The following is a 57,671-nucleotide window of genomic DNA, read 5'->3' on the forward strand; positions in this document are numbered from 1 at the left end:
CGTGCATCTGCAAAACCTTAACAAACGCCTCTTCCGTCGTCATCTTCATCTGAGTTCTTCCTTGTCTTTTCAGGGCGCTGAAGCCCCTGTGAGTTACAGTATTTCGTCTTTGAGGTAATAGCCGACATACGCCATACGCTGTCCCAGTCGGCGGAAAGGCGTCAGGATGCCATGGCTCGGCAATGGGGAGGTGAAGATCGGCAGTTCAAACGCCTTGTCCTTCTGGCCGGCAACCAACTGCGCCATGCGTCGTCCGGCCTGGGCCGAATACATGACGCCATTGCCGCCGTAGCCCATGGCATAGAACACGCTCTGATCTGGATCGGGCCGAAAAATGCGCGGCATCATGTCGTGGCTGACATCAACCCAACCCCACCAGGAGTAGTCGAGGTTGATATCCTCGAGCGCCGGGAACTTGCGGGCAAGTCCCTTTTTCAGCAAGTCCAGATGTTTGCCGTTCTCGGCATCACGCCCTGTCACGGCACTGCGGCTGCCGATCTGCATCCGATTGTCCGGCAACAGGCGGTAATAGTGGCGCAGCGTGCGCGTGTCGGTCAGGGGGGATCTGGTCTGAATACCGCATTCGTCCAACTCGGCCCGGGTCAGAGGCCGTGTCACCATCGAATTTGACAGGATCGGCATCAAGCGGTGCCTGGTGCGGTTGTTGAGCCCCGGGGGTGTATAACCGGCCGTTGCCAAGGCCACCGATTTCGCGCGCACAATACCGCCCGGCGTACGCAGATGATGCACTCTGTCCTTGGTTTGCCACCCCATGACCGGGCTGCCGGTATGGATTTTCACACCCAGCCTGCGCGCCATGTTGACATAGCCAAAAGCCAGCTTGCCGGCGTGGATACACGTTCCGTCCGGCTCCCACATCGCGCCTGCGGCTTCCATGTCGCGCACGTGGTTTTCATGCAGTTCGTCCCGGGAAATGATACGCGAGCCGTAGCCGAACACGTCGTTCAGCAGCTTGCACTCTTTCTTGAGCGACGGCATGACCTTTTCACGGTGCGCGATATAGTAATGGCCACCCGGCTGCGGTTCGCAGTCGATGTCATCCGACGCGATGAGATCGTTGAACAACTCGAAAGCTTCGGTGACTTCGGCGTGCATGCCCTTGGCCACATCCGTGCCCCAGCGCTGAATCCATTGCGACCGTTTCAGCCGCCCGGATGAGATCTGGGCCTGCCCGCCATTGCGTGTCGAGCATCCCCAGGCCACGGTATTCGCTTCAAGAACAACCGCCTGGATTCCGTGTTCCTTGGCAAGGTGAATGGCAGTGGACAGGCCGGTATAACCCGACCCGATCACCACCACATCGGCATCCATATCGCTGGACACTGGACCATCATCGGCCGGGGGCGTACCGGCCGTTCCGATCCAGTATGTGGGCGCGTGGTCGCGATTGTGACCAGGACCCGCATCGATGATGGGGTCATATTTCGGGTCATAGCTGGCCTTGGGCCAATGACGCGGGATGCTTTTGTCCACCATTCTTGTTTTTCTCCGAAGCTGCGCGCAGTGCGGCGGATCAGGCCTTGAACATGGGGCGCGTTTTGCGAAGCGCCTGTTTTACGACGATTTTCCCGTCACGCAGAGTGAACAGATCCACACCTTCCGCTTCGATCCGCATGCCGTCTGCATCGGTTCCCGAAAACGTCCATTCCGACACGGCGCGGTCACCGTGGACAAAGTGGCCGTGGTGATCCCAATGGGCGTCCTTCATGCCTGCCCAGACGCCTGAAAACGCGGCAGAGATGGCTTCGGACCCTTCAATCTTGTTGCCGTATTTCTCGTCGCCGGCCACGGTGTAGAACACGCAGTCGTCGGCGAAGTGGGTCATCACGCCGTCGATGTCGTGGCGGTTGAACGCGTCAAACGTGTCCACCAGGTCCTGCGCGGTCAGGGTTTTGCTCATTTTGTACTTCCTTGTCAGTGGGGTTGTTACGTTTCGTCCGGGTTCGGGACGATCAGTGTCGGGATCTTGGAGCGCCGCAGAACACGCTTTGCGACGGTGCCCAGAAACGTGTGCGAAAAGCCGTGATCATGCGCGCCCAGCACGATCAGATCGCAGCCCAGTTCGACCGAGCGGCGCAGGATCACTTCGGCCGGGTGGCCATCGGTGACTTCGACCGAAGTGACCTGTTCGCGAATTCTCTCATCGTCACCATCGAACTGAGCCCAGAACTTGGCTTGCCGCTCGGCCAGAACCTTGCGCACCATCTCGTGACGACGCGCAGCGGCGGTTTTGCGGGTCTCTTCATTCAGGATGAAGATCTCCATCGTGATCTTGGCATCGTCCGACAGCGGTTCATTCACATGCAGCACGTGAATTTCAGCCCCCGTGGCCTGCGCGATGCTGGCGGCATGGCGCATGGCGTGACCCGAATTTTCGGACAGATCAGTGGCAAAGAGGATGTTGGTGACCAGTTGTTTCATGTCGTCATCCTTTCAGGTCAGTAGCCAAACAGCCGCGGCAACCACAGCGACAGTTCAGGGAAGAAGGCGATGATGAAGATCGCCACCGTGTTGGCTGCGGCAAAAGGCAGAGCACGCAACGAGATCTGTTCAATCGTGATGTTCGAGATACCTGACGCGATGAACAGGTTTTCGCCCAGCGGCGGCGTCTGGAAACCGATACCCAGCGTGCAGACCATCACCACGCCAAAGTGGATCGGGTCGATACCCACCGAATAGGCCACCGGCAGCATCACAGGAACCAGGATCAGGATGGTGGCCAGCGTCTCCATGAACATGCCGACGAACAGCAGGAAGAAGATGATCAGCATCCAGATGACATAGAGGTTGTCCGTGAAGCTGAGCATCGAATCCGCGATGATCGCCGGGATCTGGTTTTCCACCAGCAGTCGGCCAAACACCGTCGCGGTGAACAGGATCAGCAGAACACGCCCAGTCAGCCAGGTGGTGGCCTCGAGCGACTGGAACAGCGACTGCCAGGTCAGTTCGCGGTAGATAACCACGCCCACGAACAGGGTGTAGAAAATCGCCACGATTGCCGCCTCGGTCGGGGTGAAGAACCCGGTATAGATACCGCCCAGGATCACCAGCGGCGCCATCAGCGACCAGAAACCGCGATACATTTCGCAGCCCACGTGACGGATCGACCAACCTTCGGAAACGCCCTTGTAGCCGCGCTTTTTCGACATGAAGAAGTTCAGGATCAGCAGGCTGGTAGCGATCAGGAAGGCCGGGACGAATCCGGCGATGAACAGTTTCGAGATTGAAACCGACTGGAACGTACCGAACTTTTCCACGGCTTCCGGCGGCGGCGCCATACCGAGCGCGGCAATGCCGAAGATCACCATCGGGATAGAGGGAGGAATGATAATCCCAAGGCCGCCAGAGGACGCAGTGATCGCCGAGGCATAGCCGCGCTCATAGCCGCGGTCGATCATCGCAGGGATCATCAGCATCCCAACGGCCGCGGTTGTTGCCGGGCCCGAGCCCGAAATGGCGCCGAAGAACAGACAGGCCATGACCGTTGCAGCGGAAATACCGCCGGTGAAGGGACCGGCCAGGCTTTCGGCAACATTGATCAGGCGTTTCGATATTCCGGCGGCTTCCATCAAAGCGCCGGCAAGAATAAACGCGGGCAGTGCCATCAGCGGGAACGAACCGACTGAGGTGAAGGCAATCTGCACGAACTTGATCGGGTTCTCGTCCAGATAAAGGAATGAGACCAGCGAAGCCACACCCAGCGCCACCGTGATCGGTGCGCCAATGAGCAGCAGAAACAGGAAAGACCCAAACAGGATTGTGACGATTTCGGATTCCATGGTTTATCCCCCTGCCCTTAGGATTTCTTTGCTGCTTCAGTCGCAGCTTTGATTTCGTCGAGGTCGATCTGATCGGGATCGTGAATGTCTTCGCCCTTGATAAGGCGGCGGTAGTTCACCTGAATGATGCGGACGGTCATCAGCGCAAAGGCGATGGGCAGCACCATGTAGATGTATTTCATCTCGATACCCAGGGTCTGGGACTTCCAGAATTTGTTCATCTTGTTGAAGACAAAATCTGTCGCCAGATACAGGAAGTAGACATTGAAGAAGAGCCAGAAGAGATCGGCAAAAGCTTCGATGTACTTGATCGCCCCCTCAGGCAGGAACTTGAACTGGAACGTCACCCGGTTATGCGCGCCTTTCAGAGCGGCGTAACTTGCGCCGAAATAGACGAACCAGACGAACATGTAGACCGAGAGCTCCTCGATCCAGCTGATTGAAAAGCCGAAGACTTCGCGCGCGATGATCTGCACGAACAAAAGGCAGACGAAGCCGGATAAGAGGATCCGGCAGATGACACTTTCTATGTTGTCCAGAAATTTCCAGAACATGTGGTTTCACTCCTCCCTGAAATGAGAAGAGCGCCGCAGCGCTCTTCCCGGTATCGCCGTGCGACGATTATTGCTGGACCGGCTCGCGGCCGATGGCTTCGAGAACTGCATTCAGTTTCTCGACACCACCAATGGACTCGTAGAATTGCGGCCATACAGCTTCGGTCGCCAGTTGGATGAACTCGGCTTCGTCGTTCTCGGGGTCAATGATTTCCATACCCTTGGCCGTCAGCTCTTCCTTGATGGCTGCCTCCGAGTCCCGCAGGAACTGGGCCGAGACCTGAGTGGCTTCCTGCCCTGCTTCCAGGATCATTTGCTGTTCCTCTTCGGACAGGTCCTGGAACACGGCTTCCGAGATGATCAGCGGTTCGATCGAGAAGATGTAACGCAGGTTGGTGACGTGGTCCTGAACCTCGTAGAACTTCATCGCATTGATCGTCAGGTAAGGGTTGTCCTGACCGTCAACCACTTTGGTCTGCAGGCCGGTGAAGGTTTCCGACCAGGCCATCGGGGTCGGGTTGATGCCCCATGCCTTGTAGGTTTCGATCATGATTTCGTTTTTGGGAACGCGAATGATCAGGTCCTGCAAATCCGCAACCGATTTGACCGGCTTCTTCGAGTTCGTCAGACGGCGGAAACCGGTATACGTCCAGCCGATGATGCGGACGCCGGCATCACGGATGGTGTTTTCGATCAGTTCCTGACCGATTGGACCCTGGGTCAGTTTTTCGGCATCTTCCAGGCTGAGAATAACATAGGGCAGAGTGAAAACCCCGACCGAGGGCGAGAATGGCGTGATGTTGTTGATTGCCAGCAGAGACATATCGAGCGTGCCGATGGCGGCCTCGTTCACGGTGTCCTGCTCGGAACCGAGCTGACCGTTCAGGAACAGCGTCGCGGTGTGCTCACCACCTGATTTTTCTTCAAGCGCTTTTACGAAAGCGAGCCCCAGCGCCTCTTGAGCGCTGCCCGCGCTGTCGCCGACAGCGATCTTGAAATTCTTCGCCTCGGCCGTGCCTGCAACCATCAGTGCGGCAACGGAAACGGCTGCGCTGAAAGTGCCAAGCTTTTTGATAAATGACATGGATTTCCTCCCATTTGTCGTGTTTCGAGGTGCGCGCTGACCTGGGGAGAAATAGGCCAATCCGATTCTACCTCGGCGACACGAAGCTAACTTGCCAAAATGGTTTCGTCGTTGTTAATATTTGCGCGAAAGGTTTCATTAATCTCAAACATACGATATGAGTCAGAACAAACTTGATACCCGGATCGGCGACACGGACATCCGTCTGCTGCGCGTGTTCAAAACCGTTGCGGAAAGTGGTGGTATCACGGCCGCCGAGATCGAGCTGAACATCGGAAAATCGACGATCTCGAAACACTTGTCTGATCTGGAACTGAGGCTTGGCCTGAAGCTGTGCAACCGGGGGCCGTCAGGGTTTTCACTGACGGAAGACGGCGAGAAGGTGCTGGCGGCGGCAGAAGACCTGCTTATTTCCGTGGCGCAGTTCAGAACCGAGGTCAACGAAGTCAAACAACAACTGGCCGGCAGTATTCGCGTGGCTTTGTTCGATCAATGTACAACCAACCCCGAAGCCCAACTTGCCCGCACCATTCACAAGTTCAATGAGGCCGCACCGGCGGTTCACATCGAGCTGTCGCTGGAACCCCCAAACGTGATTGAGACAATGGTCATCACCGGGCATCTGGATGTCGGCATCATCGCTTTGCACCGACCATCGGCAAGCCTGGATTACACACCGCTCTACGGGGAAAACATGTTCTTGTACTGTGGGCAGGAACACCCCCTGTTTGACCGGTCGGATCCAGAATTGAAGCTGAGTGTTCTTCGCAAGTTCAACTATGCCGGTCTGAATGTGAACTCTCCAAATCTTATCGTTGGTCAACAACTGGGGTTTCGACGTGCGGCCAAAGTGCAGAACGAACAAGCCCTTGTCATTCTGATACTGTCAGGTCGCTACCTTGGGTTTCTTCCCGATCATCTGGCGCAGGAATTTGTCGAACAGGGGCTTATGAAAAAGGTCCTGCCCAAAGAGATCAAATACAGAACCCGTTTCGCGGCCGTGGCCAGAAAACAACCTGCGCCAACACGCGTGGCCAAGCTGTTTCTGGAAACTCTGGTAAAGGTGCATTCTCAGGTACAGTAGGAACGCGGACAGGGCGTCTTGTTTCCCAGGCCCAAACCCGCCCGTACCTGAAATTAGCACAAGGCGCGAGACCGCGCGGATCAATCGCAGGCTGCGGTAACGATCATTTCGACCTTCAGAACATCGCGGGCCAGTTTCGCCTCGCCACAGGCACGGGCCGGGGCGTGGCCCTCTGGCACCCAGGCATCCCAGACCGCGTTCATTTCGGCAAAGTCGGCCATGTCCGACAACCAGATCACGCATTGCAGGATACGCGTCTTGTCGCTGCCGGCCTTGGCCAGAAGGTCCTCGATCTTGGCAAGGATGTCACGGGTTTGATCCGCAACAGTTGCGGCATCGGAAACCTGACCGCACAGATAGGCGGTTCCGTTATGTTTGACGATGCGGCTCATGCGTTTGCCGGTCTCGATCCGAGTAATGGTCACAACTGCTGTCTCCTGTTTCGATGGGTATGTTCCGGTTGGGCGATAGAGCGAAACGAAGCCAACCGCCAGCCCGGACCTTCAATCATCGAATAATTGCCAGCCTGCTGCGCGGGGGCTTTCAGCCTAATAGCACGCTTATGTCCAGTGCTCGGAGACGTGATAAGCGGTTGCCAGCGCCTTGCGGATAGGACGTTTTCACCGGTGCTTTTTCTTTCCTGTCTTGCACTCTTCGGCCAACGCGTTTGGTGAAACATCGCGGCCCTGGTTCACAAGGCGTTTTGCGGAGATTTCCCATTCTGCTTTCAATCGGTTAAGAGCTCCTCCGCTCGCCCCTATATCGAAGCGCCATATGCCACCCGACACTGCCGAAACGCTGCTTTTTTGCATGCCCGATGCAGGACAGCGAAGTTGGTCGACTGACGTAAATGGTTTCAAAAAAGGACGGGTGGTCATGCGATGTGCTGCTGCAACCCAATCAGCTGAAACATCTGACGCTGAAAAACAGGATCTGGACCTATTCCGAACAACGGGCAACGGCCACCGAGTTTCAGTTGATCTCGCGCCTGAAGGCATGGTCAGGAGAGGAGTTGATCTTTGAAGAAGAGAACGCGCATGTCATTCCGCGCAATGGAATGTAGTTGAAAACACCTTGGAACAGCTGCGCTGAGACACGTGGCGGGACTTGCCTTTGCAGTCCTGTCAACCCAACCGAATGGTCCAGGCCTGCGCGGACATGTCTGGACGGGTCTGTCGTTGCACTATGTGCCGGTCAGAACCCCAAAGCACTGCCGGATTTGATGGTATCCATGGAAACGAAGGTTCTGAACTTTCGAATATTTCCGTTTTCAAAGAACATCCTGCGGGTGAAATCTTCGTAAACCGCCATGCTTTCGACGACCACGACAACCATGAAATCCACCTCTCCGGTCACGTAAAAGCATTGTTGGACTTCCTGAGCATTCAGCAGGGATTTCTTGACGGCATCAATCTCGTCCGGGGTTTCGCTGACCAGTTCAAGTTCAACGAAGATGGTAAGCTGAAGACCTACGGCCGCCGGGTCAACGACGGCCACATTGGCTCGTATCACGCCCTCGGCCTCCATCCGGCGGATACGGCGCTGCACCGAGGGTGCGGACAGATTTACGGCCTCGCCAATCTTGTGCTGCTTGGTTCTGTTGTTTTGTTGCAGAATCCGCAGGATCGCGCGGTCAAAGTCATCCAATTGCGTCATGTGAAAGAAACTTGCATGGCTGGCCACCAACTAGAGCCCTTTTTTCAGGTCACTTGCAATAAACTTGTTTCAATCATGTGAAGCAACACGTCGAAGGGGAAGTTTTGCCGTGACAGCATTGACAGAACGCCTGCGTGCGTTGCGCCACGAGTTTCATCGCAACCCCGAGCTTGGATTTCAGGAAGTCTGGACCAAGGCCCGGATTGCCGGGCATCTGCGCAACCTGGGCATCGAGGTGTTTGAAGGGGTCGGTGTCGTAGGCGTCTTGAAGGCGGGCAATGGCAATCGCGCCATCGGGCTGCGCGCGGATTTCGACGCGCTGCCGATCACCGAGGTCAACACGTTTGCGTACAAGTCGCAGAACGCAGGTGTCATGCATGCCTGTGGCCATGATGGCCACACGGTGATGCTGCTTGGGGCCGCCGAATTGCTGGCCAAGGATCCGGCGTTTGACGGCACGGTTGTCTTTCTGTTCCAGCCCAACGAAGAGCATGGGCTTGGGGCAAGGGCGATGATCGATGAAGGGGTCTTGCGGACCTTCCCGATTGATGAGGTTTACGGCGCGCACAATCTTCCGGGAGAGCCTGTCGGGCGGGTTTCCACCCGCGCCGGTGTCATCTGTTGCAGTGAAAGCCTGTTTGAAATCACGCTTTCCGGTCAAGGCGGTCATGCCTCGATGCCGCATGTCGGGCGCGAAACGATCACGCCTGCGGCGGAACTGGTATTGGCCCTGCAAACCATCGTTTCACGCAAACTTGCACCTTCATCCGGCGCCGTGGTGTCGGTGACCGAGTTCATCACCGACGGGCAGCGCAATGTGCTTCCGGGGCGCACTGTTCTGAAAGGTGACGCGCGGGCCATGTCACCAGAAGACCGCAAGTTGATCGAGCGCAGCATGCGCCAGATCGCAGCCGGTGTGGCCGAAAGCCATGGCGTCGAGGTGAGTGTGGAATTCCGCACCGCATTCATCGAGGCGAACAATGATGCCGATGCCGCATCGCATGTCGTTGCAGCGGCTTCGGCCATGGGCCTTGAGGTGGACGGAGACCGCACAGCCATGTCTTTCTCGGAAGATTTTGCCGAATTTGCCGCCGTTGTGCCGGGGTGTTTCCTGCTTATCGGCAACGGGATCGAAGGATCAAATGGCCGTCCGCTGCACTCGGCTGATTACGATTTCAACGACGAACTGCTTCCGCTGGGTGCAGAACTCTGGGCAGAGCTGGTGCGGCAGCGCCTGCCGCTGACCCCCTGACAGGATACACGACCATGACAGAAATCATCGTCCATCAGGCAGGCAGGCCGAGCTTCGGCCCCGCTGCCGAAACCGTTTTGACACAACAGGATTTCGATCGCGCAGCAAGGGAAATCACCCAATGGGAGGGGTATGCGCCAACGCCTCTGCATTCTTTGCCCGCGTTGGCAGCCGAGATTGGCGTCGCGGAGGTTCACTACAAAGATGAAGGTCCCCGGTTTGGGCTTGGCAGTTTCAAGGCCTTGGGGGGGGCCTTTGCCGCCTTGCGCGTTCTGCAACGTGAAATATCGCGCCGGACCGGTCAGGACGTGTCATTGGAAGATATCCGTACTGGCCGCTGCGCCGACATGGTTGCCAGTATCACGCTTGTTTCGGCAACCGATGGCAACCACGGTCGGTCGCTTGCGTGGGGGTGCAAGCGGTTCGGCGCGCCTTGCCGGATTTACATTCACGCCGAAGTCAGTGAAGGCCGCGCGCAGGCCATGCGCGAACTCGGGGCCGACGTCGTGCGCATCGATGGAGACTATGACGCCTCGGTGGATCAGTGTCGGCGGGAAGCCGACGAGAACGGCTGGTTCGTGGTTTCGGACACATCCTGGCCAGGCTACACCGACCCGCCGCGCGACGTGATGTCGGGCTATGGCGCCATGGTCAAGGAAGTCGTGGATGCAATGGACACGGCACCGACGCATGTCTTTCTGCAAGGTGGAGTTGGAGGGCTTGCCGCGGCAGTTGCGGCAGCTTTGCGTCAGGCCTGGGGTGATGCCGCGCCGCGCGTCGTGGTCGTGGAACCGCATCTGGCGGCGTGTTTGTTCGAAAGCGCAAGGCAGGGGCAAGCCGCGTCCGTAGATATCGATGAAGAGACCATCATGGCGGGTTTGTCCTGCGGGGTGCCGTCTCCGATGGCGTGGGAGGTTTTGCACAGCGAAGCCTCGGACTTTCTGACAATCGACGATCAGCTGATACCGCCCACCGTCCGTCGTCTGGCGCGTCCGCATGGCAGTGATCCGGCGATCGAAGCCGGAGAGAGCGGCGTTGCCGGATTGGCTGCATTGATCGAAGCAGCCAACAACCCCGAGCTTTTCCAGAAGCTTGGATTGACGCCGCAGTCTCGGGTTTTGACGATCGGTTCCGAAGGCGTGACGGATCCCGATATCTATGCCCGGATCATGCAAGGCGACGTGTAGCTCAGCCCAAAGCCCAGTTGCAGTGGGCCCTGGGACGGTTGAATCCGACATGGTGGCCTGCGACGGAGAAGTTCCATCAAACGACATCCCGATGTCGTAGGAGTTGTATACAGGCCAGACCCGCATCAGTAGCGGTTGGCTATGATACGCGCGTTAAACGAAAACTGGGCACTGTTCCTGGGGATGTTCATGCTGATGGTTGCCAACGGTCTGTTGGCGACGCTGCTGACGATCCGGGGGGCCAGTCTGGGCTTTAGTGACTTCACGATTTCCGTCATGCAGGCAAGCTATCCTTTAGGCGCGCTTGCGGGGACGGCACTTGCCCCGAGGCTGGTCGAAAATGTCGGGCATATTCGGGCATTTTCGGCCCTCGCCTCGCTGGTTTCGATTGCGGCCATCGTGCATCTGTTGACCAGCGACGCGATCAGCTGGAGCGTGATGCGTCTGTTGGGCGGGTTTTGTTACCCGGGACTTTACGTCATCACCGAAAGCTGGCTGAACGCGAAATCCGAGAACAACATGCGCGCTCAGGTTCTGTCGCTGTATTTCATTATCCAGCTTGCCGGCCCGGCGCTTGGCACCGCCATGGTCGGCTTTCCCGACCCCACCGGGAACCTGCTGTTCGGGCTTGTTTCCATCCTGATTTCGCTTTCGATCGTGCCGCTTCTTCTGTCGGGCAACAAGGCGCCGGAATATGCCGCGCCGGAACGCATGTCAGTTCCGGTGCTGTACAAGGTTTCGCCCATCGCAGTCATCGGAATCGTTCTGGTCAGCATCGGTGTCGCGGCGTCCTATATCTCGTTGCCGCTTTATGCGTTGCAAAACGGCTTTACGACGGCGCAGGCGTCAGGGGCGCTGGTGGCGGCGCTGATCGCCGGTGCGGTTGTGCAATACCCTGTCGGCTGGCTGTCGGATCACACAGACAGACGCTATGTCGTCATCGGGCTGGGTGTCGTTACGACCCTGTCCAGTCTTTGGATGGCCATCGATACGTCGCCGTCTCATATCGTCTATGGTTTTGTCCTGATCGCAATCGGGCTGTATCCCGCGTATTCGATCCTGACGGCGCATGCCAATGATCAGCTCAAGCTGTCTCAGATCGTTCCCGCCAGTGGCACGATGGTGCTGCTGCTGAATGTCGGCCTGCTGGTGGGAACCATGCTGGGGCCGAACTCTATCTCATTGTTCGGCGGGCGCGGTCTTCCGTTTCTTCTGGCGGCTATCGGTATTGCGGTCGCCCTTTTCGCATTGATCCGGCGTGTTCAGGTGGCCGCTCCCACCGACACCGGCGATGTGCAGGTCGTGGGGATTATCGGCACCGGGCAACCCGGGGTCTTGCAGGCCGAAACCTGGGTTCAAGAGGAAGAATCCCGGACAGACCCGGACTCATCCCAAGGGTTCAAAGCATAGGCTGCTTCATTCGCGTCCGGCGCGACGGACGTCGTGCCGATGCGGCGGTCAAACCGAGATCGAAGCCGCCTTTGATGCACCGGACCATTCTGCGCCGCAGGACCCCGTCAGAAATCCGTCGCTCAACCGAATACCAGGATCAGCGCCACGCAGGGCGCCCTCCACTTCTCCTTGGGGAAGATCACCGTCAATACGTTTTCGATACAGTGTGCACAGCTGACGAAAACCGCCAGATTGCGGGGACAGACGCAACGCCGAGATGCCAGCCTGTTTCAGCAGGTCGATCTGATGGTCCGCACAGGCATGGCTGTCTGACAGGGTCTGCACACCGTTCATGGCCATAAAGGGCTTGCCGTCGCCGGTCAGAACGTCCAACCCGTCGGGATCGTCTTCGCAAGCAAACTGGCAATTGTCCTTGCTGCGCCCATGCAATCGCGCGTGGTAACAGCGCCCTGAAATGGCCAGCGGCAACCTGCCATGCCCCCATATTTCGATCGCGACGCCCAAGTCCGAGGCAGCTTGCGCCAGCGTTTTGACCGAAGCGATGGGCAATTCCGGCGGAAGACAAACCCGGCGCGCACCCCGAGATGCCAACCATCTCAAAGTGCCTTCGTTGTAGACATTTACCAACGGGCCAACGGCAAACGTGCAGGTGCCGGGCAAATGCGCCAGCGCGGTCAGATCGTTGATCTCGACCATGACGCCCATTTCTGCAAGCTCAGCCGTCAGTTTGCGCTCGCGTTTCAGGGTCACAAGGGCCAGGCTTGTCAGTGCAACCTCTTTGCCCGCTTCGACCAATCGGGAAATCGCCTCGGGGATACGACCCTGGTAAAACGGCAAGCGCTTGGAACAGACCAGTTCCCCAAGCACGACGCGGTCGACGGGGGATCGGGCCAGATCATCGTAAAACGCAGCCCAGGTTTCGGCGGGCCAGAAGAACTGGTTCGGGCCTACTGTCAGTTCCATCGGATCACCTCCACGTCTTTTTGTAAGCGCCGGTCGTCATGGCCTGCCCTTCGGACAATCGCGCCAGCATTCCTTCAGGCATCGGCTGGCCTGACTCCAACGCATCGACCGCAGCGCGAAAATTCCGAACGACCTGTGCGACATAGGATTTGGACCGTTGGCGCCCTTCGATCTTCAAGGCCGTCACACCTGCCTTTTGCAATTGCGGGATCAGCCGTTCTGCGTTCAGGCTGACGGGATCCTCGAACAGGTGCCCGGTTTTTTCACCTGCGGAAAAACACCCTTTGCACAAAGTCGGATAAGGTGCGGGCTCATCCCGTTCGACCCGGTGGATCAGGTAACCGCCAAGGCGCGCGTTCAACGCGCCCTGTTCTTCTTGATACTGCACATGGCTGGCAGGAGAGCAGACACCGTTCATGTTTGGCGACAACCCGGTGGCATAAGAGGACAGCGAGCATCGCCCCTCGGCCATGACGCAAAGACCACCGAACACAAACACTTCGGTTTCGACGCCGGTTTCAGAGTTGATCGCGGCAATTTCCGGCACGGACAAAACGCGAGGCAAGACCACCCGTTTCACACCGAAGGTTTCGGCATAGAAATTGATCACGTCAGCATTGGCCGCCGCGGCCTGCACGGACAGGTGCCTGCGCAATCCGGGATGGTGTCGCGCGGCGTAGTCCAGCAAGCCCAGATCGGCGAGAATGACAGCATCTGCACCGCAGGTTTCGGCATCCGCCACCGCTTGTTTCCAGATCCCTTCATTGCCCGCCTGCGGGAAGGTATTGATTGCAATCAACACCTTCGATCCGTGACCATGGGCAAAGGAAATTCCGGCCCGCATTTCAGCGCGGTCAAAGTTGAGCCCCGGAAAGTTCCGCGCATTGGTTTCGTCATTGAAGCCACAATAGACCGTGTGAGCCCCGGCCTTGACGGCTGCACGCAGGGCCGCGGGCGTTCCCGCCGGGCAAACGATTTCCATTACCATAGGATCGCGTCCTCGGGTCGGTTCAGACACAGGCCGGTCCGACGCTCTGCAAAGGCGATGATCTGCTTCAGCGGGCGCGCAAGCGGGCCGGAAAGGGCTGCGGCCTCGTGCGCGAGGTCCAGCTCTGCGTCGTCAATTGCGTTGCGCAGCGCCAGTGCCGCGGCTGTGTCGCCCTCGATCAGTAGATCGCGTGAAAAGAACAGGGCGTCACCGTCAAACGCACCATGCACCAGCCCCAACAGCGCGGCCAGTGGGCCGGAAATTCGCGCGGCCCCTGCCACGCGCCTTCGGCTCAGTCTTATTCTCGGTGCGCCGTCATTCGGTTCAAGCAGAAGGACAACGGGCAGATCCGTTGGATCAAGCACAAAGGCTGCCCGGCTGTATTCACCGAGCCGGTTGAGCAAGTCGGGGTGTTTCTTGGTTATTTTGCGGGAAAACGCTGTCAGTGACAGCGACAAAGGTGCAAGCGGAACAAACCGCAGGGCCACGGCCAAAGCGGCAGGGCAACGCGGTATCGGGTTTCGGGGATCGGACAAACAGACCTCCTGCTGTCTCAACAAAGTGAACCGGTGCAGCCTTCCTAAAGCCGCCCCGGCGCCCGGGACTTGACGGTTGTCAATTCGACCGGTCTCTTTCGCTGCTAGAGGGTGGGCACCACCGCCGGAGCAAACCCATTCGCACTCTGCCGCCATATCCCAGCCTTCGACATTTTCTGAAATGTTGTGAAGAAACAGGGCAGTTCAGGCGCATCGCCGAACCGGTTTCCGTGCGCCATCAAATGACCGCTGTCCACCGCGCCGTGCTAGAGGCCAATGGGCCCGTGTTGCAATTCGACACGCCGACGGGCGTGCCTTCGGGGCAGTGCGACATACCGGTTGTGGTCAACCTGTTCGGCACTTCGGAACGCGTCGCCGCCGGACTGGGCGTTTCTTCCGATGGGCTGGATGATCTGGGCGCGTTTCTGGCCGCGCTTCGGGCCCCGACGCCGCCGGGCGGGTTGCGGGATGCTCTGTCCCGGTGGCCGATGCTGAAGGCCGCATTGTCCACACGACCGAAGCAGGTCAAAACCGCCGCTGTTCAGCAGGTTTGCAACTGCGAAGCCGATGTTGATCTTTCAGCGCTGCCGATCCAGACACACTGGCCCCGGGACGCGGGGCCTCTGATCACCTGGCCTGTGGTCATCACCCGGCCCCGTAGCAGCGAACCCGACGCGGCACAGACCTACAACGCCGGCGTCTATCGCGTTCAGGTGCTGGACCGGAACCGTCTGATCATGCGCTGGTTGCCACATCGCGGCGGGGCCGCTCATCATCGCAGTTGGGCGCAGCACGGCGAAAAGACGCCGGTCGCAATCGTTCTGGGCGCAAACCCCGCGACCTTGTTGTCGGCGGCTCTGCCCCTGCCCGAAATGGTGTCTGAGCTGACATTTGCCGGGGCCCTGAACCAGAACCGGCCACGGTTGGTTCCGGCCAAATCCGTCCCTCTGCTTGTACCGGCAGATGCCGAGATCGTCCTGGAAGGCTGGGTGTCGCCAAGCGAGACAGCACCCGAAGGCCCGTTCGGGGATCACACCGGGTACTACAACCCCGCCGAACCGTTTCCGGTGATGCATGTCACGGCCGTGACCCATTGCGAGGCGCCGCTGTATCTGTCGACCTATACCGGTCGCCCGCCTGACGAACCTGCGATCATTGGCGAAGTGTTCAATCGCCTTGCCTTGCCGACCATTCGCGCTCAGATCCCCGAAATACACGACCTTTGGCTGCCGCCTGCCGCCTGTTCCTATCGCATTGCCATCGTCGCCATCGACAAGCGGTATCCGGGTCAGGCCCGACGTGTGATGATGGCGCTTTGGGGGATGCTGCCGCAATTCAGCTATACGAAGATGATCGTTGCGGTAGATGCCGATATCGACCCCCGAAACTGGGACGATATCGCCTGGGCGATTGCCACGCGAATGGACCCGGGCCGTGATGTGATGATCCTGGACAGGACACCCATGGATTATCTGGATTTCGCCTCACCCGAACCCGGTCTGGCCGGAAAGCTTGGCATCGACGCCACGACAAAAACAGGCAGTGAAACACGGCGGGAATGGGGGACGGTCATGCGCACCGAAAAGGTTGATCACGCATTTGCGGAAGACCTGATAGACAGATTGATGCCAAAGCTGAGAACATGACGAAAACCCGAGTAGTCTTAGGCGTGTCAGGCGCTTCCGGTGCGGTTTTGAGCCTTGCGGTGGCACGGCATCTGAAATCGGCGGATATCGAAATCGACCTAGTCGTCAGTCCAGCCGCCCGTCTGACGCTTGCGCAGGAATGCGGCCCGGATGCCCTGAAGGAATTGCGGCAGTCGGCAACCCGTCATCACGCGCCCGCAGATATCGGGGCCAGTATAGCGTCCGGTTCGGTGCCGGTATCCGGGATGATCGTCGCGCCCTGTTCCATGCGCTCACTGGGTGCGATCGCGCATGGCCTGGACGACAACCTGCTGACACGCGCGGCGGGCGTGCAGCTCAAGGAACGACGCCCACTGGTACTGCTGACACGAGAAGCGCCGCTGACACTGGCGCATTTGCGCAACATGACGGCCGCCGCAGAAATGGGAGCCCTCATCCTGCCCCCTGTGCCAGCCTTCTATTTGAACCCCCTCAACATAACCGAAATCGCGGATCAGATCGCAGCGCGCGCGGTTGATTGTCTGAAGGTTTGCGCACCGGCCGCGAAACAATGGCATCCCGAATCCGAGGCGAACCCTGTCGAACGGTTCGAAAGCAAATCGCACATCCCATAGCCACAGATCGCGGATGAGATCTGTGGCTATGGGATGACCTTGATCGGGCGGGCCGGTTGTTTCAGCCGCGCAGCCTGCCGCCCAAAGGATCGAACGGCGCATCTTCCAGCACCCGAGCCTTATGCGGTTTGCCAATCACCTGGATCACCACTTCATCCCCTGGCCGCGCTACCTCGGGGTTGCGGAAACCCAAAGCCAGAGATTTCCCGACTGAATACCCGTACGCCCCCGATGTGACACGGCCGACAGGCACACCATCGGGTGTAAAGATCGGCTCACTGCCGGTGGCGTCGGCATCCTCGGTCACGTCCAGTTCAAAGATGGCCAGGACCTCGCGCGGAGCTTTTTCCTTGATGGACAGATAGGCGTCTTTGTGCAGAAAATCCTTGTCCAGCTTGATCAAACCCGTCAGCCCGACCTCTTGCGGCCAGTATTCCTGAGAATATTCCCGCCCCCAGGATCCATAACCCTTTTCGATGCGCAGCGACCCAAGCGCCCGTCCACCCACAGGGCCGCCACCGCAGTCTTTGGCGGCTTCGAGCAATGCAGAGTAAAGCGCGACCTGATCGGTTTCGGCGCAGTGCAGTTCCCAACCCAGATCGCCGGTAAAGCTGACCCGGATGGCCACGCAATCAACACCTGCAACGGTGATCTTCCGGGACCGCATGAAGCGGAACGCTTCGTTGGAAACGTCTGCATTGGTCAGACGCGCCAGTGCCTCGCGTGATTTCGGGCCGGCGATGTTGAACCCGGCAATGCGGTCCGTTGCGACGTCAAGAGTTGTGCCCTGAGGCATTTCCACCATCTGAAAGAAGCGCTGATGATATCGTTCAGCCATGCCGGAGCCAATCATCATATATTCGTCTTCCGCCAGCTTGGTGATGGTGAAATCCCCCGCCACGCCTCCGCGGACCGAGATCAGCGGCGTCAGGCAGCTGCGCCCAATTTCGGTCGGCACGCGATTGGCCACCAGGCGGTCCAGCCAGTCATAGGCGCCAGGCCCTTTGATCACGTAATTGGCGAAGTTCGAGATGTCGATCACGCCCACGCTGTCGCGCAGCATCTGAACCTCGCGCCCGACCGGGTCGAACCAGTTCTGGCGGGTGAAACCAGTGGTCTCTTCGGTGCCGGGTTCATCGGCAAACCACAACGGGTGTTCCCAACCACAGTTGAGACCAAAGACACAGCCCATCTGTTTCTGCATCTCGTAGGCGGGGCGCACACGGGCCGGGCGGCCTGCACTGCGTTCTTCATTCGGGAAGTGGATTTTGAACCGATGCGTATATGCGTCTTCGACCCGGGCCTTGGTGAACTTTTTGTCGGCCCAGTCGCCAAAGCGGGCGAGATCCCAGGCGAACATGTCATATTGCGGCTCACCCTCTATCATCCATTGCGCCGCCAGCAGCCCCAGCCCACCGGATTGCGAAAAACCGGGGATCAGACCGCCGCAGAGGAAATAGTTCTTCAGTTCGGGCACCGGCCCCCACAGCATGTTGGCATCGGGCGACCAGATCATCGGGCCGTTGATTACCCGTTTCACCCCGGCTGTGGCGGCAACGGGCACGCGTTCGGTAGCGCGGATCACGTTTTCCATGATCCGGTCCAGATCGTCGGGGAACAGATCATGCGCAAAGTCGAGCGGCGTGCCGTCTTCGGCCCAGAACTTCATGTCTTTCTCATAGGCCCCGATCAGCAGGCCGTTGCCCTCTTGTCGGAAGTAATACTCGCCGTCCCGGTCGGCGATTGACGGCAGACGACAGCCCAGACTGGCCACTTCGTCGATGCTTTCGGTCACGAAATACTGATGTTCGGTCGGTTGCAGCGGCAGGGTCAAGCCTGCCAGCGCCGCCACCTCGCGCCCCCAGAGGCCCGCGGCGTTGACCACCCATTGGGCATGAATGTCACCCTTGGGCGTACGAACGATCCAACTGCCATCGGGTTGCTGTTCCGTGGCGATCACCGGGCAGAACCGTTCGATGGTGGCCCCCATCGCACGGGCCCCGGCGGCATAGGCATGCGGTACGCCGGACGGGTCCACATTGCCGCCATCAGGTTCGTACATGATGCAGCGGATGTCATCGAACTGCGCCAGCGGGTGCAGCTCTTTGGCCTCTTCCCGGCTGACCTCGTGAAAATTCAGCCCATAAAACCGGGCCTTCGCCTCTTGCAGGCGCAACTGTTGCTCGCGCTCTTCGGTCTGGGCCAGATAGAGCGATCCGGGCTGGAACACCCCGCAGCTTTGGCCGGTTTCCTTCTCCAGCTCTTTGTACAGGTTCATCGTATAGTGCTGGATGCGGGTGATGTTGTTGTTGTCATGCAGACCGTGGATGTTGGCCGCCGCGTGCCAGGTTGATCCGCTGGTCAACTCGTCGCGTTCCAGCAGGATGGAATCCGTCCAGCCGAGTTTGGCAAGGTGATACAGTATCGACGTACCGGCAAGGCCGCCGCCGATGACAACAGCTTGTGCATGGGTTTTCATGAGGGAATGTCCTTGGATATGGCGCGGCTCAGGCGGCGATTTCTTTCATGACGGCAAGGAATTTGGCGACTTCGCCGATCGAGTTGTAGTGACACATCGAGACCCGCACACAGGCATCATAGCCAAGCGGTGTCAGGATATTGCCGGAATAGTGGTCCGCCTTGCGCAGATGCGTGCGGATACCGTGTTCGTTCAGCCGTTTGACGACCTCGGACGAGGCCACGCCTTCGACACGCAGCGATACCAGACCTTCTCGTGCCGGGTTGTCGGCCCCGCCCAGAATGGTGACTTTTTCCATCTCGGCCAGGCCGCTCAGGTTGCCGGTGCCGTGGATCATCGCGTCGGTCAGCGCCTTTTCCTGCGCATGGATCGCATCACCCGCCGCCAGAAACTTGCCGCGCCGGTCTTCGGCATCGCTGACCTGACTGCCCAGCCATTCGAAATAGGATGCGACGTCGGACATCGTGGCATAAGCTCCGGTGTCGCGCGTTCCCATTTCCCAATTGTCCGCGGGGCCATCCAGCAAGGCGTTGTGCTCCAGCGCGGTCAAGCGATCAGAGATCCAGGCCACGCCGTAGCCATGACGCGAAAACACCTTGTAGGGCGAAATCACATAACCATCGACGTCATAGGCGGTCAGATCGATCCGGCCATGCGCTGCGTGCTGAATGCCATCGACGATGATGAAACACTCCGGAGCCACGGAGCGGATGGCCTGAGAGATGGCAGTGACGTCAACGCCCATTCCCGTCACCGGAGAGGTATGCAGGATCGTCGCCACTTTGGTATCCGGTGTCACGGCCACGGCATAGGCTTCGGCCGAGACGGTACCGGTGGCGTCATCATGGGGCACCAAAACATGGGTTTGCCCGGAAATGCGGGCCCAACGATCACAGGCCGATCGCGTCGCCGGGTGTTCCAATGTTGATCCCAGCACAACGCCCGGACCTGTTCCCAGACATGCGTTCATGATCAGCCGGAACAACAGCTCTGTACCGCTTTCACCCACAAAGAACTGCCCGCCGGGTGCGTTCATGAAATCCCGCATATCCGCCTTGGCCGCGTTGATCGTGGCGACCAGCGCATGGGATCCCGGATTGTCGCGCCCCTGGTTGTCCGGGATGGCGGCGTAACGAACCGAACTTTCCAACACTGAATTCAATGTCAGTGCGCCTCCGGCATTCTCGAAAAAGATCCGCTCACCCTGTTCGGGGCAATGATCAATCTGGGCAAAGCGGCTGCGGATTTGGTTCAGCAGGCTCTCTGATATTTGGCTCATGGTCAGTGGTTCTTGTTTCGTTGTGTGTGCAAAGCTGTGCTTTGCCGACCCTAGGACGGTTCTTGCCGTAAGACATGCAAAAAAAACTGTGGCAAAGCGGTAGAATATTCTGTGCAAGTCGCGCGGGTGCCAGCCCAAAGCTTGTCACGACGGATACCACCCGTCGCCAGACCCGGGACCCCGTGCCTGCGGTGGCGGATGGCATATCTTCTTGATTTCCGAACCGTTTGTGGCTGGTCGACTACTCGGGCAAGTGCTTTTCCGACCAGCTTTCGGCGACAGATCCAGCAGAGATCATCGCGTCGATATCCTCATCTGCATAACCGACGTTTCGCAGAATGCTGCGTGTATGCGCGCCGTATTTCGGCATCGGTCCGGGAATGACGATCCGGGCGCGTTCGGGTCGCACGGCATTTGGGGCAACCAGATCGCACCACCGGCCCATAGGATGCATGTCATGCCGAATGACGCTGAACGTTCCCCGCATCAGGTCGATATTCCCGGCACTTTCCGGCTGCAACACGGCGTCGCGCGTGCCATACAACGATCCCAGAGGCATGACGGTGCTGGAAGAACCGGAAAACGCCTTTTACCAGTATTCAACAGGTTGCCTTGCAAAATGATCCGCAAGCGCATCCGGCAATTCCTTCTCCGGTATATCGGCCACGCTGGCGAGGTCCGAGACACGGCGCAAGGCTTCGCGTTTTTCGGTGGGTGCGGCAAAGAACATCCACCCGTCCGCCGCGCGGTAACAATGGTAGAATGGTCCCCAGCCCATAGCTGCGCGCCCGGCTGGTTCGTCAAAGGGCGCGCGGCCTTCGAAATCATACATCAACTGCGCCTGAATGAGGTTGCCGGCCGCCGCCAACGCCGCCCGCGCAATCCCGCCTTTGCCGGTTTTCTGCAATCTCAGCAGGGCCGCACCAAGCGCAACACATGCGCAATAGCCGGTCAGAACGTCAATGGTACCGAAATGCGCATGTTCTTCGGGCGTGGCCATGCCACCGCCAAAACGCACCATGACCCCTGTCGCGGCCTGCGCCAGGTCGTCATACCCCAGATGGTCCGATTTGGGTCCGCGCGCAGGACCGCCAAAGGCATCGAGTTGCACCAGTATGAGGCGGGGGTTGATCGCCGCCAGCTCTTCCGCGCTCAACCCCAGGGCATCGCGCTGCTCATCCGTGCCGTTCATGGTGATGATATCCGAGGAGTCGATGAGCCGTCGCAACGCCCGCTTCCCGTCATCCGAGCTCAGGTTCAGCAAAACGCTTTGTTTTCCACGATGTGCGTGCAGACCGAAAAACACGGTGTTCCACGGATCGACTGATGGCTCTGTCGGCTGAACGGATGTCACCTGAGCGCCAAATCGCACCAGCGTGGACCCGATCGTCGGACCGGCGATCACGTTGGTCAGGTCCAGCACCTTCAACCCGTCCAGCCAGCCCTGGCCGCTTGCGGCTGGCGGTCCGCTGCGCGGCGGTTCGGCAAGGATCGTTGAAACGGGTGCGTCATCGGGATCGGGGCCCGGTTTTTTGACCAGCGCAGCGCCATCATCCGCAAGCCACGCAACATTTCCCATCTGCTTCATCTTCCCATGACGCGGGTCTTCGACCTCCAACACCAGACCCGAGGCCAAAGCGTGCGGATCGGCCAGCCATTCCTTGCTGAACCGTTGCGCCGTTCCGGGCGCCTTGGCAGACCCGAAAAGGGCTTCCCACTCATGAGAGGGCCTTGTCAGAAAGGCCTTTTTCATTGCGTCGGATACACGCGCGCGATCCCTTGCTCCGACGGGGTAGTTGCGCAGCGACCATTCATCCGGCCAGTCTGCGGTATCGAGATAGGCGTCGAAGTCCGGCAATTGATCGGCAAGGTCTTTGAGGCCAAGCGTCTCCAACACCCGCCGGGGATGTGTTTTCACACTGCCCGCCACCACATAGAACCCACGCCCGTCGGCGCAGGTATAAGTTCGATAGAAAGGGTCCAGGAACTCTTCCAGTTCCGCAAAGCTCAGGTCCGTTGGCAAGCCTTCGGCTGCGCGCCTGTCAAGTTCCACTTCGCGAGGGGACTTGTAGCGTTCGGGATATTCCTCAATCTGCTCACAGTTATACACCAACCCTTCCAGCAAAGCCGACGCCAGAGGCACCTCGATGTGATCGCCTCCGTTTCGGTCACGTGCAGCCAAAGCGAACTGCACGGCCATCGCGCCGAAAGAAGCGCCATAGGCGGATGCCAGCGTCAAAGGTGAAAAGGATGGGTTGATGCCCATCAGGCGCCGGTTCAGCCCCATATCCGTGAATTGCCCGGTGCGGGCCGCGATCACGGCTTCCCACACGGGAAAATGTGCCAGCGCGGGATCGGTCGAGGCAAACCCCGGAAGTGACAATGACACGATGCGCGGATTTATGTCGCGCAGAGCTTTCGGACCCAGGCCCAGCCTCTGCATCACGCCGGGCCGGAAGTTCTCGATCACCACGTCAGCCCGTGCCACCAGTTCGCGTGTGACCTTCAAACACGCGTCCGATTTGAGGTCGATCGTCACAGCGGTTTTGCCGCGTGACAGCATATCGGTGGCCGGTTCTTTCAATCGCGGGCCATAGGGCGGGTCGATGCGGATCACCTCTGCCCCCAAATCAGCAAGCATCATGCCAACCAGGGGCCAGCCAGGTATTGGCCAAAATCGAGGACACGAATATGATCGAGCGGCCTTGCAGTCATTCGTTGTGACCCTCCCGGGGTGTTTGGTGTGTTTGTTGCGAAGCCGCTTGCTGGCAAGAGGTCACAACGCCCTTCCCGGAACAGGCGGAGTTTTCAGGCTTGGGACATAACGCGATCAATGCAACACATGCCCTTGTTCAACACGCGACAAGGCGGCCACGACCAAGCTTCACAGCCTTCTCCGGCGACCGCTGGGCGTACCATGCAGCCGAGCTATGCCAAGAAGTTGTTCGATTTGACCAAGCCATGTCGCAAACGAGAAACATCGCTCAAAATTCCGCGTGTGACGCATACTTGGAAGCGCTCCGAGGCCCGGATGGAAGCGGATCAGTCGCCTTGCAAGATCACCGGACCGTTGCGCCCGGCAGTCAGAAAACAAGTTCTTGGAATCGCTTAAGAACGTGGAGCTTCCCAAGTGTCGGGCGCCACAAGACAAAAGGTCACGGCGCAATCGGCCAAGGGCCACGTTGGCACGTGGCAGGACCTGTCGCGACACATGGCCGGCAATTGCGATTCCGATAAAATATCTCTTTTTCCGGCAATATGACAATCATCTACATCAATTCGTCAAATTGGCACCTATGAATTGTCGAGGCCGCGCGTCACCCTTGGGACAGGATGGGAAACAGCGGAGATCTTTATGTCCTGGAATGTGTGCGTTGTCGGCGCTGGAAAGATCGGACAGATGATTGCAACCCTGTTGAAAGGGTCGCCGAATTACTCTGTGACGGTCGCTGATCATGATCTGAAAGCGCTTGGTGATATCTCGAAGATGGGCATTGGAACCAGACAGATCGATGCCAATGACGCGGACGGGCTGGCCCGGGAACTGACCGGTTTCGACGCAGTCATCTCGGCAGCGCCGTTCTTCTTGACCCCTTCCATCGCCAAAGCGTCCAAAGCGGCGGGCGCGCATTATTTCGACCTGACCGAAGATGTTGCGGCAACGAATGCAGTACGTGAACTGGCCGGGGACAGCGCAACTGCGTTTATGCCGCAATGCGGTCTGGCGCCAGGTTTTGTCGGCATCGCCGGAGCTTCGCTGGCGGCGGAGTTTGACCAGATTGACAGCCTGCACATGCGGGTGGGGGCATTGCCGCTTTATCCGACCAACGCACTGAAATACAACCTGACCTGGTCCACCGACGGGTTGATCAACGAATATTGCAATCCATGCGATGCCATCGTGAACGGCAAGCTGGTCAAGACCGCGCCGTTGGAGAACTACGAAATTCTGGGCCATGACGGCGTGGAATACGAATGCTTCAATACTTCGGGCGGTCTGGGCACCTTGCCGGAAACGCTGGAAGGCAAGGCGCGGGATGTGTCCTATCGCTCGATCCGCTATCCGGGTCATTGCGATATCCTGAAGCTGCTTTTGAACGATCTGGGGCTGGAACGCCGCCGCGACCTGCTGAAAGAGATATTCGAGGCCGCCCTGCCCCGCACCGATCAGGACGTGGTACTGGTATATTGCACCGCAAAAGGCGTCATTGATGGCGTGCTGCGCGAAAAGTCCCTGATCAACAAATCCTTTGCCCGCACCATCAATGGACAGGTCTGGAGCGCCATTCAGGTCACGACCGCCGCAGGCGTGCTGGGGGTGGTCGATCTGATGCGGATCGGAGCGCTGCCCTCGAAAGGCTTTGTCCGGCAGGAACAGGTCAAGCTGGACGATTTCCTCAACACTGAGTTTGGCCAGCTGTATCGCGCTGGCGACGTCACCGAACAGAACAAGGCGGCCTGAGATATGAAAGACATCGTAATGACAGCCCAAACCACGCTTGCAAACCTGGATCTGACCGAGGCCCAACTCAAAGGCGGCACGCTCAAGGTCACGTCGCCGATTGACGGAAGCCTGCTGGCCGAAGTGCACGAGACGCCGATCTCGGACATGGACGCCATCTTTTCCCGTGCAAAGGCCGCGTTCAGGGAATGGCGCGTGGTCCCCGCCCCGCGCCGGGGTGAACTGATCCGCCTGTTGGGTGAAGAGCTGCGCGCGGCCAAGGATGATCTGGGTGCTCTGGTCAGTTGGGAAGCAGGCAAGATCACCTCGGAAGGTCTGGGCGAAGTGCAGGAGATGATCGACATCTGTGACTTTGCCGTCGGCCTGTCGCGTCAGCTTTATGGTCTGACCATCGCGTCCGAACGTCCAGGCCACCGGATGATGGAAACCTGGCATCCTGCTGGCCCGGTTGGTGTGATTTCCGCGTTCAATTTCCCTGTCGCGGTTTGGTCGTGGAATGCTGCTCTGGCCCTCGTATGCGGTGATCCGGTGATCTGGAAACCGTCCGAAAAAACCCCGCTGACGGCGCTGGCCTGTCAAAAGGTTTTCGAACGCGCCCTGGCCCGATTTGGCGATGCGCCGGACGGTCTTCTGCAAACGCTTATCGGTGGCGCCGATCTGGGAGAAAGACTGGTGGCCAGTGAAGATGTTCCGGTGATCTCGGCCACGGGATCGACCCGCATGGGCCGTGCTGTCGCCCCCATCGTCGCACAGCGCTTTGGCAAGTGCATTCTGGAACTGGGTGGCAACAACGCAATGATCGTCGGCCCTTCGGCTGATTTGGAGATGGCGGTGCGCGCGATTGTCTTTTCGGCAGTTGGTACCGCCGGTCAACGCTGCACCACGCTGCGTCGCCTGATCGTGCACAACTCGATCCGCGAAGAACTGGTGAGCCGTCTGAAAAAAGCCTATTCGGGTCTGCCCATCGGCAATCCTCTGACAGACGGCACGTTGGTTGGGCCGCTTGTGGACGAAGCGGCGGGCGCGGCGATGACCGCGGCTTTGAAAGCGGCCGAAGCGGAAGGCGGTTCGGTGTTCGGCGGCAACCGCGTTACCGAAGGCGTTCCAGCAGGCGTATACATGGAACCTGCGATTGTCGAAATGCCGGGTCAGACCGCGACCGTGAAAACCGAAACCTTTGCGCCGATCCTCTACGTCATGGGCTATGACGATTTCGACGACGCGGTAGAGCTTCAGAATGACGTACCGCAAGGCCTTTCATCCTGCGTGTTTACCCTGAACATGCGCGAGGCCGAGCAGTTCCTGTCCGCAGCCGGATCCGATTGCGGAATTGCCAACGTCAATATCGGGCCCTCAGGGGCAGAGATCGGTGGCGCCTTTGGCGGAGAGAAGGAAACCGGCGGCGGGCGCGAAAGCGGTTCGGACGCGTGGAAAGCCTATATGCGCCGACAGACCAACACCGTGAATTACTCGGCCGAACTTCCACTGGCACAGGGCGTCAAATTCGACATCTGAGTGTCGCTGGATAGTTGTCGGGCAAAAACTTGAAAAGCCCGCAAAAACACCACCCGGGACGACCAGTCCCGGGTGTTTGTTTTTACCTATATGTAGAAGCAATGTTCAGGCTGCGGGTTTCGATGTAGACGCTGCGGCGGTCATTTCGATGCAGATGGGTTGTCGTGAATGTCGCCAGGGCGGCGGCAACGCGCGTATCGTTTCCATGATGGCCATCCGACGCGTTTCGGTAGGAGGCCATCCGTGACTTCGAGCCACCTCATAGATCGGGGAATGACCCTGTTCGGTGCGCTGGGGCTGTTCATCTCGAACGTGGCCGATGTGCTAGAACCGTATAGCAAACGGCGTCTGAAGGCGGGATTGGACGCCGATCTGGTGGTTCTTGACGAAAACCTTGCTGTACGGCATGTGATGGCCGGGGGGGAGCAGCATGTCCGCGAAGGCCAAATAGCCCGACGTGGCATGCATGAACAGTTCAAAGCGTCCGCGCGGTCCCCGGTGACTGCCCGCTTCAGCACCGGAAGGTAGTTAAGACATGTGCCCTGCACCCATTGATGCAGAGACCCCACGCGGGTTCATTATCCCGATCGGGGGCGGCGAAGATCGCGTCAAGGAAATGCAGATCCATCGCAAGTTCGTTGAGCTTTCTGGCGGCAGCGATGCCGACATCGTCGTGATCCCGACAGCCTCGATGCTGGAAGAAACCGGGCCCGATTATAACCGTATCTTTTCCGAACTGGGTGCGGGCAAAGTAGAGTTCCTGCCTATCTCGCGCAGGGCGGATTGCGACAACCCCGAGTATGTCGCGATGCTTGATCGAGCGACCGGAGTTTTCATGACAGGTGGAAACCAGTTGCGCCTGTCAGCGATTCTTGGGGGAACTCTGGTCGCCCAAAAAATCCGCCGGCGGAATGCAGCCGGTGTTCCGGTTGCCGGAACTTCGGCGGGTGCTTCGATCATGTCTGAACACATGGTTGCCGGTGGCAGCAGCAACTCGGCTCCGGCGGAAGGCAACATTACACTTGCACCAGGTATGGGCCTGACCAATGCCGTCATCATCGATCAACATTTCACCCAGCGTAACCGTCTGGGTCGCCTGCTAACGGCTTCATCTTTCAACCCATTTTTGATTGGTTTGGGAATTGACGAAGATACGGCCGCCTTCATTGGGCCCGACAATGTCTTTGAAGTCATCGGCAGCGGCTCGGTTACTGTCGTGGATGCCAGCCAGTTGACTCATTCATCAATGTGGGATGCCCGGCGGGGCGAAGCGCTTAGCCTTCTGGGACTTCGGCTTGACGTTCTGGGTGAAGGGTGCCGTTATGACCTGACGGCTCGCCAGGCTTTTCCGCCGGATGAGCATCTGGCGTTCTGCACCTTGCCGGATTTGTCCGGGGAAGAGGCCGCAAACGGGGGGAATAAAAGCTAACCAACGGGGAGCCTCATGAAAATAATCTCGACCAATGTCTTTGTCGGCCCGAATGTCTGGGCAAGTTTCCCGGTTATACGCCACGTCATCGATCTGGGTATTCTGGAAGAGTGGCCATCGGCAAAAATTGGTTCCGAGTTTATCGACGCGTTGATCGAAGCGCTTCCTGGCCTTGCGGAGCATGGCTGTTCCTACCGCGAACCCGGAGGTTTCATCCGCCGTCTGCGTGAAGACGAAGGCACGTGGCTTGGTCACGTTCTGGAACATTGTGCCATCGAGGTTCAGAACGTAGCGGGCACTGACGTGACCTTTGGCCGGACACGCAGCACAGGTGAGCCGGGCCAGTACAACATGGTGTATGAATACCGTCAGCGCGACGTTGGGCTGGACGCAGGGAAGCTGGCAATGCGGTTGCTGATGCATCTGTTGCCGCAATCCCTGAAAGATCTGGTGGATTACGATTTCGACCCGGCCTTTAACTGGGACGACGAACTGCGCAGCTTTGTTCTGCGCGCACAGCGCAAGGAATTCGGCCCGTCGACCGGGTCGCTGGTCAAGGCGGCGCAAGAACGCGACATTCCCTGGATCAGACTCAACTCTGGCTCGCTGGTGCAATTCGGGCACGGCAAATACCAGAAACGCATTCAGGCGACGATTACATCCGAGACCAAACATATCTCGGTCGAGATTTCCTGCGATAAGGAAGATACCCACAACCTGCTGAACGATCTTGGCCTGCCGGTTCCACAGCAGCGCATGGTCTATTCCGCACGCGAAGCTGTGCGCGCTGCGGCGCGCATTGGCCATCCGGTGGTCGTCAAACCATTGAACGCCAATCATGGGCGGGGCGTTTCGATCAATTTGAATTCGGATGAAGAGGTCGAGGCTGGCTTCGCCGAAGCAAAGGAACATTCCCGCAGCCGCGCCATTCTGGTAGAGAGCTTTGTCACCGGGTTCGATCACCGGATGCTTGTGGTGGACAACAAGCTTGTTGCGGTGGCAAAACGGGTTCCAGGCCATGTGGTCGGTGATGGTACGCACACGATTGCCGAGTTGGTCGATATCGTGAACGAAGACCCGCGTCGGGGCATCGGGCATGAAAAAGTGCTGACCATGCTCGAGATCGATACTCAGGCCAGGCGCCTTATGGATGCCGCAGGCGTAACCGAAGAGACCGTCTTGCCGGACGGTGAAATTTTCTATCTGCGTTCGACGGCAAACCTTTCGACCGGCGGCACTGCGATCGACCTGACAGATGTGGTCCATCCCGAAAACCGCGACATGGCGGAACGAGCCATAATGGCGGTTGGGCTGGATGTTGGCGGCGTCGATTTCCTGATCGATGACATCACCAAATCGTACAAAGACATCGGCGGTGCCATTGTCGAAGTGAACGCAGCACCCGGTTTCCGCATGCATGTGGCGCCATCCGAAGGACAACCGCGCGATGTAGCTGGCAAAGTGATCGACATGCTGTTTCCAGCCAATGAGGAAACCCGCATTCCGATCGCCGCGATCACCGGCACCAACGGCAAGACGACGACGTCCCGAATGCTGGGCCATATTATGAAGACCAGCGGCAAAACCGTTGGCATGACCTCGACCGACGGGGTCTATGTCGATGGTAAGCTGAGCGTCAAAGGTGACATGACCGGGCCAAAATCCGCGCAGATCGTCTTGCGCGATCCGATGGTTGATTTTGCCGTGATGGAAACCGCGCGCGGCGGGCTTGTGCGGTCTGGTCTGGGATACCAGCGCTCGAACGTGGCGGCATGCCTTAACGTTTCGGCCGACCATCTTGGCCTTGGCGGCATAAACACAGTCGAGGAACTGGCCGTGGTGAAACGCGTGGTGGTGGAAAGCGCGACGGATACAGCGGTTCTGAATGCTGATGACATCAATTGTCTGAAAATGGCTGACTACGCCGGGGCGGATCAGATTTTCTACGTCACGACCAACCCCGGCCACAGCCTGGTCAAGGAACATATCAAGGCGGGCGGAAAGGCCATTGTTCTGGAAAAAGGCATGAACGGAGACATGCTGACGATCTATGACAACGGGCTTCACATTCCGGTCCTGTGGTCGCATCTGATCCCCGCCGCACTGGAAGGCAAAGCGATCTTCAACGTTCAAAACGCCATGTTTGCTGCCGCCATGGCCTACAGCTTCGGGGTCGATCTGGACAACATCCGGCATGGGTTACGCACCTTCGATACCAGCTATTTCCAGGCGCCGGGGCGCATGAACGTCTATGACGAACATCCGTTCAAGGTCATCCTGGATTACGGCCACAACCCCGCCGCTCTCAACGCGATGGCCGCGTTGGCGGATCAATTGGAGATCAAAGGTCGCCGATTGTGTGTCGTTGCCATGCCCGGCGACCGGCGCGATGAAGATATCATCGACGGAGCTGCCGCGCTGGCCGGGCATTTTGACCATTTCATCTGCAAGGCCGATGACCGCCGCAGAGGCCGAGGACATGATGAAGTACCGCGGATGATGCGTCAGGCACTGATCGACAATGGCGTTGACGACGCATCCATTACGGTTATCCCGGATGAGGTCGAGGCCGTAAATGCCGGGCTGCAACAAGCGGTACCGGGGGATCTGTTGGTAATCTTCGGCGACGACACTACGCGCTGCTGGAAACAGATCATCTATTTCAGCTCTGACGGTGCAACCCCAGATGCCGAGGCTGTACCGAAGACCACGACCGTCGACACATCCTTCGAGGACATGTTCGAAAACGATCAGAATTTGATCAGGGACGAGCGCGGTGTGCGCCTGGCGCGTGAAAACAGCGAAGACGCGGACTGAGCGAGGGCACCGGAATGGACCGGATTGAAGAGCTTGAAACCGCGCTGACCATAATAAGTGCGACCGCTGATCATATTCAGGTCGACGATGCCCGGCGTCTGACGGGGCCTGGCCTGTTATGGAACAAACCCGGCGCGGTGATGGATGTATTTTTCACCGGAATTGATCCATCCAGGGTCTCGGCCCTGTGGGAAAAAAACGCCCGGCGAGTGCTGGACGCGCTGGGATGGACGGATCAGGATTTGACCCATCGCACATTCACTGGCGGTGTAAATCTGGCGATTTCCGCACCAATGGATCAGCTGTATTCGGCGATCTTCGCGGTGCAGACGGCGTGGCACTTCTGTGCCGCCGAGTTGTTGGATGCAACTCCCGGTGACTTTGATCAAATGGTGGCCGATGTCAAAGCTGTTATGGTCAAAGAAGCCAATCCCCGCCTGATCGACCTGATCGCTGCGGCCGAGGCGCATGGCGTGGATATTCTGTGCGACGACGATGAGGTTTCAATCGGGCACGGTACAGGTAGTCAGGTCTGGCCGGTTGATGCCCTGCCCGTCCCTGGTGATGTGGACTGGTCCAGCCTTCACAACATTCCAGTTGCGTTCATCACCGGCACCAATGGCAAGACCACGACGACCCGGTTGCTTGAGGCGATCGCGCGGGCATCTGGCAAAGTTGCAGGGCTGACCTCGACCGAGTTTGTGCGGGTCGGCAACGACATTCTTGACCGAGGCGATTACTCGGGCCCGGGTGGCGGCCGGATGCTGCTGCGCGACAAGCGCCTTGAGATCGCCTGCCTTGAAGTGGCCCGCGGGGGTATTCTGCGCCGTGGCCTGCCAACGCGTGCGGCCTCGGCAGCCGCAGTCACAAATGTTGCGAATGACCATTTGGGACAGTACGGCGTCAATACCGTGCCGGAACTGGCACAGGCGAAATTCGCCGTGCATCGCACACTTACCGATGGTGGCGTGCTGGTTCTGAACGCTGATGATGCGTATGTCCGTGCCGAGGCAAAAAACACGTCGACAAATATCTGGTGGTTTTCCTTGGATGCACAAGCGGATCTGATCCGTGACGCGCGCGATTCCAACAAATGCTGCGCCTATGTGCAGCAGGAAAATATCGTGTTTTTCGATGGCACTTCCGAAAAGACGGTGATTGCCGTGTCAAACGTGCCCGTGACCATGGGCGGGGCGGCGAAATACAACACCCTGAACGCCTTGGCCGCCATGTGCCTTGCTCTGGCGCTGGACCTACCCCTTCAGGCAGTGCGAGATGGATTGGCCGGTTTCAAACCCGATGCAAAGGACAATCCGGGGCGCTGCAACGAGTTCAACTATCATGACGCCCGTGTTTTTGTAGATTTCGCACATAACCCGCACTCGATCTCTGCCGTGTGCGAAGCGCTGTCAGGACTTCCGGCAAAACGTCGCTTTATCATGCTCAGCCATGCGGGCGACAGATCGGATCAGGACATTCGGGACGTCACCGCGACGGCTTTGAAATTCCAACCTGACGTAATCGTTGCAGCCGAACTGGAAGGCTATCTGAGAGGCCGGGCGTTGGGAGAAATCCCGGACCTGATCGAATGTACGGCCTTGAAGCACGGATACAACGCTGATCAGATCCAAAGGGCCCCATCCCCTTCTCAGGCCGCGGCCAGGATTCTTAAACAACTTGAGCCGGGCGATCTTGCCTTGTTGCTTGTCCTGTCAGAACGCGACGCCGTTCTTGAGATGCTGGGCGCTTAGGTACGACACCTATTGGCGTACCCCGGCGATCTATTGGAAAACAAACAAACCCCGCATTGGATTTGCGGCATCCAAGAAATCACGGCCACGAATGACTGTTGGCCTGATCATGGGTTTTCTATATTTGTGAGGACGTAATCCACCGTTCAATCTCGCCTGGGGAAACTGAGCGAAACCAATCACCCGAGTTGTCAGGTCACGGTGGATCTCAGCGGGCATTCGGCGATCACTAAGCTTTGGAACACAGTCCGGGCCTAACAACACAACCCTGATGTTGTTCGATTGCCGATTATCTGGTGCGCCACTTACTCGCCCAACAGCTGCGACAGTTTTTCTGCACCCCGGCGCAAAGTGTCGAGAAATGACTTCAGACTGCCGACATCATGCCGTTGCGTCGGGGCATGAACTGAAAGCGTGGCAACCAGCCTGCCATGCGCGTCCTGCACCGGCACGGCAATCGCCACCATGCCCGCCATGAATTCTTCGTCGTCGGTGGAAAATCCCCGCTCGGCGGTGATCTTGATTTCACTCAGCAGGGCCTTCGGCTCTGTTAAAGAACGGGCGGTCTGCTCCTTCAGCTTTCCGGCTGACAGAAACCCGTTCAGAGTTTTGGGACGCAAGGTGGAAAGGTACATCTTGCCACTGGCCGTGCAATGGAACGGCACCTGGGTTCCGATCGGCAATTGAATCCGCAACGGCCATTTTGTTTCCACTCGGTCAAGATAGATCATGCCTTCGCGATCCGGGATGGCCAGATTGCATGTTTCGCCCACTTCGTCGGCCACGCCGCGCAGGATGGCGAGACGCGCGGTCCGCAAATGCTCGGCGGACATGGTATTCACGGACAGCCGCCGCAGTCTTCTGCCCGGACCATAGGACCGTCCGTCAAGATCGCGTTGCAGGAACCCTTCTGCCTCTGCCGTTTGCAGCAAACGATGGATGGTGGGTTTGGCCAATCCCAATGCATCGATCAGATCCGAGGGTTTGACCGCAACGCCGCGCCGTGCCACCTCTTCAAGGATCAGCAACAGGCGCAGGTTGGTGGGAATCTGAGTTTCTCTGTCTTTAGTATCAGTCTCGGCCATCCTTCAACATTCTAGTTATTTGGCAGAAGGATCAAGGCCAGTTCGGGGACCAGCGACACCAATATCCAGACGGATAGCAGGGACACCAAGTAAGGCACCGTATAGCGCAGCAACCGGAAGTACGGCACGCCCGTCACGCCTGAAGCGACATACAGGTTAAGCCCGTATGGTGGTGTGATAAACCCGATGGACGCCCCGACCAGGAAGATGACCGAGAAATGGATTGGATCAATTCCAACCGAGGCTGCGATCGGCGCAAGGATCGGGGCCAGGATGATGGTGACCGGAAGGCTTTCCAGCACCATGCCTGAAAAGAAGACGATCACCATCGATGTGAACAGAACCGCATGGTACCCCCCCATGGAGGTCACGAAGTTTCCGATTGTTTCCTGTGCGCCAAGCAGGGACAGGATCTGCTGCATCACCACCGAAATTGCGATCAACGGGGCCAGGATACCCGTAATCTGGGCAGACCTGATGACGATTGAGGGGATCTCTGGGATCGTGAACCCTTCGACCACGAACATTTCAGCGAAGCTCTTTTCGGTTGGCGGTATATCGTTCCGGGCCCCCATGATGCGGTTGATCGGGTAGCTGACCAGCCCCGCGATGACACAAAAGCCCACGGTCACGCCGGCGGCCTCTGTCGGAGAGAACTTGCCGGTATAAATGCCCCAGAGCACAAGACCGATGGCGAAAAAGCCGAGCCAGGCACCAAAGGCGGTTTTCAGCACCCGGTTCAATTGCAGCGGGATCAGATAGCCCCACCCGTTCATGCGGCAGATGATCCAGCATGCCAGTTGCATCCCGATGACCATCAGCGCACCGGGCAGAATACCGGCCACGAACAATTCGGAAATCGGCAGGTTCATCAGAAAGCCATAGACGATGAAGATGATCGAAGGGGGGATGATGATACCGACAGTGCCGCCCGCAGCAGCGGTCGCGGCGCTGAACCGTTCGTCATAGCCGCCCTTTACCATCTCGGGGTGCAGCATCGACCCGATGGTCGCCGTCGTGGCCGAGTTCGACCCCGAAATCGCCGCAAACAGCCCGCAGGCACCCAGCGACGCCATTGCCAGCCCGCCGCGTATCCAGCCCAAACAGGCATAGGCAAAATCACTGAGCCTTCGCGCGATACCGGATTTGTTGATCAGATCTCCGGTCAGGATGAACAGCGGCATTGCCAACAGGGCGAAGCCCTTGTTGAAGACGTTCAGCAGTTCGGCCCCCATATTGTCCAGCGTCAGACCAAGGACAAAGGAACATCCAATGACCCAGTAACCGATGACCAGCAGCACCGGCACGCCCAGCATGAACAGAAAGGTGACCCCCAGCGAGATCAGTGTAACAAGTGTTCCGTCTGTCATCAGTCTGCCCCGATCACGGCCTGCTTGATCAGCGGCTCGCCTGTTTTCCAGTTGTGCAAATCATCGGCGAGGTTCTGAAACACGCGACCGACCATCAAGAAGAATGACAATGGTGCAGCCAGCAGGAACCACCACTGCATGATATTGTCCGTGCCCAGAACGATCTGAAAGTTCGAGGCCGAAAGCGCCACCAGTCGCGAGGTGGTCACGATAACGATCACCGCAAAGATGAACCACAGTACCGCGTCAAGAAACAGGCAGGCTAATTGCCCGCCGCGGGGCATAGCGGTGCGGAATTCACTGAAACTCAGATGCGTGCGCAGGCGTACGTTGTAGGACGCTCCAAACCAGGCCATCACCATGAAAAGAAGCGGAGGAATGGTCGTGGACCAGGGTTCCTGATCATTGAAGACAAACCGGTCGATCACGCCCCAGAAAATGATCAGCGCGATGGCAAGATAAGAATACACCATGACCGACCGTTCCAGATGACGTTCGATCAACGGCACCTTGCGATAGATCAGCATGACCAGCAAACCCCCGATCGCGGCAACGACCGCACCGACGATCCAAGCCGCGTCGGATTCCAGAGCAAGTTGAATCTCGAAAGAATCCTGGCTGAGAAAAGCGCTGAATATTGCGCCAATGTCTGCCCAAAGTGACATGAAGCCCGTCCTCCCAGTGGGTATTGATTGAACCGGCCCATTCGGGCCGGTTCTGGCAGTCTAATCAGGCCTCGCCCTTCCACCAGCGGCGCGGCTCGACATTTTCCGGCAGCGTGTCCGCGGGGATCTCGCGCGCGATGTCGTAGATCTCCTGGTATGTGTCGATGCCACCGGCCCATTTGTTCAGCCGCTCGCGCCACTGCGCCCACGGCTCGGGGTTGTAGTTCGGAGCACACATTTCTTCGGCCAGTTTGATCTGGTCCTCCGGCAGGAAGGCAGGGCGCACACCGTTTTCCGCAAAAATGGTTTGCGGCAATTGCGGATCCGAGAATCCGACAGTGTTCAGCAGTGCCGCCTCGTTCGCTCCCTGAATCAGAGCCTGGGTGAAGTAGGACGACTCCATCACGGCATCCTGCAATTCACCGCCCAGCCCATCGAATACTTTGGCAGACATCGAAGTGTGTTCGGTACCGCAGAAGAACTTCAGGTTCACCGATTGCGAGACCACAGGTGCCATGTTCGCATAAGCCACCGCCGAGGCCCAGGTTTCCGCACCATCGATCAGACCGGTCTTTAGCGCATCCAACGTTTCTTCCCATGCCACCGGAACAGGGTTCAGGTTCAGCAGTTGCATCGCGATCCGGCCCAGCTGCGTGCCCGTCACGCGGTTCTTGGTCCCGAACAGCTCTTCCAGCTTGGTGACGGTCGGCTTGTCGGCAAAGGTTGAGCCCATTTGCAGACCGCGCAGTTCACAATGGGTGAACAGGAATTTCAGACCGTGACGCTTTTCAAGCGGGTCGCGCAGGATGCGCTGGCTGGCGGGGCTGTAGAAGAAATGATACTGCGCCGCCCGGCTGGGGAACATATAGGCATAGTCCAGAACGTTCAGATAAGGCGCACCGCCGGCCGAATTCTGTGTCGAGGCCGCGTAGATATCGACGATTCCCTGCTGGGTTTTCTCAACACAGCTCAGCTGACCGCAAATCTGGTTGTCGCCGATGAACTCGATGCGAATCTCGCCATCTGTGCGTTCTTCCAGGTCGCGTGCAAACTCGATGGCGCCGGCGCGCTCGATTAGCAGGTTGCGGGTGTTGAAGCCCGACGCACCAAATTTCAACGTGTGCTTCGGTTCTTTCGAAAAGCGTTTTTCATACGTGGATTCCGCCGCTTGCGCCAGATTGGCCAAGCTCATTGCCCCGCCAAACCCTCCTGCTGCAAGCAGCGTCGAGCTCATGCCATAGCGCCCTGCCACCCGAAAAAAATCCCGCCGAGAAATACCACTCAGTTTCCGACCAATCTCCATTGCTTACCTCCCTGTTCGCAATTATTGAGACGTTTTGTATCAAAAAAGGCTAGTATATTTCTTGCATCTTGCATAGAGTTTTTTTCAACGACGTTGGAAGGAGGCGGTCATGGAAGTGGATTATGCGGTAGTTGGCGCGGGGTCTTCGGGCTGTGTCATCGCCAATCGGCTCAGCGCCGACCCCAACACGACCGTCGCGTTGTTGGAGGCTGGCGGCCGCGACACCAACCCCTGGATCCACATCCCGGTTGGCTATTTCAAAACCATGCACAACCCTTCGGTGGACTGGTGTTACAGGACCGAGCCCGATCCGGGCCTGAACGGGCGCTCGATCGACTGGCCACGCGGCAAGGTGCTGGGCGGCTCATCCTCACTGAACGGTCTGCTCTATGTGCGCGGCCAAAAAGAAGATTATGACCGCTGGCGCCAGATGGGGAATGTCGGCTGGGGCTGGGACGACGTGCTGCCTCTGTTCAAACGCAGCGAAGATCAAGAACGCGGCGAAGACCCGTATCACGGTGTCGGTGGGCCGCTGTCGGTGTCGAACATGCGCATTCAGCGACCGATCTGCGACGCATGGGTCGCGGCAGCGCAAGCCGCCGGATACCCGTTCAATCCGGATTACAACGGCGCAGATCAGGAAGGCGTAGGGTATTTTCAGCTGACCACCCGCAATGGGCGCAGGTGCAGCTCGGCCGTGGCGTATCTGAAACCCATTCGAAACCGACAAAACCTGAACATCATCACGAACGCATTGGTGACACGCATAACGCTGGATGGGAAACAGGCGACCGGACTTGTCTATCGGGATCGCGCAGGCAATGAGAAAACCCTGAAGGTACGACGCGAAATCATCCTGTCCGGCGGCGCAATCAACTCTCCTCAGATTCTGATGCTGTCGGGTATCGGCGACCCGGACCACCTGAAGAAAAACGGCATCGATCCGGTCCATGCCTTGCCCAATGTCGGCAAAAGACTACAGGATCACTTGCAGGCCCGTCTCGTTTTCAAATGCAATGAGCCCACATTGAATGACGAGGTGCGCAGCCTGATCAATCAGGCCCGTATCGCGCTCAAATATGCTTTGTTCCGCGCCGGTCCGATGACCATGGCGGCCAGCCTTGCGACCGGATTCATGAAAACGCGCCCGGACGTGGAAACACCCGACATTCAATTCCATGTACAGCCTTGGTCCGCCGACAGCCCCGGCGAAGGCGTGCACCCGTTTTCCGCCTTTACCATGTCCGTGTGCCAGCTGCGGCCGGAAAGCAGGGGTGAACTGCATCTGAACGGCCCGGACCCATCACAGCATGTAAAGATCATTCCGAACTATCTGTCGACGGAAACGGATTGCCGAACCATCGTCGACGGCGTGAACATCGCCCGCAGAATTGCACAGCACAATCCGCTGGCATCGAAAATTTCCGAAGAGTTCCGCCCGACGTCACAACTTTCGACCGACGATTACGAGGGCACGCTGGACTGGGTCAGATCGAATTCCGTTTCGATCTATCACCCAACAGGGACCTGCGCGATGGGTACGAATGAAACCGCAGTCGTTGACCCCGCGCTAAAGGTGCACGGCATCGGAAACCTGCGGGTCGCGGATTGTTCGATCATGCCGGAAATCGTCAGCGGCAACACAAACGCCCCCGCGATTATGATCGGAGAAAAGGCGAGCGACTTGCTTGCCGCAGGAACATAGCGCGGCAGGCCGCGTATCCGGATCCCAGGAAAACTGGGCAACCCGGCTTGCAGATCTCAGGGAAAGTCCGGTGATGCCATTCCTGCCCTGACCTAACGCAGAGGCGGTGTCAGCCACTGCGCCGACATCCCATAGTTGGAATTCTTCAACTCCTGTTTGGCAATAGCCTGAAGATGGACCTCATCCGGTCCATCCGCATAGCGCAACGCCCGGGCCCAAGTGTAACTGTCGGCCAATGGCGTGTCGGGTGTCATGCCCATTGCGCCAAAGACCTGCATTGCACGATCCGTAACCTTTGCATGTACCTGGGGCGCCACGACCTTGATCAGGGATATTTCGCGGAAGGCCTTTTTCGCCCCCACCTGATCTATTTTCCAGGCCGCCTTCAGGGTCAACAGCCGCGCCTGTTCAATTTCCAACCGGGATTTGGCGATCCATTCACGGATCACGCCTTGTTCCGAGAGTTGCTTGCCAAAGGTCTTCCGTTCCTGGGCACGTTCCACCATCAGGTTCAGTGCCATTTCCGCCGCCCCGATCGAGCGCATGCAATGGTGAATTCGCCCCGGCCCAAGCCGCGCCTGAGCCAGTGCAAAACCGCTGCCTTCCTCGCCCAGCAGATTGCCGACCGGGACGCGCATGTCCCTGAACACCAGTTCAGCATGGCCTTCGGGATCGTGCATGTTCAGGATCGTCGGATTGCGCACGATCTCCAAACCGGGCGTATTCCTTGGAACGATGATCATGCTTTGCTGTTTATGGCGATCGGCGTTCGGGTCGGTTTTGCCCATGACGATGAACAGTCTGGTATTGGGGTGGCACGCATTGGTGATGAACCACTTGCGGCCATTGACGACGTATTCGTCACCCTCGCGCCGGATGGATGTCGTTATGTTGGTCGCGTCCGAACTGGCCACGTCGGGTTCGGTCATGGCAAAGGCCGAGCGGATCTTGCCGTTCAACAGCGGCGCCAACCAGTCTTCGCGCTGTTCGGGCGTTGCGAACATGTGCAGCAATTCCATGTTCCCGGTATCCGGCGCGTTGCAGTTGAAGACTTCCGAAGACCAGCTCACCTGACCCATCAGCTCGGCCAGGGGCGCGTAATCAAGATTGCTGAGCCGCGTTCCGGGCTCATCATCCTGCAAGGAGGGCAGGAACATGTTCCAAAGCCCTTCGGCGCGGGCCAGCGACTTGAGGTCTTCCATGAACGAAACGGGGAAATTGCCGGCTTCTATTTCCTCTTTGTGGTCGCGAATGCGCGGATAGATATGCGCCTCCATGAAGGCTTTCAGCCGGTCGTGCATTTCCGTGGCGCGTGGCGATTGAGCAAAATCCATTGTGATCCTCTTCAGTGAGTTGCAGCAGCGATTTCGTCGAGCGCCATTTGCGCCAGAGGGGCCACCAGCCCCTTGAACGCCATTGCGTTCTCGTTCGATGCGTTTCCCGCCAGCGCACGGCTGTAAACACCCTGTGCAATCGCAGCCATCCGGAAAAAGGAAAACGCCAGATAGAAAGTCCAGTTTTCAATCTCCGGCAGGTCACGCAGCGAACAATACCGCTCGATCATCTCAGCTTCGGAAGGGATGTTCAAAGCAGCGCGATCCAGCCCTTGCAGCCCCCGGATCAGACCGGTGGGCGGCAATCTGAGACACACACAGAAATAGCCCAGATCAGCCATCGGGTGGCCCAGCGTCGACAGTTCCCAATCCAGAACCGCGGTGATCTGCGGGGCATCCGAAGCGAAGATAAAATTGTCTATGCGAAAGTCACCGTGGATCAGACTGACCGAACCGTCACCATCGGGCAGGTTGCGTGACAGCCAGCCCAAAAGCTGTTCCATCTCGGGAAGATTACTTGTTTCTGCGGCGCGATACTGTTTGGTCCAGCGGCTGTATTGGCGTTGGAAATAGTTTCCCGGTTTGCCGAAGTCCGACAGGCCGACGGCGCCTGTGTCAACCGAATGCAGCGCGGCCAGAACCCGGATCATTTCGTCGAACACCGGATGATGGTCGGCCACGTCCAACTCGGGCAGCGCCGGGTTCCAGAAGATACGGCCCTCCTGGAAGCTCATGACATAGAACATGGAACCGATGACTTCCGTGTCCTCACACAGCACGTAAGGTTTGGCGACCGGAACCGCAGTGCCATGAAGTGCCTTCAGAACACGATATTCCCGATCCACCGCATGGGCCGAAGGTAACAGGTCACCTGGCGGTTTGCGGCGCAGCACGTATTTCGAACCACCGGCCTTCAGCAGATAGGTTGGGTTCGACTGCCCGCCCGAAAACTTTTGATAGGACAATGGGCCGGCGAAGCCTTCGATATGGCGCCCCAAATATGTCGAAAGCCGCTGGGTATCGAGTTCGAGGCCGGATGAGGTCATGCATGAAACTCCGTATTCCGCCAGGATACGATTCAGCTTACCGCCCCCAATGACATTTGTGAAATTTACTTGCATGATCGCCGGCATAAATCTGGTGAATGACATGACGACCAAGCTCAACAAGATCGACCTGAACCTTTTTGTTATTTTTGACGCCATCTACACCGAACGAAATCTGACCCGCGTTGCCGAACGCCTGTCGATCACGCAACCGGCCGTCAGCAACGCCCTGACCCGGTTGCGCAAGACACTGAACGACCCGCTTTTCGTGAAGACCAGCACGGGGATGCAGCCCACGGCCCTGGCAGAGAGCATTTCGGACAGGATCTCAGCCGCTCTTCACCAGTTGCAAGCCGCATCGGCGCAGGGTGAACGGTTCGACCCGTTCACCAGCAAACGGCTGTTCCGGGTCAGTTTGGTCGATCTTCACAGCCTCATCATCCTGCCCGGGCTTTTGTCCAGGTTTCAGCGCACGGCACCCCAGGTCGAACTCAGCCTCGTGCGCATTCCCCGCCGGGATACGCGCAAGGCGTTGCAGCAGGGCACGATCGACATCGCGTCGGACATTCCGATGCCGGACAGTTCGGATCTGATCAGCCAGACCATCATGAAGGACCGCTATGTCTGTGCCATGCGACCCGACCACCCGCTGGGTTCGGGCCCATTGACGCTGGAGCGTTATCTTCAGCTGACACATCTGCATGTTTCCTCACGGCCTCAGGGGGCGAGTCCGGTCGACATCGTCCTGCGCAAACTGGGCGCACGGCGCAAACTCGGGCTTCAGATGCAAAGTTATCTGAACATCCGGGATATTCTGCACAATACAGATATGGTTGCCACGCTGACCGAATGCAGCGCGCGTGAAATGGGGCTGCGCATGTTGAGGCTGCCGGTTGAAGTGCCTCCGATCGAACTTCGCCTTTATCGGCATATCCGTTCCGACGGCGACGAAGCCGTACAATGGATGTTCGACCAAATTGCAGGTCGCACCGTCAGAGCGAACGATACGGAACAGCATCATAGGGTCGATCAGAATTGATACGGAACCCCGGGCACCATGTGTCGTCAGGATATCAGAGGCGCCAACCGTCAGGTCCGCGAAACCTCAAGGTCGGACGCGTCACGTGTTGATCTGACTTTCAGACTTCTTGGGTAACGCGTCATAGGTCGCCTGAAGATAGGCAAAGCCATATCTTCGGTCAGGCTCCAGATGCGTCCCCTCTGCCCACTCGTTCCACGCGTTTATGAAAACGATTTTTTCGTCGGCACTGTATTTTTCCTGCGCAAGAACCTGGCGGCACAAATGTTCCGTCCAGCGCTTGTAGGCATCGATCGTGAACCGCCCCATAATCCGGGGGGCATCCTGATTGCGCGCGGTATTGTCCCATGAGAGCGTGGAGGACCGAAACAGCTTGTACCGGGGTTCCGGCTTTTGAAGCTCTGCCTCGACCACGGCCTGGTAATCCAGAACGGCTCCTGTGAACTCTGGATTGTAGATCCCCATCTCATCCGTGATGTCGGTGCGCTTTACCTGATGCGGCGGGAACTCCATAGCAGCGTCAAAACCCAGTTTCTCGGGGTCGCCGATATCGAAAGTCTGGGCAGCTATGAGATACAGGTCCGGCTCGCCCCAGCTTTGTGCCTCTTTTCGCCAAGCCGCGGTTGTTTCCTCGATATTCGGTATGATGTTCGCTCGGTACACGATGAAAACCGGTTTCCCATCTATCCGAATATAACGCGGATCATCAAAATATTTGCGTATATGGCGGAGAAGGTTCAGGGAATCCTCGATCGAATGGTTCTGCGCGATAAGAACGTCGTGCGCCCGTCCGTCCCAGCGGCGCGTCCAGTTTTCATTTGCCCATGTCAGGCAAAACGGCATGTCGACTTCCGGATTGCCCAACATTTGTTCGAGCGGGTGCTCCATCAAGGTCTTTCCGCCGAACCAGTAGTAGTAATAGGAGAACCCTCCTATCCCGTAAGATTTCGCGATCCGCGCCTGTTCGACCATGATTTCTGGCAACCGCAAGTCGTAGTAACCCAGATGAATCGGACAATGAGGTTGGTAATGGCCCGGATAATTCGGAACCGCCTTTCCGACATTGGACCATTCGGTAAATCCTTTGCCCCACCATTCATCATTCTCTTTGAAGGGGTGAAATTGCGGCAGGTAATGCGCAATCGCCCGCACTGCGGGTTCAGCTTTGGCAGGCGGGTCGAAGGGTTTGAACTCTTCGGCCTGACCGATGGCTTCAAACCCCTGCCTGTTGGATTGCCCCGGTTTGTCCCAACCCCTTTTGGGGTCTCTTTTCTTGGCTGAATTTCTGAACCGCCTTGCCGTACGTGGCGACAAAGGTGGGCTGAGTTTCGACGCTGCGGTCAGCAAATAGTGTCTGACATCAGCACCTGTAGGCCTGATTGTAGGATTTGCATAACGGAAGGTTTCTGGCTCATCTGAACCGTTTAGAAGTGAAGATGAGACGGAAAGCTGGAACCGACAAACCTACAGCTGAACAGGTCGTCAAGGACATTCGCCGCGAGACACGCAAGCACCATTCTGCGGAGGAGAAGATCCGCATTGTGCTGGAGGGTTTGCGCGGCGAGGAGAGCATCGCCGCGCTCTGCCCTCACGAGGGGATTGCCGCGAGCATGTACTATTCCAGGTCGAAAGAGTTCCTGGAGGCCGGAAAGAAGCGGCTGGCAGGCGACACGGCCAGGCAAGCGACGAGCCCCGAAGTGAAGGAGCTGCGGGCCGAGGCGTCGGCCCTGAAGGAGGCCATTGCCGACCTCACCCTGGAAACCGCCTACTCAAAAAAAGTATGCTCGGTGATGGGGACGACGACATATGAGATACCTCGCAACGGAGAAGATCGAGATCATCCGACTTGTCGAGCAGTCCCACTTGCCAACGAAGAGAACGCTGTCGAGGCTGAGCATTCCGAAAACCACGTTCTACCGCTGGTGTGCCCGCTATGAGGCGTTTGGTGAAGCGGGGCTTGAAGATCGCCGTCCACACGCCGGCCGGGTCTGGAACCGCATCCCTGACGAGATCCGGAAGGCCGTCGTTGACCTCGCTATTGATGAGCCGAAACTATCGCCCCGCGAGCTGGCATTCCGCTTTACAGACACGAAATGGTACTTTGTGTTAGAGCCTTCGGTCTATCGTATCCTCAAGGAGCAGGATCTGATTACTGGGCCGGCGTTCAACGTGATCAAGGCTGCCGACGAGTTCCATGACAAGACCACGAGACCGAACCAACTTTGGCAGACCGACTTCACCTACCTAAAGGTGACTGGCTGGGGTTGGCTTTTTCTCTCGACGATCCTGGGCGACTTCAGCCGTTACATCGTGGCATGAAAGCTTTGCACAACGATGAAGGCCGACGATGTTACCGACACTCTGGAACTGGCGTTGGAGGCATCAGGCTGTTCGTCGGCGACCGTCCGACATAAATCGAGGCTGCTCAGCGACAACGGCTCATCATACATCTCTGGTGACCTGGCGGATTGGCTCCAAGATCAAGGAATGGACCACGTTCGAGGGGCACCAAATCATCCGCAGACCCAGGGCAAGATCGAGCGGTGGCACCAAACGCTCAAGAACCGCATCCTGATGGAGAACTATTACCTACCGGGCGCACTCGAGGAAGCGATCAGAGCCTTCGTCGACCACTACAATCACCGCCGCTATCACGAGAGTCTCGGCAATCTGACACCGGCCGATATCTACTTCGGTCGCAGCGACGGCATTCTGAAGGAAAGGAGAACCATCAAGGAAAGAACACTGAAACAGCGACGCTTGCTCAACCTCGGGAGCGCCGCGTAAGATCGCAATCAATGAGCCAGGCCGTCCTAAACGCCGTCGGCTCAATCGGAGTACTTCATTCGATGACGGACAATCTTGCCGCTCCGATCAAAAAAGGCTTTGCATCCCCTAACGCGGCTTTGCCATTTGGCTGCGCTTGATGATCGGTTTCTTGCCTTCGCTTCACCGGTGAAAAACCAATTCAATCGTTTCTCAGATTGGCGTCGCTGAATGCAAAAGATCACAGACCTTACTCAGCAGCCCGGATCCGTCGTACTTGAACCGGGGTTGACCCTAACTGTGTTTGCAAGGAAGTAACGATCATGCCCATTCCACAGATACGGCGGGCAGGATTGTCACAGATTACGATCATAAGCGTTTGATACAACAGCAGTGGTGTACTGCCGAAGATGCTGAATTCCATCCCAGAGGGCGTGCCGACAATTTCGGTCGACAATGGCTCGGATGATATAGAAGCGGTTCGGCAAATGGCCGAGGCACATGGCGCAACTCTGATCGAAAGCCCCGACAACATCGGGTTTGGCCGCGCATGCAACCTTGGTGCCGCCAAGGCAACAACGGACCTGCTTTTTTTTCTGAACCCGGATTCTCACTTGCTGCCCGGAGCATTGGATGCGTTGCAAGAGGGGGCCGACAATCATCCGGATGCGTCAGCCTTCAACCCTGCAATTCTGGACCGGAAGGGGGCTCCTCGTTTCAGGCGATACAGTGTGATCATTCCCCGAAATGAAACCCTGCCCAGGAAAACAGCCGATTCCGATTTTGAATTGCCGGTCCTCGTCGGCGCGGCCTTCCTGGTCCGCCGCGAAGCATTCGAGGCGGTCGGCGGGTTTGATCCCGAAATCTTTCTGTATCATGAGGACGATGACCTGAGCCTGCGGCTCAAAGCCGTTTGCGGGCCACTTTACTATGTTCACAACGCTCGGATGCGCCACGCCAGAGGCAAATCTTCGCCGGGAAGTCCCGCCATCGCTGGCCTGAAAGGCTGGTATATGGGGCAATCGCGGGTTTACGTCGCCCGCAAACATGAAGTCCCGATGGCCTTTGGTCGGGCCCTGGCATCGGCGCTGCTGCAATTGCTGTCTCCGGCTGTGTTGTTTTCAGCGAGAAAACGCGCCAAGCAATGGGCCTTCTTGCGCGGTGTCTGGCATGGCCGGAATGCCCGACCAGCCCCGTTCAGACCTTGATCGCAAAGCGCGAAGCCGTTTGCGGCTCAAGCAAAATCAAGCCAGAACACGTAACCATGAGACAGTTCGCGGCCTAGCTCAACAGCCCCTTCAGATAGGTGCCGTACGTGGATTTGGCGAACAGGCGCGCGCGTTCATCAAGCGCCTCGTCGTCAATCCAGCCATTTGCCCAGGCAATTTCGTCCAGGCTTCCGGTCTGCATACCCTGACGTTCCGTGATCGTGCGCACGAAGTTTCCCGCATCCAGCAAAGACCCGTGCGTGCCGGTATCCAGCCAGGCAAAACCGCGCCCCATGGTCTGCACATCCAGCAAACCTTCGTCCAGATACATCTCCAGCAGCGATGTGATTTCCAGCTCGCCACGCTCTGACGGTTTGACCTCATGCGCGCGGGCCGGAGCATCGCCATCCAGAAAATAAAGACCCGTCACCGCGTAGTTCGACGGAGGTACCTTGGGTTTTTCGACAATCGCGCGGGCTTTGTTCCCTTCGAAATCCACGACACCGTAGCGTTCGGGATCAGCGACCCGATACGCAAAAACAGTCCCGCCGCGCTCCAGTTGATCCGCCTCGAGCAGCAGGTCCGGAAGGCCATGTCCGAAGAAAATGTTGTCACCCAGAATCAACGCAGACGGCGCACCATCCAGAAAATCCTCGGCCAGTGTATAAGCCTGCGCCAGACCGTCAGGAGACGGTTGCACGATCCAGGTCAAGGACAACCCGTATTGACTGCCATCCCCCAAAAGGCGCTGAAACTGATCCTGATCCTGGGGGGTGGTGATGATCGCGATTTCGCGGATCTGCGACAGCATCAAAACACTCAGGGGGTAAAAGATCATCGGCTTGTCGTAGATCGGCAGCAATTGCTTCGATATCGCCATGGTGATCGGATAAAGCCGGGTTCCGGACCCACCGGCAAGAATAATGCCTTTGCGCTGCATAATCTGTCCTTTCAAGGTTCAGCTGGTCGCTGACTTCAACTCGCTCAATATCTCGGCCAGTCCAGCTTTCCAGTCGGGCCTCTGAATTCCGAACACGTTTTCAAGCCGCGAACAGTCCATTCGTGAGTTCAGTGGCCTGGGCGCCGGCGTTGGGTACGCCTCGGTTGGAATATCCTCGATTTCGACCGACAAGCCGGATTGAGAAACAATTTCACGGGCGAAATCCGCCCAGCTGGCATCGGGTGCCCCGGAATAGTGGAACATGCCACCTTTGGCTGCGGGGCCGGCCTTGGCCATTTTCAGCAAGGTTTCGGCGATGTCGGCAGCAGGTGTTGGCCCACCGATCTGATCTGCGACGATGGTCAGCTTGTCACGGGTTTCTGCCAGTCGGAGAATGGTCTTTGCAAAGTTCTTTCCGTGGGCCGAAAACACCCAGCTTGTGCGCAAAATGGCATAGTGACCGCCAGCCTCTGCGATCTGGTGTTCGCCGTCCAGCTTTGTTCGACCATAGGCCCCCAAGGGCCCGGTGGGGTCATCGGTGTTCCAGAGGGTCGTACCAGAGCCGTCAAAAACGTAATCCGTGGAAATATGCAGAAAAGGCAGGTCGCGGGCCGCGGCGGCGCGCGCCATTGCACCGGGTGAATCTCCGTTGATCCGTTGCGCCAGGTCGCTTTCCTCTTCGGCCTGGTCCACCGCCGTATAGGCGGCCGCATTGATGATCACGTCCGCATCCGTATGCCGGATGGCGTCTGCACATTGCGACGGGTCAGACAGGTCCGCCGCGGTGCGATCCAGAGCTTCAACCAGGACACCATGCGCCTGTCCGCGACGTCGCAACTCGGTCGCCACCTGCCCCCCGTGGCCGAACACCAGCGCCTTCATTTGGCAACACCCAGCCGCTCACCCACGCCACTGCGGGCCCGCAAGGCGTTCAACCATGCGCTGTTGTCCAGATACCACTGAACCGTCTGTTCCAGCCCGGTTTCAGGCGTGTAGGAAGGACGCCAGTTCAGTTCGGTGCGAATCCGGGTCGGATCGATGGCATAACGCTGATCGTGACCGGGGCGGTCAGCGACGAACGTGATCAAATCCGCATAGGGCGTTTCACCCGGCTTGAGGCGATCCAGGATCGAACACAGCATTCTGACAAGATCAAGATTGGTCATCTCATTCTCGCCACCGATATTGTAGCTGTGGCCCAGTTCACCCTTTTCGAGCACCAGCAACAGGGCTTCGGCATGGTCATCGACATGCAGCCAGTCGCGAATGTTGTCGCCTTTCCCGTAAATCGGGATCGGTTTGCCCGCCAGCGCGCTGAGGATGACAACGGGGATCAGCTTTTCCGGAAACTGGTAAGGGCCGTAGTTGTTGGAGCAATTGGTAAGAACCACTGGCAGGCCGTATGTTTCACGCCACGCCCGCACGAGATGATCCGATCCCGCTTTCGAGGCCGAATAGGGTGAGTTCGGCTGGTATGGGCTGTCTTCGGTGAAAAACCCGGTTTTTCCCAAGGACCCAAAGACCTCGTCGGTTGATATGTGATGAAACCGGAAATGCTCGGGCCGGCCGGCACCCAGCCAATAGGCGCGTGCTGCTTCCAGCAATACATAGGTCCCGGTCAGGTTCGTGTCGATGAACGCGGCCGGGCCATCGATCGAGCGGTCAACATGGCTTTCAGCGGCCAGATGCATGATCGCGTCTGGCTGGTGCCTGTCCAGTATCGCCGACATGGCGGCGGCATCCCGGATATCCGCATGTTCAAAAACGTATCCCGGCGCATCCGCGACAGAGGCAACATTGTCCAGACAGGCCGCGTAGGTCAGGGCATCGACATTGACGACCGAATGCCCATCGGCAATCGCGCGACGGATAACGGCAGAGCCGATAAAGCCCGCCCCGCCCGTAACCAGAATTTTCATTGTGTGTCCTCGAATACGAAAGGAGATTCAATTTCGCGCAGAAGTGGTGCGATCCGATCTTTCTCGGACAGCTGGGGTTCTGAATTGCTCTGTGGCCATTCAATGCCGATATCGGGATCGTCCCAACGAACCGCGCCTTCGGTTTCCGGCGCGTAGGTATCAGAACACTTGTAGACGATCTCGGTCTCCGGCTCCAACGTCACGAACCCATGCGCGAACCCCGCAGGAACCAACAGCATCCGCCCGTTTTCGAAACTCAGTTCTTCACCGACCCAGCGACCATAGGTGGGCGAGCCTTTGCGGATATCGACCGCGACATCAAACAGCCGCCCACGACCGCAGCGCACCAGCTTGGCCTGCGCCCTTGGCGGAGCCTGAAAATGCAATCCGCGTACCGTGTTCACCGTGCTCGAAAGGGAATGATTGTCCTGAACGAATTGCGTATGAATTCCTTGTGCCGCAAAACTGTCGCCATTGTAGGTTTCCTCAAAAAACCCGCGATGATCGCCAAAACGCTTCGGGGTGATCAGTTTCACTTCCGGAATGGAAAGCGCCAATATTTCCATTGTTACTAATTTTCATCTATGTGTTGATGTCTCGGCCTGCTATGTCACATTTGCTCCACCGACGCCAAGACCTATGTTGTCTGATCAGCAATTTGAGCGGCTTATCGGTTCCGAAGGTCGGGCGATTATCGCAGGCAAGTTGCGATTCTGGTAGAATTCATTGAAATTATTGGACCATCTCTGCATGAAAACACAGGGATGTAACAGATAGTGAAGCCGCAGGCGCGCCAACGCTTGGGTCGAAACCAAAAGCACCGCGACATGGGGCGGTATTCAAGCGCTGAGGCTGGGACGTGTCAATTTGGCCGCAAAAGCCGATCTACACCTTACTGCTTAAAAAGGTACAAGCCTGCTTTGGCCGAGATATCTTTCGGCGCTCAGGCCGCTTCGAGATTTCCCAACAGGATGGAGGTCATGTCCACGTTGATGACCCCATCCACCGCCACGACGTCGACACCTGTCTGATAGGTTACATTGTCTCTGGTAATCCCTGAAAGGTCCGCGTTCTCATCCAGAAATACCCATTCAGGGTCATGGGCCGTGGACTGCCCAACGGCGACTTGCAAAATTGCAAGCGCATCCAGGGCGTTCACAGTGCCATCCCTGTTGACGTCTGCGGCTATCAGGTTTTCCGCGGTCGCGGGACCCCATGTCGGGTCGAGACCAACCGAGATGCGCAACACTTGCAAGGCGTCCAGCGCGTCAATCTTTCCGCTCGCCGTGGAATAGTGTTTGGTGATGTCCAGCACTCCGGGAAAGGTGCCATCGGGCAATTCCAGATCAAACCGCCCCTGATCATCTGCGGTGGCGGATACCGTGCCCCCGCCGTCCGGCGTGAACCGGATTTCCGCATCCGTCAGCCCCGGATTCGCAGCCTCGCTGTCCACCGTAATCTGCCCGACCAATCCACCAGAGCTGCCCGGTGTCTGCCCGCCCAGGTCCCCGAAATCTACCGGGATGTGATCCGGTCCGGCGAAGCCTGCGCCGAAGATATCCGTGCTTGTCAAAGCGCCGCCCGAGGCGGATTGGACCTGCACGACCTCGCCACGATATTCGATCTGAGCGCCGTTTGCCGTGCTGGTAAAGGTCAGTTGCTGAGGCGACCGCAACAGCAGGTAGTCGAACATATCCAGACGATCCACGCCCGCCTGAAAGTCGGTTATTGTGGTCAGACCACTACCGGACTGCATCACGAAGATGTCGGCCCCTGCACCACCCGACATCGTCGTCGCACCCTTCCCCGCGATGAGAATGTCGTCTCCGGCGCCTCCCAAAAGGGTCGTGTCCAGAATACCGCCGCTGAGGATATCGTCCGACGCGCTCCCGTTCACGGTACCGAACCCCTTGCGCACCACACCCAGATCATCGACCGGGACCGTCAGGACGTTCACCCCGGCATCCTGTTGTGACGTCACGAGAATTTGCAGCTCGTCGCCCACATGTGCAACCGCCAGCGATTCGACATTCTGCAATCCACTGGCCAGCGTATCCTCGAAACTGTCCATATGAACAAGTTGACCTTCGGGTGTCAAAGTGAACAGAGACAGGCCATCATCGCCGCCGCCTGCAACCACAAAGACCCGACCGTTCACGTCTATGACCTCCAGATCCTGAACCGATTCAAACCGCGTATGAAGCGTATCAAGCACATGGTCCGTCGCCTTCAAACTTCCATCGCTGTTCAATTGAAGAACACTGAGGGAGTTGCTTACGGACCCCGCCACCACGACCCAGGATTTACCGTATGCCTCTACGGTCTCGACATCCGTTGGAGTAGAAACACCAAGGGTTCCGAGCGCCGAATCATTGTTGATCTCGGTTAAAGTGCCGGTGCCGGAATCGATGCGATATGTCGAGACAGAGTTTGTTGCCGCGTCACTTGAGATCAGAAAATGTTCCGAACCCGACCGCAACGTCTGCATGGCATCCGCTGTGCCGGCAATCAAACCCGCAAGACTGAGCGTCCCGTTCGCGTTCACATGGTAGGTTCCGATATTGCCTGTATCCTCATGCGCCATCGCAAGGACACCCGAAGACCCAAGTGAAAACTGTACGATGGCCGAGATATCTCCGCCTCCGTTGAGCACACCCGTTTCCTTCAGGTTACCGATCGTTCCGTCCGCGTTCACGTCATACCCGACTAGGCCCGTGGCAGTGTTGATGTCGAGCGCAATCTGCTCGGTTCCCGCCAGCGTTATCGACGTGGCACTGCGCCCCACCTGGAAGGTGATCGAACCGCTGTAATACTCGGTATCAACCAGCTGCGGCAGGGCACCGTCGACCAGCCGCCAGACCGCGACGCCGCCACCCGGGCCGGTCACCGTGTAGAGATACGTATTCCCGTTAAGCGTTTTTAAAGCCGTATCGCCGATACCTGAATCGAGCGCCGTGCTCCCCGTTGCCACTACACTTTCGAACTGAAGCATCACAGCCATCACCTCCCGCGCCACCCCTGGCAGTTACGGCAAGATGACCAGATGAGCAGACCGAAACCGAAGCAGAATTGTGGTGAAAACGAGAAGTTCGGTTTCAGTTTAACTCAATTTTTTCAGGTCCGATCGCTACGGCAACAAATGGGAAAGACAGATGAGCAAAACGCCAAACAGCACATCCTTTCCTGTTGCGATGATCGCGGACACCACATGCGAGGGCAAGATGACCAAAGCACCTGAGGCCAACAATCGTCCGGCGGCTGACTCGACGGACGGAGATCGCAAATCTCAAGTTCAACAATGGATCAATGGTAAACTTGGTCGTTGGGCGGGTCGAGGCGCGGCTGGCAGCCTCATGTCCACGTTGATGGCCTTGCCTGCCTTGTCACAAGCAACCATCGAAGAGCTTTACGCCTTCCAGTTCGCAGAGACAATTCCGGGTGTACGCTCCGCCAAGTTGCTGAAAAACGGCGATGTTCTTCTGAAAATGGCGGACGGTCGGACGATGATCGTGGCGGCGGAAAACGTGCAGGTTCTGGACAGCGGCGCAATCATGATCGCGGAAGCGGCGGTTGCTGAAATCGCCCAGTTCAGCGCAGCTGAAGCCGGTGCAGCAGCTGGCGGAATCAGCGGCGCCGGGGCTGCATTGGGCGGCCTCGGGCTGGCCGGCGCAGCTGCCGCTGCGGGCGGAGGCGGTGGCGGCGGCGGCGATTCCCCGGAACCTGTCGCGCCAGCGCCTAAACCCCAACCCCAACCGGAACCGAGCTATACCAGCCTGAACCTGGCCGAACTTCAGGCAACGGCATTGAACAGTGCCATTACCAATGCCGCCGCACCCGAAGGAACATCGACAGTCGAGGTCACGATAGGTTCGCTGGTCAAAACCGTAACACCCAACGATGACGGCAGTTGGAGCATTTCTCTCACTGCGGCCGAAGCAAATGCGCTTCCGCAAGGCGTCTCTACGGTGACAGTCAGACATCTGGACGATTCAGGCACGGAACTGTCCAGCGAATCCGTCAAGTTCGATATTGATACAATTCCTCCAACCCTGTCGATCACCGGGTTTTCCGATGGCGCTGTTTTGAATTCGATCGAACAGGCAACGGATCTGACGGTCACCGGAACAACCGATGCAGAAGACGGGCAGTCCGTTACCGTCTCAATGAACGGGCAAAACTATTCGGGCACGGTATCCAATGGACACTGGAGCGTCACCGTTCCGGCGGCAGACCTCTCGGCCCTTCCTGATGGCGCGACGATTGCCGTTGCGGCGGATATTGCCGACGCGGCGGGAAATCCCGCACCACAGGCGAGCGGAAGCTTTGATACTGATTTCACTGCACCAACTGTATCTCTGGATCCCGTGGCTGGCGGCTCGATAGAACTGATCGACGTAGCCGGCGACCTGGCCTTGACCGGTTCCACCACGGCAGAGGATGGTCAGACCATCATCGTTACGTTCAACGGACAAGTGCACACAGGCACCGCTTCTGGCGGAAGCTGGAGTGTAACGATCCCCAATTCCGATCTGAGCAGTCTTTCCACCGGAGTACCTGCATCTGTTCTGGTAGCCGTCGAGGACGTGTCGGGCAATCCGGCAGTGCCGCTTCTAGTATCGGTTCCCGTAGACCTGACCGGTCCTTCCATTTCGATAACACCGCTTCCTGTTGGTTCCGTACTGAACGCAACCGAAGCCGGATCCGACTTGACCATCAGCGGGCTGACGTCAAACGTTGAGGATGGTCAGCAAGTCACCGTAACCCTCGATGGTCAAACATATTCCGGAACAGTATCCGGCGGGGCCTGGAACGTGACTGTGCCAGCTGGGGATCTGGCGTCCTTGTCGGATGGAGGCAACTTCTCTGTTACCGCAGATGTCGACGACGCCAGTGGCGTGACGGCACCGCAGGCCGCAGTGACATTTTCCAAGGATGTGACCGCGCCGACGCTCAGCATCGACAGTTTCTCGGACGGAGCTGTCATGAATGCAGCCGAGCGGGCCACGGATCTTTCCATCTCGGGCAGTACGACAGCTGAAGACGGACAAATCGTAACCGTCAGTCTGAACGGGCAGTCCCATAGCGCAACGGTTTCCGGCGGCAATTGGAGCGTAACTGTACCTGCTTCGGATCTGACAGGTCTATCTGACGCGTCGACCGTCACCGTAACTGCGGATGTCTCGGACGCTGCCGGGAATCCGGCTCTGCAAGCGAACAACAGCTTTACCACCGATTTCACGCCACCGACGATCGGAATTTCAACCGTATCCGACGGGGCCGTCATGAACGCCGCTGAACAAGGAACCGACCTGACGGTGTCAGGAACTTCCGATGCGCCGGACGGAACCGTTGTTACCGTCGAAATCACGCGCGCTGACGGCACTACGGACGTCACCGGAACGGCAACGGTAACCGGGGGCACTTGGACCTATACGGCAACCGTGACAGATTTGTCTGCCCTGCAAGACAACGAGACTTACAATATCAATGCGTCGATCTCGGACGCGGCGGGAAACAACAATCAAACCACGACAAGCTTTGCCACTGACTTCACAGCACCTTCAATATCCATAAACAGTCTGCCTGTGGGTACCGTGTTGGACGTGACCGAGAGGGGCGTGGATCTTGCAATCTCAGGCACGACCACGGCTGAAGATGGCCAGACCGTTTCGGTCACATTCGGCGGGCAAACCTATACAGGCGTTGCATCAAATGGTTCGTGGGCAGTTACCGTTCCAGCAAGTGATCTTGGAATGCTCTCTGACGGAACGAGCTATACCATTTCCGCCACTGTTGACGATCTGGCCGGAAACAGCTCGGCCGCGGCGAACAGCTCACTTTCCACAGATTTTCGCCCCCTGTTGACGTTGAACGATGTCGGGGTCAACAATTCGATTGGTCTTGCCGATGCCAAAGCTTCCGGAATTACTCTCGGCGGGTCATCGACCGGATTGTCAATCGGCCAGTCGGTGGATGTCACGTTAAACGGCAGTTCGGTCGGATCTGCAACGGTGGCCGCAGACGGATCCTGGTCGCTGGCTGTCGCGGCGTCCAACTTTTCGGCAGTGGAGGCAGGTGATGACCTTGTCTTTTCCGCGCAGGCGACAGTTGCGGGTGGACCAGATCCGCTGCCGGTTTCCGAGCAGGCCGTTGCGCATGAACCCGCCGCCTATGTGATCTCTGAAGTAGGGCGCTCGGGATCTACGGTGACATTCGCAATCTATGCCGAAGCCGACCGCGATATCTCTGGCGGTCTGGCTTTGACGGCAGAGCTCGGATTTGACCCTTCGGTTGTCACATTCAACACGGCGTCGGTTTCGGAAAACAACGCCTTCGATTTGTTCTTGGCCAGCCCGGGCGCCGGGGGCGCGATGAATTTTGCTGGCGCGGCGACAACCTTTACAGATCTTTCTCAGCCGCTTGTCACTTTCACGATGACGATCCAGGACTCCAGCCAGCCTATTGAGCTGACAATCAAAACGTCTGATGGCGGGCCAACGACAGTGCAGTTTGGCACCATTGGCGATGACACGCTCACCGCTGCGAATACGGACACCATCACGCGCGGCGGTGACGGCGACGATACCATTGATGTTTCTGCAGCAGGGCGAGACATCGTCGTCTTCGAGGCCGACCCGGCCAGCAATGGTACAGACGCTGTGACTGGCTTTACGATTGGCCCGGCTGCGGATGTAACCGACGCACTGATGTTCCACGGGCTGGACACCAATACGCTTCGCGGTGATGGCACCGGAATCGAATTGCTTTCCACCGGAGACACGTTGGGCACGAACACCGGATTTGTCGGCCTCAGCACGGTACTCACCGACCTCAACCTCAGCACAATCGAAGCCGCTGTCGAGAGTCTTGCCGGAGTCATGGCGGGCGATGAGCTTTACGTGATGGCAACTGACGGAACAGACAGTGTTCTGGTCAAGGTAGATTTCCAGGCGGCGAACGATGCCAGCGTTGAAACCGTGGCCACGTTCCAAGACCTGAGCGATCTGAGCGGCCTGACCGCAGATAACATCCTTCACACCGACCCGACCGGGGCAACGGCCTGATCCAGACCGGCGCACATACAGACGTAATTCAACATCATGAGGCGGTTATGGCACAGAATGGCTTAACTCCGGTCAGTCTTGGAAGACATGGTCATCGGTTCTGGAGGCGGTTCACCTCGTTCGATTTCGCACGGACTATGGCAGATTGCCCTGTGGTCGAAGCAGAAATTCTTCAGGCCGCCGCCACATTTCCAATCACTTTTCGGAAATCTGAACACGGGTTTTATCCAGTGGCTGTATTGTCCGTGCAACCGGACCAGCCTACGCCATTTGTGTCAGCACATGGCAAATGGCTCGCGACTTATGTGCCATGCGTCTTGCGCTGTGCTCCGTTCCGGCCACGACTGACTGAACCGGATGGTAACGGCCGTGACGAATTGCTTGTCGACGAAACGGCGGGGCTTATCACTGACAATCCGGAAGACGAGGTATTCTTCGACAAATCAGGTCAACTTGCGCCGGAACTGAAAAAAGTCGCAGCTTTCTTTCGCGCCCTGAAAGAGTCGATGAAACACACAACGCATCTGTGTCGTGTTCTTGCTGACATGGGATTGTTTGGTTCACTGACCACTTTTCAGGGAGTTGAGTTTCCGAGCGGGCATTTTGGCGTCACGCAGAACGCCCTGGAGAAAATTCCCCGCGCGCACTTGTCACTGCTTACTTCGAATGGGGGGTTGCGACTGATTCACGCTCATCAGATTTCGCTGACCCACAGTATCTGGCTGACACACGCACATGCCCGCGCGCATCGGGAAGCTGATACTTCTCTGACACAACAGACCACCGGTGTTTCAGGGTTCTTGGACGCGTTGGTTGCGGCGCAACAGAAAGAAGAAGCCATGGACCATTGCAGGCAGGAGGGTCATCATGCGTTCCTGTAAAGCAGTTTTGTCCTGGGTTGCGTTCGCTCTGCTCGCAATACCGTTGTCCGCCTGCACGCCCCCTCCTGATTTGACTCTAGTGGCAGTGTCTTTTGCACCCGGGACCACCGGTGCCGGGGCAGTAAAGCCATCGTTAAAGCTCAGCAGTAGTGCATTCGGGCAACGCGTGCGCCAGGCGGTAGAGACAAGCCCGACATTGGCGCAAAGCAATACAAGGATGGATATCGCATCAGCCAATCAAGATGCAGGGGAAGGCGCCTTTCTTCCGCAGATTTCGTTGGGAATAAATGCACGGTCCGAACGGGTCGAATCGGACATTGCAGATGTTTCACCCTATCTGAGAATTTCACAATTGGTTTATGACGGTGGGGCTGCCTCGGGGGATCTGACGGCAGCCCGGGCACGTGTTCTGGAAACACGGGGCGATCAAATTCAGACGGCATCAGCCACGGCGCTGGCCGCCATCGAGACCTATGTGCTTGTCATTGATCAAAGAAAGTTACTCCGCATCGCGGCTGACAATGTCTCGGTTCATGAAGAACTGGTGCGTCAGATTTCGGACCGCACAGCGGGCGGCGCCGGTTCAAATGCAGATGTTCTGACCGCGCAGTCCAGAATGGCAGATGCACGCACAAGACTGGCTGACGCACGATCACGAACTGATCGGGCCGAAGCGCGGTTTCGAGAAGTGTTCGGGACTTTTCCCGGCTCATTGCCCCCTCCTGTACCAGCTCCACCGCTGAATAGAAGTGATGCCCAGATCGTAATGAACAGCCCTCAGATCCGCAGGGCGGATGCCCGCTTGCTGGCAGCCAAAGCCGAATGGTCGGCCGCGCA

45 protein-coding genes and 2 pseudogenes (1 of these 47 running past the window's edge) are annotated in these 57,671 nt (G+C 57.9%); 20 read left to right on the top strand and 27 right to left on the bottom strand.

Annotated elements, in window-relative coordinates; translation table 11 throughout:
• Nucleotides 1-93 precede the first annotated feature (93 nt).
• The 6 genes from GOW04_RS15860 to GOW04_RS15885 all read right to left on the bottom strand — a co-directional run bounded on the left by GOW04_RS15860 (nt 94) and on the right by GOW04_RS15885 (nt 5,438).
• Nucleotides 94-1,497 carry an FAD-binding oxidoreductase gene (locus GOW04_RS15860; RefSeq protein ID WP_171233209.1) on the bottom strand — a complete coding sequence of 468 codons (1,404 nt, stop codon included), beginning with the start codon at nt 1,495-1,497 and terminating at the stop codon, nt 94-96.
• A 37-nt stretch (nt 1,498-1,534) separates the two neighbouring features.
• Nucleotides 1,535-1,921 (bottom strand): nuclear transport factor 2 family protein, encoded by a 387-nt coding sequence (locus tag GOW04_RS15865; protein WP_171233210.1) that lies wholly within the window; start codon nt 1,919-1,921, stop codon nt 1,535-1,537.
• A 26-nt stretch (nt 1,922-1,947) separates the two neighbouring features.
• Nucleotides 1,948-2,442, bottom strand: coding sequence for a universal stress protein (locus GOW04_RS15870; RefSeq protein ID WP_170347179.1), 495 nt, complete (start codon nt 2,440-2,442; stop codon nt 1,948-1,950).
• A 17-nt stretch (nt 2,443-2,459) separates the two neighbouring features.
• Complete coding sequence (locus tag GOW04_RS15875; protein ID WP_171233211.1) at nt 2,460-3,800, bottom strand: TRAP transporter large permease; 1,341 nt, start codon at nt 3,798-3,800, stop codon at nt 2,460-2,462.
• Nucleotides 3,801-3,817: 17 nt separating this feature from the next.
• On the bottom strand, nt 3,818-4,354 hold the full coding sequence (locus GOW04_RS15880; protein ID WP_171233212.1) for a TRAP transporter small permease: 537 nt from the start codon (nt 4,352-4,354) through the stop codon (nt 3,818-3,820).
• Nucleotides 4,355-4,421: 67 nt separating this feature from the next.
• Entirely contained in the window at nt 4,422-5,438 is a 1,017-nt protein-coding gene (locus GOW04_RS15885) for a TRAP transporter substrate-binding protein (protein ID WP_152460451.1), read from the bottom strand.
• Nucleotides 5,439-5,595: 157 nt separating this feature from the next.
• Between GOW04_RS15885 and GOW04_RS15890 the strand changes: the two genes are divergently transcribed.
• Complete coding sequence (locus GOW04_RS15890) at nt 5,596-6,522, top strand: LysR family transcriptional regulator (RefSeq protein WP_171117926.1); 927 nt, start codon at nt 5,596-5,598, stop codon at nt 6,520-6,522.
• Between the two features lie 80 nt (nt 6,523-6,602).
• On the opposite strand, the gene GOW04_RS15895 is transcribed toward GOW04_RS15890, so the two are convergent.
• Entirely contained in the window at nt 6,603-6,947 is a 345-nt protein-coding gene (locus GOW04_RS15895; protein WP_171117928.1) for a RidA family protein, read from the bottom strand.
• A gap of 425 nt (nt 6,948-7,372) precedes the next feature.
• Between GOW04_RS15895 and GOW04_RS15900 the strand changes: the two genes are divergently transcribed.
• Nucleotides 7,373-7,585: a hypothetical protein gene (locus GOW04_RS15900; protein WP_171233213.1), complete on the top strand. Its 213-nt coding sequence runs from the start codon at nt 7,373-7,375 to the stop codon at nt 7,583-7,585.
• A 131-nt stretch (nt 7,586-7,716) separates the two neighbouring features.
• Here the strand turns inward: GOW04_RS15900 and GOW04_RS15905 are convergent, their stop codons facing one another.
• Nucleotides 7,717-8,205 carry an Lrp/AsnC family transcriptional regulator gene (locus tag GOW04_RS15905; protein ID WP_217356940.1) on the bottom strand — a complete coding sequence of 163 codons (489 nt, stop codon included), beginning with the start codon at nt 8,203-8,205 and terminating at the stop codon, nt 7,717-7,719.
• An 82-nt stretch (nt 8,206-8,287) separates the two neighbouring features.
• Here GOW04_RS15905 and GOW04_RS15910 point away from each other — a divergent pair, with 82 nt between their 5' ends.
• From GOW04_RS15910 to GOW04_RS15920, 3 genes are all read left to right on the top strand, one after another.
• Complete coding sequence (locus GOW04_RS15910; RefSeq protein WP_171233214.1) at nt 8,288-9,430, top strand: amidohydrolase; 1,143 nt, start codon at nt 8,288-8,290, stop codon at nt 9,428-9,430.
• Nucleotides 9,431-9,444: 14 nt separating this feature from the next.
• A complete protein-coding gene (locus GOW04_RS15915) occupies nt 9,445-10,617 on the top strand; it encodes a diaminopropionate ammonia-lyase (protein ID WP_171233215.1) in 1,173 nt (390 codons plus the stop codon).
• A 141-nt stretch (nt 10,618-10,758) separates the two neighbouring features.
• Nucleotides 10,759-12,027 carry an MFS transporter gene (locus tag GOW04_RS15920; RefSeq protein WP_171233216.1) on the top strand — a complete coding sequence of 423 codons (1,269 nt, stop codon included), beginning with the start codon at nt 10,759-10,761 and terminating at the stop codon, nt 12,025-12,027.
• A gap of 48 nt (nt 12,028-12,075) precedes the next feature.
• Here GOW04_RS15920 and GOW04_RS15925 read toward each other — a convergent pair whose 3' ends face one another.
• Genes GOW04_RS15925 through GOW04_RS15935 form a run of 3 tightly spaced genes read right to left on the bottom strand, consistent with a single transcriptional unit; the run spans nt 12,076 to nt 14,517 of the window.
• On the bottom strand, nt 12,076-12,993 hold the full coding sequence (locus tag GOW04_RS15925) for a U32 family peptidase (RefSeq protein ID WP_171233217.1): 918 nt from the start codon (nt 12,991-12,993) through the stop codon (nt 12,076-12,078).
• Between the two features lie 4 nt (nt 12,994-12,997).
• Complete coding sequence (locus GOW04_RS15930; protein ID WP_171233343.1) at nt 12,998-13,975, bottom strand: peptidase U32 family protein; 978 nt, start codon at nt 13,973-13,975, stop codon at nt 12,998-13,000.
• Complete coding sequence (locus GOW04_RS15935) at nt 13,975-14,517, bottom strand: SCP2 domain-containing protein (RefSeq protein WP_371814410.1); 543 nt, start codon at nt 14,515-14,517, stop codon at nt 13,975-13,977. The genes GOW04_RS15930 and GOW04_RS15935 overlap by 1 nt, the downstream gene beginning before the upstream one ends.
• Before the next feature lie 137 nt (nt 14,518-14,654).
• Between GOW04_RS15935 and GOW04_RS15940 the strand changes: the two genes are divergently transcribed.
• The gene (locus tag GOW04_RS15940; RefSeq protein ID WP_171233344.1) at nt 14,655-16,163 is read left to right on the top strand and encodes a UbiD family decarboxylase; all 1,509 of its coding nucleotides are present in this window, start codon (nt 14,655-14,657) and stop codon (nt 16,161-16,163) included.
• Entirely contained in the window at nt 16,160-16,777 is a 618-nt protein-coding gene (locus tag GOW04_RS15945) for a UbiX family flavin prenyltransferase (RefSeq protein ID WP_171233219.1), read from the top strand. The genes GOW04_RS15940 and GOW04_RS15945 overlap by 4 nt, the downstream gene beginning before the upstream one ends.
• A 61-nt stretch (nt 16,778-16,838) precedes the next feature.
• Here GOW04_RS15945 and GOW04_RS15950 read toward each other — a convergent pair whose 3' ends face one another.
• The 4 genes from GOW04_RS15950 to GOW04_RS15960 form a co-directional block, all read right to left on the bottom strand.
• A complete protein-coding gene (locus GOW04_RS15950) occupies nt 16,839-19,256 on the bottom strand; it encodes an FAD-dependent oxidoreductase (RefSeq protein WP_171233220.1) in 2,418 nt (805 codons plus the stop codon).
• A gap of 28 nt (nt 19,257-19,284) precedes the next feature.
• Nucleotides 19,285-20,535 carry an aminotransferase class V-fold PLP-dependent enzyme gene (locus tag GOW04_RS15955; protein WP_171233221.1) on the bottom strand — a complete coding sequence of 417 codons (1,251 nt, stop codon included), beginning with the start codon at nt 20,533-20,535 and terminating at the stop codon, nt 19,285-19,287.
• Nucleotides 20,536-20,776: 241 nt separating this feature from the next.
• Entirely contained in the window at nt 20,777-21,094 is a 318-nt protein-coding gene (locus tag GOW04_RS22000; protein WP_254430173.1) for a hypothetical protein, read from the bottom strand.
• 30 nt (nt 21,095-21,124) lie between these two features.
• A complete protein-coding gene (locus tag GOW04_RS15960; RefSeq protein ID WP_254430174.1) occupies nt 21,125-23,179 on the bottom strand; it encodes a CoA transferase in 2,055 nt (684 codons plus the stop codon).
• Between the two features lie 711 nt (nt 23,180-23,890).
• Between GOW04_RS15960 and GOW04_RS15965 the strand changes: the two genes are divergently transcribed.
• The 6 genes from GOW04_RS15965 (at nt 23,891) to GOW04_RS15990 (ending at nt 32,509) form a co-directional block, all read left to right on the top strand.
• On the top strand, nt 23,891-24,997 hold the full coding sequence (locus GOW04_RS15965; RefSeq protein ID WP_171233222.1) for a saccharopine dehydrogenase family protein: 1,107 nt from the start codon (nt 23,891-23,893) through the stop codon (nt 24,995-24,997).
• A gap of 18 nt (nt 24,998-25,015) precedes the next feature.
• Nucleotides 25,016-26,512 carry an aldehyde dehydrogenase family protein gene (locus GOW04_RS15970; RefSeq protein ID WP_171233345.1) on the top strand — a complete coding sequence of 499 codons (1,497 nt, stop codon included), beginning with the start codon at nt 25,016-25,018 and terminating at the stop codon, nt 26,510-26,512.
• Nucleotides 26,513-26,755: 243 nt separating this feature from the next.
• The gene (locus GOW04_RS15975) at nt 26,756-27,040 is read left to right on the top strand and encodes a hypothetical protein (RefSeq protein ID WP_171233223.1); all 285 of its coding nucleotides are present in this window, start codon (nt 26,756-26,758) and stop codon (nt 27,038-27,040) included.
• Between the two features lie 7 nt (nt 27,041-27,047).
• Nucleotides 27,048-27,941: a cyanophycinase gene (locus tag GOW04_RS15980; RefSeq protein ID WP_171233224.1), complete on the top strand. Its 894-nt coding sequence runs from the start codon at nt 27,048-27,050 to the stop codon at nt 27,939-27,941.
• Nucleotides 27,942-27,956: 15 nt separating this feature from the next.
• Complete coding sequence (gene cphA / locus GOW04_RS15985; protein ID WP_171233225.1) at nt 27,957-30,758, top strand: cyanophycin synthetase; 2,802 nt, start codon at nt 27,957-27,959, stop codon at nt 30,756-30,758.
• A 14-nt stretch (nt 30,759-30,772) separates the two neighbouring features.
• Nucleotides 30,773-32,509 (top strand): Mur ligase family protein, encoded by a 1,737-nt coding sequence (locus GOW04_RS15990; protein ID WP_171233226.1) that lies wholly within the window; start codon nt 30,773-30,775, stop codon nt 32,507-32,509.
• A gap of 305 nt (nt 32,510-32,814) precedes the next feature.
• Here the strand turns inward: GOW04_RS15990 and GOW04_RS15995 are convergent, their stop codons facing one another.
• The 4 genes from GOW04_RS15995 to GOW04_RS16010 form a co-directional block, all read right to left on the bottom strand.
• Complete coding sequence (locus GOW04_RS15995; protein ID WP_171233227.1) at nt 32,815-33,594, bottom strand: IclR family transcriptional regulator; 780 nt, start codon at nt 33,592-33,594, stop codon at nt 32,815-32,817.
• A gap of 11 nt (nt 33,595-33,605) precedes the next feature.
• Nucleotides 33,606-34,964 (bottom strand): TRAP transporter large permease, encoded by a 1,359-nt coding sequence (locus GOW04_RS16000; protein ID WP_171205791.1) that lies wholly within the window; start codon nt 34,962-34,964, stop codon nt 33,606-33,608.
• The gene (locus tag GOW04_RS16005) at nt 34,964-35,629 is read right to left on the bottom strand and encodes a TRAP transporter small permease (protein ID WP_152460474.1); all 666 of its coding nucleotides are present in this window, start codon (nt 35,627-35,629) and stop codon (nt 34,964-34,966) included. The genes GOW04_RS16000 and GOW04_RS16005 overlap by 1 nt, the downstream gene beginning before the upstream one ends.
• A 64-nt stretch (nt 35,630-35,693) precedes the next feature.
• Nucleotides 35,694-36,932, bottom strand: a complete 1,239-nt coding sequence (locus GOW04_RS16010) for a TRAP transporter substrate-binding protein (protein WP_152460475.1) — start codon at nt 36,930-36,932, stop codon at nt 35,694-35,696.
• Between the two features lie 109 nt (nt 36,933-37,041).
• Between GOW04_RS16010 and GOW04_RS16015 the strand changes: the two genes are divergently transcribed.
• On the top strand, nt 37,042-38,637 hold the full coding sequence (locus tag GOW04_RS16015; protein WP_171117970.1) for a GMC family oxidoreductase: 1,596 nt from the start codon (nt 37,042-37,044) through the stop codon (nt 38,635-38,637).
• Between the two features lie 92 nt (nt 38,638-38,729).
• Here the strand turns inward: GOW04_RS16015 and GOW04_RS16020 are convergent, their stop codons facing one another.
• Together GOW04_RS16020 and GOW04_RS16025 are read right to left on the bottom strand one after the other, a co-directional pair.
• Complete coding sequence (locus GOW04_RS16020) at nt 38,730-39,971, bottom strand: acyl-CoA dehydrogenase family protein (RefSeq protein WP_171233228.1); 1,242 nt, start codon at nt 39,969-39,971, stop codon at nt 38,730-38,732.
• Between the two features lie 11 nt (nt 39,972-39,982).
• A complete protein-coding gene (locus GOW04_RS16025) occupies nt 39,983-41,017 on the bottom strand; it encodes a phosphotransferase family protein (RefSeq protein WP_171233229.1) in 1,035 nt (344 codons plus the stop codon).
• 73 nt (nt 41,018-41,090) lie between these two features.
• On the opposite strand from GOW04_RS16025, the gene GOW04_RS16030 reads away from it, so the two are divergent.
• The gene (locus tag GOW04_RS16030) at nt 41,091-42,056 is read left to right on the top strand and encodes a LysR family transcriptional regulator (protein ID WP_171233230.1); all 966 of its coding nucleotides are present in this window, start codon (nt 41,091-41,093) and stop codon (nt 42,054-42,056) included.
• An 81-nt stretch (nt 42,057-42,137) separates the two neighbouring features.
• On the opposite strand, the gene GOW04_RS16035 is transcribed toward GOW04_RS16030, so the two are convergent.
• Nucleotides 42,138-43,403, bottom strand: a complete 1,266-nt coding sequence (locus GOW04_RS16035; RefSeq protein WP_174830446.1) for a glycoside hydrolase family 99-like domain-containing protein — start codon at nt 43,401-43,403, stop codon at nt 42,138-42,140.
• 89 nt (nt 43,404-43,492) lie between these two features.
• On the opposite strand from GOW04_RS16035, the pseudogene GOW04_RS16040 reads away from it, so the two are divergent.
• Both GOW04_RS16040 and GOW04_RS16045 read left to right on the top strand, forming a co-directional pair.
• A pseudogene (locus GOW04_RS16040) lies at nt 43,493-44,843 on the top strand (IS3 family transposase).
• A gap of 374 nt (nt 44,844-45,217) precedes the next feature.
• Nucleotides 45,218-46,030, top strand: a pseudogene (locus GOW04_RS16045) (glycosyltransferase family 2 protein); the annotation flags it as partial.
• A 73-nt stretch (nt 46,031-46,103) separates the two neighbouring features.
• Here GOW04_RS16045 and rfbA read toward each other — a convergent pair.
• The 5 genes from rfbA to GOW04_RS16070 all read right to left on the bottom strand — a co-directional run bounded on the left by rfbA (nt 46,104) and on the right by GOW04_RS16070 (nt 51,881).
• Complete coding sequence (gene rfbA / locus GOW04_RS16050) at nt 46,104-46,970, bottom strand: glucose-1-phosphate thymidylyltransferase RfbA (RefSeq protein WP_171233231.1); 867 nt, start codon at nt 46,968-46,970, stop codon at nt 46,104-46,106.
• 18 nt (nt 46,971-46,988) lie between these two features.
• Nucleotides 46,989-47,852, bottom strand: a complete 864-nt coding sequence (gene rfbD, locus GOW04_RS16055) for a dTDP-4-dehydrorhamnose reductase (RefSeq protein WP_171233232.1) — start codon at nt 47,850-47,852, stop codon at nt 46,989-46,991.
• Complete coding sequence (gene rfbB / locus GOW04_RS16060) at nt 47,849-48,889, bottom strand: dTDP-glucose 4,6-dehydratase (protein ID WP_171233233.1); 1,041 nt, start codon at nt 48,887-48,889, stop codon at nt 47,849-47,851. The genes rfbD and rfbB overlap by 4 nt, the downstream gene beginning before the upstream one ends.
• Entirely contained in the window at nt 48,886-49,455 is a 570-nt protein-coding gene (gene rfbC / locus GOW04_RS16065; protein WP_171169900.1) for a dTDP-4-dehydrorhamnose 3,5-epimerase, read from the bottom strand. Before rfbC ends, rfbB begins: the two co-directional genes overlap by 4 nt.
• A gap of 377 nt (nt 49,456-49,832) precedes the next feature.
• Complete coding sequence (locus tag GOW04_RS16070; RefSeq protein WP_254430176.1) at nt 49,833-51,881, bottom strand: dockerin type I domain-containing protein; 2,049 nt, start codon at nt 51,879-51,881, stop codon at nt 49,833-49,835.
• A 160-nt stretch (nt 51,882-52,041) separates the two neighbouring features.
• On the opposite strand from GOW04_RS16070, the gene GOW04_RS16075 reads away from it, so the two are divergent.
• The 3 genes in view from GOW04_RS16075 to GOW04_RS16085 are tightly spaced (at most 47 nt apart) and all read left to right on the top strand, a layout consistent with a single transcriptional unit that may run on beyond the window.
• A complete protein-coding gene (locus tag GOW04_RS16075; protein WP_254430177.1) occupies nt 52,042-55,953 on the top strand; it encodes an Ig-like domain-containing protein in 3,912 nt (1,303 codons plus the stop codon).
• 47 nt (nt 55,954-56,000) lie between these two features.
• Nucleotides 56,001-56,834 carry a SapC family protein gene (locus GOW04_RS16080; protein ID WP_171233234.1) on the top strand — a complete coding sequence of 278 codons (834 nt, stop codon included), beginning with the start codon at nt 56,001-56,003 and terminating at the stop codon, nt 56,832-56,834.
• Nucleotides 56,821-57,671, top strand: the 5' portion of a protein-coding gene (locus GOW04_RS16085; RefSeq protein ID WP_256368274.1) for a TolC family protein. Its footprint extends 493 nt past the window's final position; 851 of the gene's 1,344 nt are visible here — the first part of the coding sequence; it begins with the start codon at nt 56,821-56,823; its stop codon lies off the right edge, out of view. Before GOW04_RS16080 ends, GOW04_RS16085 begins: the two co-directional genes overlap by 14 nt.

It is taken from the genome of Ruegeria sp. HKCCA4812 (genome assembly GCF_013034245.1).
Classification (GTDB): domain Bacteria; phylum Pseudomonadota; class Alphaproteobacteria; order Rhodobacterales; family Rhodobacteraceae; genus Ruegeria.

Bases quoted from the DNA above. Each gene is read 5' to 3' on its own strand.
- GOW04_RS15860 (WP_171233209.1), bottom strand. From the start codon at position 1,497: ATGGTGGACAAAAGCATCCCGCGTCATTGGCCCAAGGCCAGCTATGAC.
- rfbA (WP_171233231.1), bottom strand. From the start codon at position 46,970: ATGCAGCGCAAAGGCATTATTCTTGCCGGTGGGTCCGGAACCCGGCTT.
- GOW04_RS16010 (WP_152460475.1), bottom strand. From the start codon at position 36,932: ATGGAGATTGGTCGGAAACTGAGTGGTATTTCTCGGCGGGATTTTTTT.
- GOW04_RS16015 (WP_171117970.1), top strand. From the start codon at position 37,042: ATGGAAGTGGATTATGCGGTAGTTGGCGCGGGGTCTTCGGGCTGTGTC.
- rfbD (WP_171233232.1), bottom strand. From the start codon at position 47,852: ATGAAGGCGCTGGTGTTCGGCCACGGGGGGCAGGTGGCGACCGAGTTG.
- GOW04_RS15970 (WP_171233345.1), top strand. From the start codon at position 25,016: ATGACAGCCCAAACCACGCTTGCAAACCTGGATCTGACCGAGGCCCAA.
- GOW04_RS15875 (WP_171233211.1), bottom strand. From the start codon at position 3,800: ATGGAATCCGAAATCGTCACAATCCTGTTTGGGTCTTTCCTGTTTCTG.
- GOW04_RS15930 (WP_171233343.1), bottom strand. From the start codon at position 13,975: ATGGAAATCGTTTGCCCGGCGGGAACGCCCGCGGCCCTGCGTGCAGCC.
- GOW04_RS16075 (WP_254430177.1), top strand. From the start codon at position 52,042: ATGAGCAAAACGCCAAACAGCACATCCTTTCCTGTTGCGATGATCGCG.
- GOW04_RS16070 (WP_254430176.1), bottom strand. From the start codon at position 51,881: ATGCTTCAGTTCGAAAGTGTAGTGGCAACGGGGAGCACGGCGCTCGAT.
- cphA (WP_171233225.1), top strand. From the start codon at position 27,957: ATGAAAATAATCTCGACCAATGTCTTTGTCGGCCCGAATGTCTGGGCA.
- GOW04_RS15960 (WP_254430174.1), bottom strand. From the start codon at position 23,179: ATGATGCTTGCTGATTTGGGGGCAGAGGTGATCCGCATCGACCCGCCC.
- GOW04_RS15945 (WP_171233219.1), top strand. From the start codon at position 16,160: ATGACGAAAACCCGAGTAGTCTTAGGCGTGTCAGGCGCTTCCGGTGCG.
- GOW04_RS16000 (WP_171205791.1), bottom strand. From the start codon at position 34,964: ATGACAGACGGAACACTTGTTACACTGATCTCGCTGGGGGTCACCTTT.
- GOW04_RS16080 (WP_171233234.1), top strand. From the start codon at position 56,001: ATGGCACAGAATGGCTTAACTCCGGTCAGTCTTGGAAGACATGGTCAT.
- GOW04_RS15920 (WP_171233216.1), top strand. From the start codon at position 10,759: ATGATACGCGCGTTAAACGAAAACTGGGCACTGTTCCTGGGGATGTTC.
- GOW04_RS15865 (WP_171233210.1), bottom strand. From the start codon at position 1,921: ATGAGCAAAACCCTGACCGCGCAGGACCTGGTGGACACGTTTGACGCG.
- GOW04_RS16030 (WP_171233230.1), top strand. From the start codon at position 41,091: ATGATCGCCGGCATAAATCTGGTGAATGACATGACGACCAAGCTCAAC.
- GOW04_RS16025 (WP_171233229.1), bottom strand. From the start codon at position 41,017: ATGACCTCATCCGGCCTCGAACTCGATACCCAGCGGCTTTCGACATAT.
- GOW04_RS15900 (WP_171233213.1), top strand. From the start codon at position 7,373: ATGGTTTCAAAAAAGGACGGGTGGTCATGCGATGTGCTGCTGCAACCC.
- GOW04_RS15870 (WP_170347179.1), bottom strand. From the start codon at position 2,442: ATGAAACAACTGGTCACCAACATCCTCTTTGCCACTGATCTGTCCGAA.
- GOW04_RS15890 (WP_171117926.1), top strand. From the start codon at position 5,596: ATGAGTCAGAACAAACTTGATACCCGGATCGGCGACACGGACATCCGT.
- GOW04_RS16005 (WP_152460474.1), bottom strand. From the start codon at position 35,629: ATGTCACTTTGGGCAGACATTGGCGCAATATTCAGCGCTTTTCTCAGC.
- GOW04_RS22000 (WP_254430173.1), bottom strand. From the start codon at position 21,094: ATGCCTCTGGGATCGTTGTATGGCACGCGCGACGCCGTGTTGCAGCCG.
- rfbB (WP_171233233.1), bottom strand. From the start codon at position 48,889: ATGAAAATTCTGGTTACGGGCGGGGCGGGCTTTATCGGCTCTGCCGTT.
- GOW04_RS15925 (WP_171233217.1), bottom strand. From the start codon at position 12,993: ATGGAACTGACAGTAGGCCCGAACCAGTTCTTCTGGCCCGCCGAAACC.
- GOW04_RS15980 (WP_171233224.1), top strand. From the start codon at position 27,048: ATGTGCCCTGCACCCATTGATGCAGAGACCCCACGCGGGTTCATTATC.
- GOW04_RS15990 (WP_171233226.1), top strand. From the start codon at position 30,773: ATGGACCGGATTGAAGAGCTTGAAACCGCGCTGACCATAATAAGTGCG.
- GOW04_RS15995 (WP_171233227.1), bottom strand. From the start codon at position 33,594: ATGGCCGAGACTGATACTAAAGACAGAGAAACTCAGATTCCCACCAAC.
- GOW04_RS15915 (WP_171233215.1), top strand. From the start codon at position 9,445: ATGACAGAAATCATCGTCCATCAGGCAGGCAGGCCGAGCTTCGGCCCC.
- GOW04_RS15880 (WP_171233212.1), bottom strand. From the start codon at position 4,354: ATGTTCTGGAAATTTCTGGACAACATAGAAAGTGTCATCTGCCGGATC.
- GOW04_RS15965 (WP_171233222.1), top strand. From the start codon at position 23,891: ATGTCCTGGAATGTGTGCGTTGTCGGCGCTGGAAAGATCGGACAGATG.
- GOW04_RS15955 (WP_171233221.1), bottom strand. From the start codon at position 20,535: ATGAGCCAAATATCAGAGAGCCTGCTGAACCAAATCCGCAGCCGCTTT.
- GOW04_RS15885 (WP_152460451.1), bottom strand. From the start codon at position 5,438: ATGTCATTTATCAAAAAGCTTGGCACTTTCAGCGCAGCCGTTTCCGTT.
- GOW04_RS15950 (WP_171233220.1), bottom strand. From the start codon at position 19,256: ATGAAAACCCATGCACAAGCTGTTGTCATCGGCGGCGGCCTTGCCGGT.
- rfbC (WP_171169900.1), bottom strand. From the start codon at position 49,455: ATGGAAATATTGGCGCTTTCCATTCCGGAAGTGAAACTGATCACCCCG.
- GOW04_RS16020 (WP_171233228.1), bottom strand. From the start codon at position 39,971: ATGGATTTTGCTCAATCGCCACGCGCCACGGAAATGCACGACCGGCTG.